The sequence below is a fragment of the Richelia sinica FACHB-800 genome, assembly GCF_014698825.1.
Classification (GTDB): Bacteria; Cyanobacteriota; Cyanobacteriia; order Cyanobacteriales; family Nostocaceae; genus FACHB-800.
This window is the reverse complement of record NZ_JACJTT010000002.1, coordinates 1-57,671: the sequence shown is the minus strand read 5'-3', so window position 1 is coordinate 57,671 and position 57,671 is coordinate 1. Positions and strand designations below refer to the sequence as shown.

Annotated in this window: 50 protein-coding genes; 26 read left to right on the top strand and 24 right to left on the bottom strand. The window is 40.7% G+C overall.

The features are described from left to right. Positions 1 to 60 precede the first annotated feature (60 nt). Positions 61 to 879: an SDR family oxidoreductase gene (locus tag H6G73_RS02165; RefSeq protein WP_190601309.1), complete on the top strand. Its 819-nt coding sequence runs from the start codon at positions 61 to 63 to the stop codon at positions 877 to 879. An 82-nt stretch (positions 880 to 961) separates the two neighbouring features. On the opposite strand, the gene H6G73_RS02160 is transcribed toward H6G73_RS02165, so the two are convergent. From H6G73_RS02160 to cobG, 7 genes are all read right to left on the bottom strand, one after another. Continuing rightward, positions 962 to 1,318, bottom strand: coding sequence for a Spx/MgsR family RNA polymerase-binding regulatory protein (locus H6G73_RS02160; protein ID WP_190601308.1), 357 nt, complete (start codon positions 1,316 to 1,318; stop codon positions 962 to 964). A 69-nt stretch (positions 1,319 to 1,387) separates the two neighbouring features. Continuing rightward, positions 1,388 to 1,843, bottom strand: coding sequence for a cupin domain-containing protein (locus H6G73_RS02155; RefSeq protein WP_190601307.1), 456 nt, complete (start codon positions 1,841 to 1,843; stop codon positions 1,388 to 1,390). A gap of 64 nt (positions 1,844 to 1,907) precedes the next feature. Further along, a complete protein-coding gene (locus H6G73_RS02150; RefSeq protein WP_190601555.1) occupies positions 1,908 to 2,690 on the bottom strand; it encodes a cysteine hydrolase family protein in 783 nt (260 codons plus the stop codon). Between the two features lie 394 nt (positions 2,691 to 3,084). Next, on the bottom strand, positions 3,085 to 4,824 hold the full coding sequence (gene cobJ / locus H6G73_RS02145) for a precorrin-3B C(17)-methyltransferase (RefSeq protein WP_190601306.1): 1,740 nt from the start codon (positions 4,822 to 4,824) through the stop codon (positions 3,085 to 3,087). A gap of 101 nt (positions 4,825 to 4,925) precedes the next feature. Continuing rightward, on the bottom strand, positions 4,926 to 5,630 hold the full coding sequence (locus tag H6G73_RS02140; RefSeq protein WP_190601305.1) for a precorrin-2 C(20)-methyltransferase: 705 nt from the start codon (positions 5,628 to 5,630) through the stop codon (positions 4,926 to 4,928). Beyond that, positions 5,627 to 6,256, bottom strand: a complete 630-nt coding sequence (locus H6G73_RS02135) for a precorrin-8X methylmutase (protein ID WP_190601304.1) — start codon at positions 6,254 to 6,256, stop codon at positions 5,627 to 5,629. The genes H6G73_RS02140 and H6G73_RS02135 overlap by 4 nt, the downstream gene beginning before the upstream one ends. 43 nt (positions 6,257 to 6,299) lie before the next feature. Further along, a complete protein-coding gene (gene cobG / locus H6G73_RS02130; protein WP_190601303.1) occupies positions 6,300 to 7,736 on the bottom strand; it encodes a precorrin-3B synthase in 1,437 nt (478 codons plus the stop codon). 688 nt (positions 7,737 to 8,424) lie between these two features. Here cobG and H6G73_RS02125 point away from each other — a divergent pair. The 3 genes from H6G73_RS02125 to H6G73_RS02115 all read left to right on the top strand — a co-directional run bounded on the left by H6G73_RS02125 (position 8,425) and on the right by H6G73_RS02115 (position 11,336). Further along, positions 8,425 to 10,227: an iron uptake porin gene (locus H6G73_RS02125; protein ID WP_190601302.1), complete on the top strand. Its 1,803-nt coding sequence runs from the start codon at positions 8,425 to 8,427 to the stop codon at positions 10,225 to 10,227. A 97-nt stretch (positions 10,228 to 10,324) separates the two neighbouring features. After that, positions 10,325 to 11,077 carry a peptidoglycan-binding domain-containing protein gene (locus H6G73_RS02120; protein WP_190601301.1) on the top strand — a complete coding sequence of 251 codons (753 nt, stop codon included), beginning with the start codon at positions 10,325 to 10,327 and terminating at the stop codon, positions 11,075 to 11,077. Positions 11,078 to 11,126: 49 nt separating this feature from the next. After that, positions 11,127 to 11,336, top strand: a complete 210-nt coding sequence (locus H6G73_RS02115; RefSeq protein ID WP_190601300.1) for a hypothetical protein — start codon at positions 11,127 to 11,129, stop codon at positions 11,334 to 11,336. Between the two features lie 296 nt (positions 11,337 to 11,632). On the opposite strand, the gene H6G73_RS02110 is transcribed toward H6G73_RS02115, so the two are convergent. The 5 genes from H6G73_RS02110 to H6G73_RS02090 all read right to left on the bottom strand — a co-directional run bounded on the left by H6G73_RS02110 (position 11,633) and on the right by H6G73_RS02090 (position 17,669). Continuing rightward, a complete protein-coding gene (locus H6G73_RS02110) occupies positions 11,633 to 11,998 on the bottom strand; it encodes a hypothetical protein (protein WP_190601299.1) in 366 nt (121 codons plus the stop codon). Positions 11,999 to 12,172: 174 nt separating this feature from the next. Beyond that, positions 12,173 to 13,495 (bottom strand): CO2 hydration protein, encoded by a 1,323-nt coding sequence (locus H6G73_RS02105; RefSeq protein WP_190601298.1) that lies wholly within the window; start codon positions 13,493 to 13,495, stop codon positions 12,173 to 12,175. A gap of 23 nt (positions 13,496 to 13,518) precedes the next feature. Then, a complete protein-coding gene (locus H6G73_RS02100; protein ID WP_190601297.1) occupies positions 13,519 to 14,109 on the bottom strand; it encodes a CDP-alcohol phosphatidyltransferase family protein in 591 nt (196 codons plus the stop codon). A 91-nt stretch (positions 14,110 to 14,200) separates the two neighbouring features. Next, the gene (locus tag H6G73_RS02095) at positions 14,201 to 15,703 is read right to left on the bottom strand and encodes an NADH-quinone oxidoreductase subunit M (RefSeq protein WP_190601296.1); all 1,503 of its coding nucleotides are present in this window, start codon (positions 15,701 to 15,703) and stop codon (positions 14,201 to 14,203) included. A gap of 106 nt (positions 15,704 to 15,809) precedes the next feature. Continuing rightward, positions 15,810 to 17,669, bottom strand: coding sequence for an NAD(P)H-quinone oxidoreductase subunit F (locus H6G73_RS02090; protein ID WP_190601295.1), 1,860 nt, complete (start codon positions 17,667 to 17,669; stop codon positions 15,810 to 15,812). A 546-nt stretch (positions 17,670 to 18,215) separates the two neighbouring features. Here H6G73_RS02090 and H6G73_RS02085 point away from each other — a divergent pair. The 4 genes from H6G73_RS02085 to hetR all read left to right on the top strand — a co-directional run bounded on the left by H6G73_RS02085 (position 18,216) and on the right by hetR (position 24,559). Beyond that, on the top strand, positions 18,216 to 19,262 hold the full coding sequence (locus tag H6G73_RS02085; RefSeq protein ID WP_190601294.1) for a zinc-dependent dehydrogenase: 1,047 nt from the start codon (positions 18,216 to 18,218) through the stop codon (positions 19,260 to 19,262). A 78-nt stretch (positions 19,263 to 19,340) separates the two neighbouring features. Continuing rightward, positions 19,341 to 20,600 (top strand): inorganic phosphate transporter, encoded by a 1,260-nt coding sequence (locus H6G73_RS02080; RefSeq protein WP_190601293.1) that lies wholly within the window; start codon positions 19,341 to 19,343, stop codon positions 20,598 to 20,600. Between the two features lie 325 nt (positions 20,601 to 20,925). Continuing rightward, positions 20,926 to 23,208 (top strand): EamA family transporter, encoded by a 2,283-nt coding sequence (locus tag H6G73_RS02075; RefSeq protein ID WP_190601292.1) that lies wholly within the window; start codon positions 20,926 to 20,928, stop codon positions 23,206 to 23,208. A 451-nt stretch (positions 23,209 to 23,659) separates the two neighbouring features. Continuing rightward, positions 23,660 to 24,559 carry a heterocyst differentiation master regulator HetR gene (gene hetR, locus H6G73_RS02070; protein ID WP_190601291.1) on the top strand — a complete coding sequence of 300 codons (900 nt, stop codon included), beginning with the start codon at positions 23,660 to 23,662 and terminating at the stop codon, positions 24,557 to 24,559. A gap of 235 nt (positions 24,560 to 24,794) precedes the next feature. Here hetR and H6G73_RS02065 read toward each other — a convergent pair whose 3' ends face one another. Then, positions 24,795 to 25,403 carry a hypothetical protein gene (locus H6G73_RS02065; RefSeq protein WP_190601290.1) on the bottom strand — a complete coding sequence of 203 codons (609 nt, stop codon included), beginning with the start codon at positions 25,401 to 25,403 and terminating at the stop codon, positions 24,795 to 24,797. 256 nt (positions 25,404 to 25,659) lie between these two features. Between H6G73_RS02065 and rpsD the strand changes: the two genes are divergently transcribed. Beyond that, positions 25,660 to 26,268 carry a 30S ribosomal protein S4 gene (rpsD, locus tag H6G73_RS02060; protein WP_190601289.1) on the top strand — a complete coding sequence of 203 codons (609 nt, stop codon included), beginning with the start codon at positions 25,660 to 25,662 and terminating at the stop codon, positions 26,266 to 26,268. 57 nt (positions 26,269 to 26,325) lie between these two features. Here rpsD and moaA read toward each other — a convergent pair whose 3' ends face one another. Then, entirely contained in the window at positions 26,326 to 27,312 is a 987-nt protein-coding gene (moaA, locus tag H6G73_RS02055) for a GTP 3',8-cyclase MoaA (protein ID WP_190601288.1), read from the bottom strand. 136 nt (positions 27,313 to 27,448) lie between these two features. On the opposite strand from moaA, the gene H6G73_RS02050 reads away from it, so the two are divergent. Beyond that, positions 27,449 to 28,480 (top strand): hypothetical protein, encoded by a 1,032-nt coding sequence (locus H6G73_RS02050; RefSeq protein ID WP_190601287.1) that lies wholly within the window; start codon positions 27,449 to 27,451, stop codon positions 28,478 to 28,480. A gap of 31 nt (positions 28,481 to 28,511) precedes the next feature. Here the strand turns inward: H6G73_RS02050 and H6G73_RS02045 are convergent, their stop codons facing one another. The 3 genes from H6G73_RS02045 to H6G73_RS02035 form a co-directional block, all read right to left on the bottom strand. Further along, positions 28,512 to 28,805 carry a 4a-hydroxytetrahydrobiopterin dehydratase gene (locus H6G73_RS02045; RefSeq protein ID WP_190601286.1) on the bottom strand — a complete coding sequence of 98 codons (294 nt, stop codon included), beginning with the start codon at positions 28,803 to 28,805 and terminating at the stop codon, positions 28,512 to 28,514. Between the two features lie 48 nt (positions 28,806 to 28,853). Beyond that, entirely contained in the window at positions 28,854 to 29,111 is a 258-nt protein-coding gene (locus tag H6G73_RS02040; protein ID WP_190601285.1) for a transporter suffix domain-containing protein, read from the bottom strand. A gap of 365 nt (positions 29,112 to 29,476) precedes the next feature. Then, entirely contained in the window at positions 29,477 to 30,304 is an 828-nt protein-coding gene (locus H6G73_RS02035) for a carbohydrate ABC transporter permease (protein WP_190601284.1), read from the bottom strand. Between the two features lie 274 nt (positions 30,305 to 30,578). On the opposite strand from H6G73_RS02035, the gene H6G73_RS02030 reads away from it, so the two are divergent. From H6G73_RS02030 to folE, 5 genes are all read left to right on the top strand, one after another. Beyond that, positions 30,579 to 31,277 carry an aldehyde oxygenase (deformylating) gene (locus H6G73_RS02030; RefSeq protein ID WP_190601283.1) on the top strand — a complete coding sequence of 233 codons (699 nt, stop codon included), beginning with the start codon at positions 30,579 to 30,581 and terminating at the stop codon, positions 31,275 to 31,277. Between the two features lie 119 nt (positions 31,278 to 31,396). Further along, on the top strand, positions 31,397 to 32,416 hold the full coding sequence (locus H6G73_RS02025; RefSeq protein ID WP_190601282.1) for a long-chain acyl-[acyl-carrier-protein] reductase: 1,020 nt from the start codon (positions 31,397 to 31,399) through the stop codon (positions 32,414 to 32,416). A gap of 90 nt (positions 32,417 to 32,506) precedes the next feature. After that, positions 32,507 to 33,487: an acetyl-CoA carboxylase carboxyltransferase subunit alpha gene (locus H6G73_RS02020; protein ID WP_190601281.1), complete on the top strand. Its 981-nt coding sequence runs from the start codon at positions 32,507 to 32,509 to the stop codon at positions 33,485 to 33,487. A 319-nt stretch (positions 33,488 to 33,806) separates the two neighbouring features. Further along, on the top strand, positions 33,807 to 34,532 hold the full coding sequence (locus tag H6G73_RS02015) for an SDR family oxidoreductase (protein WP_190601280.1): 726 nt from the start codon (positions 33,807 to 33,809) through the stop codon (positions 34,530 to 34,532). Between the two features lie 59 nt (positions 34,533 to 34,591). After that, complete coding sequence (gene folE, locus H6G73_RS02010) at positions 34,592 to 35,299, top strand: GTP cyclohydrolase I FolE (RefSeq protein ID WP_190601554.1); 708 nt, start codon at positions 34,592 to 34,594, stop codon at positions 35,297 to 35,299. A 281-nt stretch (positions 35,300 to 35,580) separates the two neighbouring features. Here folE and H6G73_RS02005 read toward each other — a convergent pair whose 3' ends face one another. Continuing rightward, positions 35,581 to 36,213, bottom strand: a complete 633-nt coding sequence (locus H6G73_RS02005; RefSeq protein ID WP_190601279.1) for a phosphoribosylanthranilate isomerase — start codon at positions 36,211 to 36,213, stop codon at positions 35,581 to 35,583. A gap of 130 nt (positions 36,214 to 36,343) precedes the next feature. Here H6G73_RS02005 and psaK (H6G73_RS02000) point away from each other — a divergent pair, with 130 nt between their 5' ends. From psaK (H6G73_RS02000) to H6G73_RS01990, 3 genes are all read left to right on the top strand, one after another. Further along, a complete protein-coding gene (gene psaK / locus H6G73_RS02000; RefSeq protein WP_190601278.1) occupies positions 36,344 to 36,595 on the top strand; it encodes a photosystem I reaction center subunit PsaK in 252 nt (83 codons plus the stop codon). Positions 36,596 to 36,888: 293 nt separating this feature from the next. Beyond that, complete coding sequence (psaK, locus tag H6G73_RS01995; RefSeq protein ID WP_190601277.1) at positions 36,889 to 37,173, top strand: photosystem I reaction center subunit PsaK; 285 nt, start codon at positions 36,889 to 36,891, stop codon at positions 37,171 to 37,173. Between the two features lie 676 nt (positions 37,174 to 37,849). Next, positions 37,850 to 39,064, top strand: coding sequence for a site-2 protease family protein (locus H6G73_RS01990; RefSeq protein WP_190601553.1), 1,215 nt, complete (start codon positions 37,850 to 37,852; stop codon positions 39,062 to 39,064). A 549-nt stretch (positions 39,065 to 39,613) separates the two neighbouring features. On the opposite strand, the gene H6G73_RS01985 is transcribed toward H6G73_RS01990, so the two are convergent. The 5 genes from H6G73_RS01985 to H6G73_RS01965 form a co-directional block, all read right to left on the bottom strand. Then, the gene (locus H6G73_RS01985) at positions 39,614 to 40,342 is read right to left on the bottom strand and encodes a DUF3891 family protein (RefSeq protein ID WP_190601276.1); all 729 of its coding nucleotides are present in this window, start codon (positions 40,340 to 40,342) and stop codon (positions 39,614 to 39,616) included. Between the two features lie 321 nt (positions 40,343 to 40,663). Beyond that, positions 40,664 to 41,365 carry a manganese catalase family protein gene (locus tag H6G73_RS01980; protein ID WP_190601275.1) on the bottom strand — a complete coding sequence of 234 codons (702 nt, stop codon included), beginning with the start codon at positions 41,363 to 41,365 and terminating at the stop codon, positions 40,664 to 40,666. A gap of 57 nt (positions 41,366 to 41,422) precedes the next feature. After that, on the bottom strand, positions 41,423 to 41,701 hold the full coding sequence (locus tag H6G73_RS01975) for a GlsB/YeaQ/YmgE family stress response membrane protein (RefSeq protein WP_190601274.1): 279 nt from the start codon (positions 41,699 to 41,701) through the stop codon (positions 41,423 to 41,425). A 432-nt stretch (positions 41,702 to 42,133) separates the two neighbouring features. Next, positions 42,134 to 43,516, bottom strand: coding sequence for an oxygen-independent coproporphyrinogen III oxidase (gene hemN / locus H6G73_RS01970; protein ID WP_190601273.1), 1,383 nt, complete (start codon positions 43,514 to 43,516; stop codon positions 42,134 to 42,136). Between the two features lie 335 nt (positions 43,517 to 43,851). Then, a complete protein-coding gene (locus H6G73_RS01965; RefSeq protein ID WP_190601272.1) occupies positions 43,852 to 44,568 on the bottom strand; it encodes a biliverdin-producing heme oxygenase in 717 nt (238 codons plus the stop codon). Positions 44,569 to 45,051: 483 nt separating this feature from the next. Between H6G73_RS01965 and acsF the strand changes: the two genes are divergently transcribed. Then, positions 45,052 to 46,128, top strand: coding sequence for a magnesium-protoporphyrin IX monomethyl ester (oxidative) cyclase (acsF, locus tag H6G73_RS01960; RefSeq protein ID WP_190601271.1), 1,077 nt, complete (start codon positions 45,052 to 45,054; stop codon positions 46,126 to 46,128). Positions 46,129 to 46,291: 163 nt separating this feature from the next. Here the strand turns inward: acsF and H6G73_RS01955 are convergent, their stop codons facing one another. After that, positions 46,292 to 48,910 (bottom strand): PAS domain S-box protein, encoded by a 2,619-nt coding sequence (locus H6G73_RS01955; protein ID WP_190601270.1) that lies wholly within the window; start codon positions 48,908 to 48,910, stop codon positions 46,292 to 46,294. Between the two features lie 455 nt (positions 48,911 to 49,365). On the opposite strand from H6G73_RS01955, the gene H6G73_RS01950 reads away from it, so the two are divergent. The 7 genes from H6G73_RS01950 to H6G73_RS01920 all read left to right on the top strand — a co-directional run bounded on the left by H6G73_RS01950 (position 49,366) and on the right by H6G73_RS01920 (position 57,488). Continuing rightward, the gene (locus H6G73_RS01950; protein WP_190601269.1) at positions 49,366 to 51,201 is read left to right on the top strand and encodes an alkaline phosphatase family protein; all 1,836 of its coding nucleotides are present in this window, start codon (positions 49,366 to 49,368) and stop codon (positions 51,199 to 51,201) included. Positions 51,202 to 51,206: 5 nt separating this feature from the next. Then, complete coding sequence (locus H6G73_RS01945; protein ID WP_190601268.1) at positions 51,207 to 52,253, top strand: nitrilase-related carbon-nitrogen hydrolase; 1,047 nt, start codon at positions 51,207 to 51,209, stop codon at positions 52,251 to 52,253. A gap of 39 nt (positions 52,254 to 52,292) precedes the next feature. Beyond that, the gene (locus H6G73_RS01940) at positions 52,293 to 53,729 is read left to right on the top strand and encodes an aldehyde dehydrogenase family protein (protein ID WP_190601267.1); all 1,437 of its coding nucleotides are present in this window, start codon (positions 52,293 to 52,295) and stop codon (positions 53,727 to 53,729) included. A gap of 18 nt (positions 53,730 to 53,747) precedes the next feature. Continuing rightward, positions 53,748 to 54,194, top strand: a complete 447-nt coding sequence (locus H6G73_RS01935) for a DUF3598 family protein (RefSeq protein WP_190601266.1) — start codon at positions 53,748 to 53,750, stop codon at positions 54,192 to 54,194. Between the two features lie 254 nt (positions 54,195 to 54,448). Next, on the top strand, positions 54,449 to 55,837 hold the full coding sequence (gene hisS / locus H6G73_RS01930; protein WP_190601265.1) for a histidine--tRNA ligase: 1,389 nt from the start codon (positions 54,449 to 54,451) through the stop codon (positions 55,835 to 55,837). A gap of 21 nt (positions 55,838 to 55,858) precedes the next feature. Continuing rightward, a complete protein-coding gene (locus H6G73_RS01925) occupies positions 55,859 to 56,692 on the top strand; it encodes an alpha/beta fold hydrolase (protein WP_190601264.1) in 834 nt (277 codons plus the stop codon). Positions 56,693 to 56,714: 22 nt separating this feature from the next. Further along, positions 56,715 to 57,488: a DUF4437 domain-containing protein gene (locus H6G73_RS01920; protein WP_190601263.1), complete on the top strand. Its 774-nt coding sequence runs from the start codon at positions 56,715 to 56,717 to the stop codon at positions 57,486 to 57,488. The last annotated feature ends 183 nt before the right edge of the window (positions 57,489 to 57,671 follow it).

Genomic DNA, 57,671 nt, shown 5'->3' with positions numbered 1-57,671 from the left:
TACAATATATCTTGCCCAGTTTATTGTTAAAAGTAACAACAGATACTGTAAAAAATAGTTATGACTTCTGTATTAATTTCTCGTGAAGACTTGGTGTTAGTTGTCGGTGCTACAGGTGGTGTAGGTCAATTGGTAGTTGGGAAACTGATTGAAAAAGGGTTGTCAGTTCGCGTACTGGTTCGGAATCAGGCTAAAGCAGAAAAAATGTTCGGTAACACAGTAAATTTTGCTGTGGGTGATATCCTTCAGCCAAATACTTTGTCTGAAGCGATGGAGAATGTCAGTGTGATTATTTGCTGTACAGGAACCACTGCTTTTCCTTCCCAAAGATGGGAGTTTAACCAACCTCTCAATTTAATTGAGTTGGTAATAGGGTTATTTCATCCTGAATATAGCACAGCTAAAGCTAGAAATACGCCAATGAAGGTTGATGCAGAAGGTGTCAAAAATTTAGTTGCATCTGCACCTAGAAATTTAAAAAGGTTTGTTTTTGTTTCTTCTTGTGGAATTAGTAGAAAAGAAGAATTTCCTTTTATTATTCTCAATCGTTTTGGTGTACTAGATGCTAAACAGCAAGGAGAAGAAGCAATTATTAACTCAGGACTTCCCTATACAATTATTCGTCCAGGGAGGTTAATTGATGGGCCTTATACTTCCTATGACCTCAACACTTTATTAAAAGCGGAAACTAAAGGTAAATTGGCTGTTGTCTTAGGTAGAGGTGATAAATTAATTGGTGATGCTAGTAGAATTGATGTAGCGGCAGCTTGTGTAGAAAATTTATTTTCTCCTAGTACAGTGGGGCAAGTTTTTGAGTTAGTGAATCGAGGACAAAGACCTGATATAATTGATTGGTCAAGGTTGTTTGAGCAAATGTGAATAATGATAGATTCTGTAGAGACTTTACAGTAAAATCTCTACAGTTAATCAAAAAACTTTGTGGTTCTTAAATTAGGTGAGTTTATAGACCCAACTTTTGCCTGATTACTTCGTCTTTGCTTCTGAAACCTACTAAGACAGCAGTTCCATTTAAGAGGAAAAGGGGACGCTTGATCAGCATAGCATCCTTGGCAAATGCCTCAATCCACTGCTCATCTGTCCAAGTCTTTTTTTCATCACCTAGAGCGCGGTAAGATAGACCAGAGGTATTTCGCATGGGAGCAGAACCCAAAGACTTGACCCAATTTTGCAGCATTTCAAAAGTTGGGGGAGTTTCTTTGGTGTTGATAAACTCATAGTCAATACCGTTGTCTTGGAGCCACTTAAAAGCTTTTTTGCAGGTTCCGCAGTTGGGTATTCCGTAGACTTGAATGGACATAACAAAGATTAATCAACATTTTCGTTATTTCATATTACTTGTATATGTGCCATTCTTTACTGTTTGCATTCAACGTTGGTTGAAAAAATCTAATCTTCCTAATACTGCCATATCTTCAGCATCTAATTCTTCAGGAATACCACTGCGAATTAATTCTGAAAAGTTTTCGTTAGGAACCATGAATGTTAGCGTATAAAGACGATTAATGCCTGTATTTTTAATTAAATGTATGCCTGTAGGTGGTACTAATAAGCTATCTCCTGTTTTGAGAGAGACTTTTTTGCCATCACAAATAGCAATTCCTTCTCCTTTGAGAATAAAAAATACTTCTACTGCCCAGTTATGACGGTTAGGTGGTGTTTGTCCACCAACATCAAATATTTCCAGGCAACAGGTTAAGGAAGTATTAGCAATGGCAGAATCAAAAATTATGGCTAGTCGATTGGTATCACGGGGATGGATACGATAGACTTGGTAGTCTTGGGGTGACTTGATGATGGGAATGACGCAACTAATAGTTGGCATATATCATTTTGGGTTGTTGATTAAATGAATGTTTGTTCTGTAAATCAAAGAATGAACTTATTTGTTATTGCCAATTGCTGTTATTGATAGCTGTGAAAATTTCTGATGTTTCAGTGACGAAGCCAAAGCATTGTTTGATGTTATATAATGTGGCTAACCAACAGTATTCTGGTGAAGTTGTGGCTGTACAATCTTGGATGAAAATACAGTCGTAGCCTAAAAAATTCGCATCGCATAAAGTTGTTAATACACATTGGTCAGCATTGACCCCTGCAAAGAAAATTGTGGTCTTTCCTAAGTTACGCAGAATACTATCTAAGGGTGTATCCCAAAAGCCACTCATGCGATATTTATCAATGCGAATGTCTTCTGGCTGTTGGGGGAGTTCATCTACAACTGCTGCGGCCCAACTACCTGCTGTCAGTACCTTAGCACCGTTTTTGGGCAAGCGATCGCCTAAACCCACACCATCACCAGTAGGATTATATACATGTAATAATCCGGGGCTAATATTCAGTAAATCAGGTCGATTGCCCCAATTTAGCCAAATTACGGGCACACCAACAGCCCTCAATACTGGTAAGAGTTTTTGCAACGGTTCAATAGGTTTCCGTGTGGGAGTGACATCTACACCAATATGGGCTAACCAACCATCAGGATGACAGAAGTCATTTTGCATATCAATAACCAAGATTGCGGCTTTGGCCAAGTCCAGGTGCAAAATTTTGGTTTCTGTGGTTAAAATAATAGTCTGTGGGATTTTTGGCGGGCGAGTAATATCTGCGATCGCTTGATTCACACTCCAAGCATTTGGTGCAAGTCCTAATTTCCGCAAGGGCAAATTCATATTCTGACACCCAACATTATTTTTACTTTGTAGCTTGAAATGATGTTGAGATTTCAATTGCTTAATCAAGGTTAAAATATACCTGCCTTGTCTATGAGGTGACAGAGAAAAGAAGACAGAAGTTGCAGGAGTTGCAGAAGTTGCAGAAGTTACAGAAGTTGCAGAAGTTACAGAAGTTACAGAATAATTAATGCCATTGCGGCGGAATTCTGGCATTTTTAAACTCCTGTTCGCGCAGCGTATCGCTTTTATACCAATTCTCCAAAAGCAACCAACACATTGAGTAAACCCCTCCCCAACCCTCAGAGCAAGCGGGGAGGGTGCGCGATAGCGCGGGTGGGGTAATTATCTGTTGGCAAAATTTTTCGATTTGGTATTAGAAGGTGTAGAGGCTTTATAATTTCATATCTGTAGTAGGGGTTGTGTCTTCCAAGGTGTAGCGACGAGAAGTATAGACCCGCACTTGATTATCTAAGATTTTTATCTGCTGAGTTTGGGAAGAACCAATAATAATCAAAGTTCGCATATCAGCACAAGCTGGTTCTAACTGTGCCAGGGTAATAACTTTGACATTTTCCCCTGGTCTACCCAGATTTTGACCTAAAATGACTGGTGTGTCTGGTTTCCGGTATTGCAAGATAATATCTCTAGCCGCAGCTAGTTGCCAAGTCCGCTCTTTGGAGACAGGATTATAGAAAGCGATGACAAAATCAGCTTGGGCTGCGGCAACAATGCGCTGGGCGATAATTTCCCAAGGTTTCAATATGTCTGATAAAGAAATAACACAGAAATCATGGCCCAAGGGTGCACCAATAGCTGCCGCTGTGGCTTGCATGGCGGAAATACCTGGTGCTACTTGAATATCTATGGTTTGCCATTCTGGTTTGTTATAGCGGTCGATAACTTCAAAAACAGCGGTGGCCATTGCGAAAATACCGGGGTCGCCTGAAGAAACAACAGCTACATATTTTCCAGCCGCAGCTAAGTCTAAGGCTAATTTTGCCCTTGCTTCTTCCACACGATTATCAGACTCGTGGCAGCGTTTACCATCAGCTAGAGAACCAATTAAATTAATGTAAGTTTTATAACCAACTAAATCTGTGGCAGAGGTGAGAATTTCTTTCACTTCTGGTGACATCCACCGGGAAGCACCGGGGCCAGTGCCAATAATGGCTAATTTTCCTCTTGCTTGTCCTATGGTTTCGGGGTCGATAATTTGGGGGGAGATGGCTAGGGCTAGGGACGGGGAAAAGGAGATAATTTGACTATCTGTTCCTGTAGCGGCTTGGGCAACTGTAGAACTCTGTGAGGTTAGCTGACTATCTGAAAAAAAGCGGGTGGGGACATTGAATGTTTGGGCGATCGCTTGCAGGGTAGAATGGGCAGCAAGGCTTAGAGGTGCGAATATCCCCGCTATTGATTCTCGTGCAATATTCGTTTCTTGAAGTAATTGATAAATTTGGTTGAGGGTTTCTGATGTCGCTGTGGTGATGGCAATGGCCACTGTTTGTGGATGATAAACTAAACAATCAGATGTGAGATTTACCTTCTTTTCCGTTATTTGAATAGTTAACTCCCCATCTGAGTCAATAGGTAATTGACTATTACTCAACCAAGGGGCTGTTCCTACTAACTTCACTTTTGCCCCAGCCAATAGGTCAGAAATGAATTTCTTTGCGTCCTCTGGGTTAGCTAAATAATATCCAGGAGGAGGAGAAAGTAAAGCAGTGCGAAAACGCAAATCTCCTGTAGTGGTAATTGCTGCTTGTACATGTAACCCCTCAGCAATGAGACGGGCTAAATCATTAACTCCACTCAGTCCACCTAACAATGGCACAACTGCACTACCATCTTCAGCTACAGCTAATACTGGTGGTTCTTGTCTTTTATCACTGATGAGGGGGGCAATAGTTCTAATTAAAATCCCTGCTGCACATATACCTATAATGGGTGTACCCGCTGCGAATAACTCCCGCACTGTTTCCCCAAAGTTGGTGAAGCTAATATCCACATCTTGAGTGCGGTTGGACAAACCGTAAATTTTCGCCTGGGGTAAGCTGGAGACAATTTTTCTAGCTGTAGAAAGGCTGTTTTGACCAAGTATGATGATGGCAGGTGCAACTTTTGTTGTCATTGTGGAAAGAATTGGTGATGCACAGAAGGAATTAGTTTCTAGAAATCTCTACAGAAATCTTATGTGGGCATCTTGCCCACCCTGATGTAACACTGTAATTCCTAGAGTCGGCTGGTTGTGGGAATAACTATCATGGCAAAGTAAGGCACTTGTTCCGGGTTGACTTCATCTAGGGGAATAATGCGCTGTTGTGTAGTTGTCGCCCGTTCTATATATTTTGCCCTTGGTGCTAGTCCCAATTCATGGAGAATATTTCTGATTTTTGGGAAATGGCGACCCAGTTTCATAATAGCCACCGCATCACTAGTTAATAATTCTCTCTTAAGGATATCTGGAGGAAGTGGTGCTGGCAGAATTTTGAGAATATCGTTGTAGTAAGTGAAGGGTACACCTAAAGCGACAGGACAAGCCATGAGGGAAGAAACACCAGGCACTACTTCTGTGTGATACTTTTCCGATAGTCGGGTAAACAGGTACATAAAGGAACCGTAGAAAAAGGGGTCGCCTTCACACAACACAACTACATCGCGACCAGCTGCCAAATGTTCAGCAACAGGTTCTATTTCTTGGTCATAGATAGAAGAGGCTTTTTCTGGTTCTAGGGCGCGTGGAAAGTGAAACCGCACTTCAATTTGATTTCCAGGCAGGTGTTGGTCAACTATTTTTCTGGCGATACTTTCCCGGTCTGCGGCGGAGTGATAGGCAAGGACAGGGGCAGAACGCAGTAAGCGCAATGCCTTGAGGGTCAAGAGTTCCGGGTCTCCTGGCCCAACTCCAATTCCATAGAGACGACCAGCTGTATTCATATTTCTTCCTCCCTAGCCAAGGCGTTAACTGCGGCGGAGGCGATCGCACTTCCTCCTCTGCGTCCGTGTAAAGTTAAGAATGGGACATTGCGACTATCTGCGGCTAAGGCGGCTTTGGACTCGGCTGCACCCACAAAGCCCACAGGAAAGCCTAAAATTACCGCCGGACGTGGTACTCCAGCATCCAGCATTTCTAGTAATCTAAACAAGGCGGTTGGGGCGTTACCAATGGCCACAATAGCCCCTGCTAGATATGGTCGCCATAATTCTAAAGCTGCGGCTGACCGAGTATTGCCTAATTTCTGTGCCAATTCCGGTACTTCTGGGTCATTCAGAGTACAAATAACTTGGTTATTGGCAGGTAATCTTTTTCTGGTTACTCCTTCGGCCACCATGCGACAATCACATAGAATGGGTACGCCTTGGGCTAAGGCTGTTCTGCCCGATTTTACTGCCGTTTCTGAATACCCCAAGTCGGTGACTATATCCGTCATTCCACAGGCGTGAATCAGTCGGACAGCTACTTTAGCTACATCAGGTGGCAAAATATCTAAGTTAGCTTCTGACCTGATAATGGCGAAGGAATTCAGATAAATTTCGTTGGCATCGCGGATATAACTGGTCATTGGTGGTTTATTTATGGGAGATGAGGAGGTTGATTAAAAATATTTAATTCAATAACTGTTTTAATTCGGGGATATCGTGACGGGTGATAAAGTTGCTAAAGGTTTCGTCTAGGTTTAAGCGTTGGTTTTTGTACACTCGTAATATTTTTTCAATCAGTTGGGGTAGTTCTGCAAAACTCACATAATCATAGATTTGCCGACCAAATTTCTGTAAACTACCATCACCTAAATAAACTTGATAGCCTGGTAAGGTTTGATTTTCTGTCTCTACAGCTACCCCCAACAAGGTAATATCTCCTTGATTTTGTTGGGCACAAGATTTACTACAACCGCTAAAATGTATATTAATGGGTTGTTCTAAGGCAATATGAGATTGAATATAATTTGCTAATGCCAAGGCGTGGTCTTTAGTTTCGGTCATAGCAGATGCACAACCCCTTTTCCCAGAACAAGCAACTAAGGCACTTTGAATATTAGTAGGTGAATAACTGAGTCCTAAAGTGACAATTTCTGTTTCTACTTCCACTAGTTTGGCTGCGGGAATATCTGTCACCAGCAGGTTTTGCCAAGGTGTTAACCTGATATTACCATTTCCCAATTTTTCCACTATGTTCACTAAACCTCGTATTTGCCAAGTTTCCAACCTTCCCAAAGGTAAAACAACACCAATATAAAACAGTTGTGGTTGTTTTTGACGATGAATGCCAACGTGAGAATAATTGTGATTGGGGGATGTGGAGATGCTATGTAAAGACTTTCTCGATGTGAATTTCTCTCCCAGCGCTAAATCAAGGTATTTATCTACACCTAAATTATTAATGACTTCCCGCAACCTGACTTTGCGGCGCATAGTTGTATCTGTATATTGCAAATACACTGCCGCTAATGCCGCTAAAACTGGTAAACATTCATCCGGTGTTAGTAATATTCCTGTATCTTCAGGTAGTTTTCCTTTTTCTCCAAAACTCAAACAAAGGCGGAAATAAACTGCGTTATTAATCAGGACGGCATTTAAGCTGATATCATTGACAATTCCTTGTACAGAGACCTGACCGCCACCATCAAAACTAACACTAAATTTTGCTGACAGTGCCCCTAACTGGGGGTAGTTACAAATGTATTCATCCCAAGCTTGAACAAAAGGACGAGTATCAATTACTTCCTTGGCATCAATACCTGCTGTGGGACTAGTCATAATATTGCGGATATGGTCTACATGGGGATTATTTGCACCTATACCCAAAGATTGCAGGTGTGAATAAACGTTGTTGCTAATTTCTGATTTAATTTCCCTAATTTGAATATTAGCGCGATTGGTCACATCAACATAGCCACCACCACAATTATCTGCTATATCTGCGATCGCACAAAATTGTTGATTGTTGATTATCCCTCCTGGAATTCTGATGCGTGTGAGAATCCCATCTTGGGCAGGTGTAGCATAAAATAAACCAGGGCAAGCTGTAAATGCGGGCAACAATATAAATTACTCCTTCTCTGTGCAACGCAGAGTGTATAAGGTGAAAGTGTGGTAATCACACCCTGAGAGTTGGCATTCTGACTCATTCAATCTTGGATTTGGAGTTGGGGATTTTCTGAATCACCTTGTTGCTATCTTTGGTTTTTCAGCACAAATACAATTCCCACTCGCAAATCAAAAATTCCTTTACAGCTGCGGCACAGTCCCGGAATTACACCGGAGTTTCCCAACTCTTAAGATTTAGCAGTTTAACACGAGCAGGGATACAACGATTGGAATATTTTATTAAGGACATTAGAAGACACAGAGCATTTCGACTTCGTAAATAAATTTATCTTATTTAAGTAAATATACTTTTTTTATCTATGAATAAAAGAGCAATTTAATTCTGAATACAATTTTTATTCTTTACCACAAAATTACTAACATTTATTTTTTATTTCCTAAATGTGTATCATTAAAATTATCAATCATAGGAATTGTTAAATATTTTCCAAAATAGTATTTACTATAATTTAATACAAGCAAAACATGTATTGATAAGGTCAAATCAGTAAATGGAATTACTAAATTTGAAATTTGAAGTCGAAATAAGATTCTTCCTATCAGAAAGACTTTAAATTTACTTATCAATAATATTTGCACAAAAAATCAATTTTTACCCTATTTCATATACTTGGGAGTCACCATGAAAAAATATCTACTAGCTACTGCTGGTGGAGCAGGTTTGCTATGGTTAATTTTTGGTTTGTTACCTGCACAAGCTTTAAATCAATCAGATTTAATAGACAAAAAAATAGCTAATGATTCAAATGATGAAAATAATCATCAAAATAGTGCAACACTAACAGTTAATAACTCTGATCAAAATTTAGAAATAAACAATTTAGATCAAGATGATGAACTAGCACAAATAACATCTGTTTCTCAATTATCAGATGTTCAACCCACTGATTGGGCATTCCAATCACTACAATCTTTGGTAGAGCGTTACGGTTGTATTGCTGGTTATCCTAATAGTACCTATCGTGGTAATCGTGCTATGACTAGGTATGAATTTGCGGCTGGGTTAAACGCATGTTTAGACCGAATCAATGAGCTAATTACTACTACGACTACTGATTTAGTCAAAAAAGAAGATTTGATCACCTTGCAAAAATTGCAAGAACAATTTGCTGGGGAATTAGCCACCTTACGGGGTCGAGTCGATGCCGTGGAAGCCCGCACAGCAGAATTAGAGGCTAATCAGTTCTCCACTACTACCAAACTCAATGGAGAGGCTATTATTGCTGGTATTGCGGCTACTGGTGGTGCGCCTGGTAAAAGCAATCCCAACCCCATCCTAGTGAATAGAGTCAGGTTAAATCTCACCACTAGTTTTACAGGGAAAGACTTATTAATTACTGGCTTGCAAGCTCATAATTTTCTAGGTGGGGCTGATGGTTCAGGTAGCATGCAAAGCAGTTTAGGATTAGCTTCTCCCCTCCTGAGTTCTAGTAGTGCTCGCACCAGTTTTGAACCCCAATTTCCTGGGCTGAATGTCAAGAATTTATCTAGTGTTGGGGCAAACAGTTTAGAGCTTTACAAATTGTTATATATTTTTCCCGTCGCTGAAAAATTGACTTTATTTGCAGGAACTGCGGCGGAAACATCAGATGCTTTCCCAGCCGTTACGCCTTTTTATGGTGAAGGACAAGAGTCTATCTCTCGGTTTGCTAGTTTAAATCCTGTGTTACGTGTGTCTGGCGGCACTTCAGGTTCTGGTTTAGCATCGGCGGCTGGATTTATTTATAGCGTTTCCCCCAGCTTGGATTTCAGAGCCTTATACGGCAGTGTCAATGCTAATTTACCACAACAATCAGCGAGTGAAGCAGTACCCGGGGTTTCTAGCACTCCGTTGGGTGCAGGTTTGTTTAGTGGTAGTAATGTGGTAGCTGCACAGTTAACTTTTAAACCCAGTCGTAACCTGGATATTGGTTTAAACTACTCTCACAGCTATCACGAATTGAATATTTTAGGTACTGGTTTAATCAGTGGAGATGTTGGTGCTTTATCTGGTGTAGCTGCGGGAACACCAGTAACACTCAATTCTGTTGGTGGTACGGTCACATGGCGCTTTTCTCCTAAACTGGCTCTATCTGGTTATGGCGCAGCATTGTTTGTTGATGATTCCTCCAATAGCGTGAATGCTTCCACCACCTTTACAAGTTGGATGCTGGGAGTTCATCTGCGAGATTTATTTAAACCCGGAAATACGGCAGGGATTATTTTTGGTCAACCGCTTTATCGGACGGATGCTAGCGGTACTGCTGTATTAACTCCAGCAGGTGAAAATCGAGCTACACCTTATCATTTAGAGGCATATTATCGCTTTAAGGTGAGTGATAATATCAGCATTACTCCTGGTGCCTTTGTTTTGTTTAACCCAGAGGGTAATAGCAAAAATGAAACTACTGCGGTAGGTGTACTGCGGACTACCTTTACTTTTTAATAGTTTAAGGAAGTGGAGATCATCGCGATCGCTTCCAGCATACCAGAGGCGATCGCACAGCTGTAAAATCAGCATCAGAATCTTCCCACTTCTTTCTATGAACAGTAGACAAATAGCACGTATATCTAAATACATTAATGCCAATTGTCTCTATTGCTTACTGTTGTTAATCACAACACCAGCATTAATTACAGCGTCGCCCTCAGTATCCACTGCCCAAGTCAACAATACTGCTAAAATTAACCGTCCCACATTGACCATTGGCACTCAAGGTGAAAGAGTATCGGAACTGCAAGCCGCCTTGAAATTGTTAGGATTTTATACAGGTGCAGTAGACGGTATTTATCAAGAAGGGACTGCGAGTGCTGTCTCCCGCTTTCAAGTAGCTGCTGGGTTAAAGCCCATCGGCATTGTTGATAATAATACTTGGCAGAAGCTTTTTCCCAGTGTTTCTACACAATCAACTACTGTCAATACATCCTCCCCAGCCACTAATAATAATCGAGTTAATTCGGTTCCCGAACCAAAACCAGCCACTCCCAAACGTCCTAACCGTCAAACTCAAACATCTTCAGGTCTTCAGCCCACTCCTGCCAACCAACGACTCCCAAATATTCAATATACGGCAGAGGGTTGGCCAATTTTACGTTTAGGAAACCGTGGCCCTGAGGTGATTAAATTACAACAACAGCTAAAGAAACTCGGCTTTTTCAAAGGTTCTGTAAATGGAGTTTTTGGTACTGCGACAGAAGCAGCAGTGAAGGCTGCCCAAACTAGCTATAAGTTGACAGCTGATGGTGTAGCTGGTGGGGCGACCTGGAATGCTATGGTACAGCAAAGTTCCCGTTAATAAGTTGTATTGGGGTTGACTGGAAAAGTTATGTGTGAAGAATAGAAGTATGGCTACGCCACGCTGCGCGAACAGAAGTTCAGAAGTTCAGAAGTATGCCTACGGCACGCTACGCGAACAGGAGTATGCCTCCGGCACGCTGCGCGAACAGGAGTCAGTAGGGGCGGGTTTACAGATATCATCAACTATGAACGAGAATTTTGGTAAACCCGCCCGTACAGGAGTATGCCTACGGCAAGCTGCGCGAACAGAAGTTTAAAAATGCCAGAATTCAGCAGCAATTGCATTAAATTATTCTGTAACTCCTGCAACTCCTGTAACTTCTGTCTTCTTATTTCTGCGTCACGCTGCGCGAACAGAAGTTTAGGTCAAACTAGCCTTTTTTCCAGATAATGAAGAGCATGATTAAATTTTAGGCTGTTCAGGGGAATAGGATGTGATAGTGCGGTAAAAACTAAAATTGATTGGGTATTTAGTTACAAAGAAAAAATGAGGAGATAAATTAAATTGTCCTTACAACCCAGACAATTATTGACTGTCTAGCCTGTTCCCTTTCTAAACTGGTAAAGGTGCTAAACCGTGCAATTGTCTCACAGCATTAATACAAACTGGACAATCACAGCCAAATAACTGGATTGCTTCATCACTTTCTTGCTCGGTAAATTCTAATTCAGCAACATCATTAGGTTGGGCTTGGGCTACCTGTATGGTTGGTTGAGATTTTGGTGTGGAATTATCACTTACCTGTATACACACCTGATTCATAGTAGCTGAATGGGGCGATCGCACGCAAGAAAGATGAGTGCCAGTTGGTGTTACTGTTTGACTAGCATGGGCAGGTCTAGTCATCATCACCATAGACAAGATAGAAGCAAATAAGGCAGGGCTAGAAAGCAAAGTCAAGACAAATCTTCTGTTCATGTCGGTTGAAAAAGTGGTGAATGAAACCACAAACCAAGAATTACCTTTTCCAAGACCTTGGCTGTGAATCAGTCCATCTTATACAACTTTTTCCAGCTATAGCCCAATTGATAAAAAATCCCCCTGCATAGGGGGAAGTGATGGGGGAATATTTAAGGAACAAACAGCAAACTTTTAGCGATAATCTTGTCTTTGCACATTCCGTAACCTGGCTGCATCACGTATGCCATAATCAGCACGAGTGAAGCGATTTAGTTGCATTTCAAAGAAATCTCGATTCGCTTGTAGATGTTTGGGGTTGGGGTCATCTAAGGGATAAAGTAGGGCAGTTCTCAAGGCTTGGATAACAGCAGAGGTAACGTTATACATTGATCTTTGGAAAGTAATTCCCAACTGAATCAACATATCTTCTTCACCCCGACAATGTTTTTTGTAGTATTCCAATAAATAGGGGGGTAGGAAGTGCAACATGTCTTGCATCAACAATGTAGGTGGAATACCAGCTGTACCTACAGGAAACACGTCAGCGTAGAGAATGCCATAGTGAAAGTCTTTTTGGTCGCTGGGAACCTGTCCAGCTTGGGCATTATAGGATTTTGTCCCTCGGAAAGGCGCTGTACGATAAAATACTGCTTCTACATAGGGTAGGGCTGCTTCATATAGCCAGGTAAAGCCCTTTGATTTGGGAATAATTTCGTAGCATTCCCCATCAATATACACATGATGGTAAATCGGACGACCAGCGATCGCAAATATTCCATTCACTAGGAAATTCATGGCATCGGGTACACCCTTAAACCCACCTTCGTCATAGATGTCGGACATTTCAAAGAATACTGGGGCCATAACTTCCCAGAATAACCCCAAGTTGGCATAGTAGGACATCTGACGGCACTGTTCCAAGAACATATCTGGGAACAGCTTATACAGCCCCAACATTACAGGGTTACGTTTGAAGTAAGCTTTAATTGCCCTATCAGCGTTAGCTTTATATTCGTCAGAATCTAGATAAGCATCAAATTGATTAACTGGTGCATACATATGGCGATGCCACAGCATTGCCTGCATACAAGCTTCCGCAAACTCCATGTTAATCCGGTCATGCAACAGGTGATGCAATAGCTTTGGCATTTTAAAGGTTTCGCCTTTTTCCATAAATGCCAACAGTTCTGGATGTGCTGTTGCGGGCCCCCGCCAAATTCTTAAATCAGCATCATCACCTGCATAATGATTATGCAAATCTAAATACTCTTGAGGTAAAAAGTATTTAAAAGCAGGAAAGGGATCTAAAAATACTCGTTCACCAATATAAAGTAAGTCCCGCCAGTAAAAATCCATCGGTACAGCATAAGCTTTATAAATACCGATAATTTGCATTAAGTTTTCTGGCGTATCTGGCAACATCGAACCGCCAGCTTCTAAGCGATGAATTACTTCTGCAAATTCATGGGTTGAAGGTGGCAATTTAGTGGTGGGTTTGTCTGGAGTCAGTACCATTTTTATTTCCTGTGAATCATGTTTTATGAAGTAGCAATATTTTGGAATTTATGACGAATTTTTAAAGCATGAAAAATACTTAAAACATCATGAGTCCACACTGGCAAAATTAGCGTCATTGCAATTTCTTCAATTGTGTGAATAACACCAGCAATACAGGTTAGCCATAAGGCAAGTCCCGCATAATTAAAGCCAAACAAGGAAACTATGGCTATAAATAAAGTTAGTCCCCAAAACTTAGCTGAGTAGGTGTGATAGCTAGCAGGTTTACCATATTTGACTAAGTTGATTATCCACCAAAGTAGTTGAACTACCACAACAGAGAGTAAAGGTAAGCGATAGGAAATTAACACCTCTGAATATACCAACCAAGCACTGATAAATACACAGCCAAATAAACAAACATCAGCCCAACTATCCGCTTGTCGTAAATTGGCTGTACTCACACCTAAACGCCTAGCAATAATGCCATCAAAAATATCGGAAATAAACGCAGCCACAAAACCGATGATAAACCAAATGCTGGTTTTTCCATCCCAGGCATCCCAGAGGAGGAAGGGTGAAATCAAAAAGCGAAATACTACAAGGCTGGTAGGAACTAAATTGAAATTCATGGCTTCCTCTTCTTTGGCTGAGTAAATCAACAACTGAATGAGTATTCGACCTGGCTAAGAATAAACTTACATCCAGGTGAACACTATTTGATTACTTCAAAGCTACTTGAGAAACTGTGGTTTTTTCCAGAGGAGGAACGGCTGCTACCATGGCTGTAGTTGTGGTTTCACTCCAGCGCACCAACCAAGTAGGTTGCACACCTAAAAATAGAATTAAAGAAGCCAAAATTAAGGCGGGAACTTTTTCTGCCCACACCACTCTGGGATAGTAAGCTAAATCATTGTTGAGTTTTCCAAAGCAAGTGCGGTTGAGGAGAATTACGAAATATACTGCGGTCAAACCAGAGGTAACTACACACAAAAGTGTGGAAACTGGAAAGACAGAGAAGCTACCTTGGAAGACGATAAATTCAGCCACAAATCCTGTTAAACCAGGAATACCCGCACTAGCCATACCACTGAGAACTAACAAGGCGCTAATGAGGGGTAAACCACGAATGGGACTCATTAAACCATTGAGTTTATCTAATTCTCTGGTACCAACTTTGGCTTCAACTACTCCCACTAAATGGAAGAGAATAGCGAGGATGAGACCATGACTAAACATTTGGGCCACAGCACCGACTAGAGACAATTTGGTACTAGCTGCACCAGCCAGTAAGATATAGCCCATGTGACCGATAGAACTAAATGCTACCATGCGCTTGATATCTTTTTGGGCGATCGCTATAACTGACCCATAAATCGCGCTGACTGCACCCCAAATAGCTAAACTGGGAGCAACTACAGACCAAGCTTGAGGAAATAGACCAAAACCAAACCGCAATAAACCATAGGTTCCCAGTTTTGCTAGTACACCACCCAACAAAATCGCAATTGGTGCAGAAGCTTCTACATAAGCATCAGGTAGCCAAGTGTGGAAAGGAACCAAGGGAATTTTGATGCCAAAACCTAAAATGATCCCTGACAATAATACTAATTGCAGTCCTGTAGAAATTGTTTGGGTGGAAATCGCATCTAATGCAAAGCTGTGAGAATGTGTTAACCACACTGTACCCAAGAAAGTAGCCAGAATTAATGCCCCAGAAATAGCTGTGTAAATCAGGAACTTCATGCCAGCATAAGCTCGCTTTTCCCCACCCCAAATGGAAATGAGTAAATAAAAGGGAATTAATTCCAATTCGTAGAATAGGAAAAATAGCAATAAGTTTTCAGCTACAAAAGCCCCAGCTACACCTCCACTTACTAATAAAATCATGGAGTAAAATAGACGAGGACGTTCTGTATCTTTACTGCTGCTGTAAATAGCAATCCAGGTGAGTAAGCTATTTAATACCAACATTAAAATGGATAGCCCATCTACACCTAATTGATAGCTCAATCCCAAAGTTTCATTCCAAGGGATATATTCCCGAAATTGCATCCCTGGAAGATTAATATCAAACTTAAACAGAATGAAAAGATTCAACAGTAGGGTAAAGCCAGCTACTGCTAAAGCACCTAAGCGAATACGACTAGCAGGAATATCTTTACCAGGCCAAAAGCCGATAATGATAGCGCCTATAATGGGAAACCAAATTAACAGACTGAGCATAGATAATTCAAAATGTGAATTGCAAATTCAGAATAAGAAAACTTAGTTGCTGATTAGAAACTTTTAAATTATTTGATGATGAAGGTGGGCATTACCCACCTGTGAATTAAAAGACTAAATTGAGGAACTGTCCACCCCAGAAAGGCCAAGTTACCCAAGCACCTAATACACCAACTCCTAAGAGTACAGTGAAGGCATAAAATTGGGTTTGTCCAGAGGTACTGTATTTGAGTCCTTCACCACCTAACAGGGAGAATAAACCCACAAAATTGACAATGCCATCAACTACAAAGCGGTCAACCATATCCGCAAACTTAGAAAGTTGGGCAACGCCAAAAATAATGGTGATTTTGTAAAGTTTGGGAGTGTAAAAATCGTAAGCTAACAGGTTTTGTAAACCCTGCCAAGGTAAGCGGACAGGTTTAGGAATATTACCTAAATAAATGACACCACTAATGCTACAACCAAAGATGCTTGACCAAATTAACAACAGTGCTACATCTTTATTCAGGTCTGCCCAACTGGGAAGTAGGGATAAACTTTGTAAAACCAAGGGCAGATGCAACACAAACCCCATGAGAATCACCATGGGTAGTACCATCAACCAGAGAACTTCCGGGGAACGTTCACTCATTTGCTTAGGTTTACCACCAAAGATGAGTCCGAATTCTCTGGTTAAACTAAATGCTGTTAACAGGTTTACGGTTATGATAATTCCCACCAACCAAGGATGAGTACCCCACAAACCGTCAGCTAATTTCACTAATGCCCAAAAGCTACCTAAGGGTGGGAAGCCAATTAAACCTAATGTCCCAACAATAAAAGCCAGTCCAGAAATGGGACGACGTGACCACAAACCGCCAAGTTGGGTAACATCTTGAGTCACACTGTTCCAAACAATTCCCCCTGTACTCATGACCAAGAGGGCAGAAGCGAGAGCATGGGTGAGAACTAATAACAGTGCAGCTTCGTCCTGCTGGGTGCCTACGGCAATAAATACCAAGCCCATGTAAGCACTAACAGAATAGGATAAGCAGCGTTTTACGTCAATTTGAGCGATCGCAATTAAAGAACCACAAATAGCTGTCACTGCACCAATAGCCACCATTGCTGATGAAACTAAAGGTGATAAGCTAAACACTGGTTGCAGCTTAATTAAAATCCATGCACCAGTGGCAACTACAACTGAGTTCCGTAAAATGGTGCTAGGAACCGGGCCTTCCATCGCTTCATCCAACCACAAATGGAGAGGAAATTGAGCGCATTTACCCATTGGCCCAGCAATTAACGCTAGACAGACTAACGTAATAATTGTTGGGTCTACATTCGCAGTCGCAGCCCATTCCGCTAGGTCTGTGAAACTCCAAGTTCCAGCTAGAGGCCAAAGTCCTAAAACACCCATCAGCAAAAATAAATCGCCGACACGTTTGGTTAAAAAAGCATCTCTAGCCCCTGTAACTACCAAAGGTTGGCTAAACCACAAACCAACTAACAGGTAGGTTCCCAGAGTCAGAATTTCTAGAATTACATAACTAAAGAATAAGTTATTACACAAAGCTAGGGCACAAAGACCAGCCTCAAACAATCCTAATAAAGAGAAGAAACGTCCCCATCCCCAGTCCATTTCCATGTATCCCACGGCAAATACCTGGGCTAGGAAGTTAAGTCCGGTGATGACAATGATGGCACCCACACTGATGGAAGAGACTTCTAAATTGATAGTTAGGTCTAAACCTGCTGTGGATAGCCAAGGAATAAACACTTCTTTAGCTGGTTGATGCCAAGTTGCTGGAAATGACAATACAACATGTAGAAAGGAAAAAAAGGTCATGATCAAATTGACATAACCTGCTGGTCTTGGCCCTGTGCGGCGAATAATACCTGGAGACCAAGGAACAGCCAAAAGACCGCCAATTAACGCATAGCAAGGGACCAGCCAAACGGTCTCTAGCAAGTATTGAGACATGAATTTACCTCTATATTTGCAGCAAAAATGATTGCGTCAGCATCAACAGACGTTGATCCCCAATGATTTTAGGTATGAAAATAATGCAAATTTACTTTTGCTTAATATTGTTAGGTATAGCTTACCTTTATATCGTCCAAAAGTGAATTACTTCATTAGATAAATCAACGATAACTACTCTAATTAATTCTTATAGTTCTATGGATTGGTTTATCAAATCATTACCATTATGTTTAATCTATTAACAGGTATTGATTCAATATAATGATTAATATTCTTTTTTCCAATGGCATAAAAAATGGCGAGTATCAAAAAATCATCAATTATATAAGTTACAGCAAATCTAAGCGAAGGTTAACCATCTGGTGGGAATTAAATGTGCATAATTTTCAACCCTTGTAGAGAGGTTCTGGTGGAACGCCTCTATAATCATGTTCACCAGATTTCTCTGTCAAAGAAAGGTGTATTTGATCACGATGGTAAGCAAATAAAAAAGTGAAATGACCATATGTTACATCTATTAACGTTGAGTGATGAAGAATCAACGTGAAAGCACAGGTATTTAGAGGCGTAAATCAGTTATCCTACGAAGAAATTCCCGTCCCCACCCTAGAAGCAGATGAAGTCCTGGTACAGGTGCGGGTAGTAGGTCTATGTCAATCAGATATAAAAAAAATTCGTTATCCTCTCTATGAACCACCGCGCATTTTTGGTCATGAAACCGCTGGAACAATTGCTGCGGTTGGTGCAGAGGTGAAAAACTGGCAAGTCGGACAAAGGGTGGCAGTGATGCACCATATCCCATGTATGCGTTGCGACTATTGCCTCAATGATAATTTCTCCATGTGCGATGTTTATAAAAATATTTCTACTACCGCAGGGTTTAACGCCAGTGGAGGGGGTTTTGCTGAATATGTGAAAGTACCAGGTCATATTGTCCGTAATGGCGGTTTAATCCCCATTCCTGACCAGATCAGCTTTGAAGAAGCAAGTTTTGTAGAACCAACGAATTGCTGTTTAAAAGCAGTGAAAAAAGCCCAAATTGCCCCAGGACAAACTGTGTTAGTTACAGGAGCCGGGCCAATTGGGTTAATGTTTATAATGTTGGTCAAGTATTTTGGTGGCAAAGCGATCGCTACTGATTTACTGCCCTCTAGAATTGAAAAAGCTTTAAATGTAGGTGCAGAAGCCGCATTTGATGCCCGTGATCCTCACTTACCGGCCAAAATCCAAGCTTTAACCAATGGTTTAGGTGTGGATGTCACCTTACTGGCAGTCCCCAGCGAAAAAGCTTTCTTCCAAGCCTTAGACTGTACCCGCAAAGGGGGAAAAATACTGTTTTTTGCTGAATTTCCTGATGAAGTAGAAATTCCCCTCAACCCCAATATTCTGTATCGTCGAGAAATCGATTTACTGGGTAGTTATAGCTCATCCTATCGCTTACAAAACTTGTCGGCGGATATAGTTTTCAATCGTCGCATTGATGTGCAAGCATTAATTAGCGATCGCTATCCCTTACAAGATTTATCCGCAGCGGTAGAACAAGCGATCGCACCCACAGCCGAAACGTATAAAATTTTGATTTATCCCTAAACCAGTCTAACGGGAGCAGGGGATATAGGGCGACCAGAGTATGATATTAATCGTTGCCCATCTCCCCTTCATCGCCTGATGTCTATTACTTTAGTTATAGTCGTCCTCTTAGCATTCTACGTGGCCTTCAATCTCGGTGCTAATGACGTTGCTAATGCTATGGGAACTTCCGTCGGTTCCAAAGCTGTCACCCTCAAACAAGCCATCATCATTGCAGGGATTTTAGAGTTTACAGGTGCGGTGTTATTTGGCCATGAGGTGACGGAAACATTAGGGACAAAAATTGCTAATCCTGCCTTATTTACTAACACACCTCAAACTTTAGTTATAGGTATGGTTACAGTATTGTTAGCATCAGGGGTATGGCTCCAAATCGCCACATCAAAGGGTTTACCTGTGTCCTCATCCCATGCGGTAGTGGGAGCGATCGCTGGCTTTAGTTGGGTAGCATTGGGAATAGAAGCCATAGATTGGCCATCCATTGGCTTAATTACCATTGGTTGGATTTTAACACCTGTGATCAGTGGAGCGATCGCTGCTAGTTTTTACAGTGTCATTCAGCGTTGGATTTTCTCCCAACCTCATCCCTTGACACAAATTCAAGAATGGATTCCGTGGTTAAGTACCTTATTAATCAGCGTCTTTGGCATCATCGTTTTACCGACCCTAACTCATCCCCTCACCCAATTCTTAACCAACCAATATGGCTTCCATCTTCCCCCCCAAGACATCGCCATTGGTATAGGTGCAGTTGCTGCTATGGGACTAACTATCATTAGTTGGCGGCAATTAAATCAATATCAAATGGCCAATTCCCCTCTTTTTAATCCCATCGAAGCTTTATTTGCTCGCTTTCAATTACTCAGCGCTTGCTTCGTCGCCTTTGCTCACGGTTCTAACGACGTAGGTAATGCGATCGCACCTCTGGCAGTCATTGCCCATATCAATCATACCCACTCAGTCCCCAGCCACGACATTTCCATCCCTATTTGGATTTTGATACTTGGTGGTGCAGGTATAGTTGCAGGTTTAGCCATTTGGGGCAAGAAAGTCATCACTACTATTGGTGAAAACATCATCTCTCTACAACCTAGTAGTGGTTTTTGTGCCGAACTTGCCACCGCCACCACCATCTTAGTAGCATCCCGCTTAGGTTTACCAGTTTCTACCTCCCACGCCTTAGTGGGTGGAGTTGTCGGCATTGGACTAGTGCAGAACCTCAAATCAATTAAATTCCAAACTCTCCAAGGAATAGCCACCGCTTGGTTGATTACAGTCCCCGTCAGCGCAGCCGTAAGTGCCATCATCTTTACAACTATCAAAAACCTGAATTTTTAGGTACACAGGAGTGCTTCATCAAGGGAGGTACTTGATCAGCAAGTATCTTTTCTTTCCATTTTTCCCTGCTGCTCTAGTCCTCTTTTTCCCCTCCCGCCTTAACTCTGACTGGAAAGTGTTCAAAGGTGACTTTTCATTCCTCATAAATACCTGTTAAATTGGCACTTTGCCATCTTCCAGTTCAGCATGACAGAATTACGGTGAAATGCGTAAGTCCTGTTAAGAATTTTGAGTTTACCTGTCAAAATACAGGAAACTTAATATTAGCGTCAAACCAGGGGACGGGAAGCAGCTTTGTCGTCAAGGTGTTAGAGGTTAGAAACTGATGGGGCGATTCGAGAAGCGTTCAGAAAACCCACGAACCAGAGGAGACCTACCCAGAGCCGCAGAAAATGCGCTGTGGGATGTGGTTGAGGACTTAGAAAATTTGCAACAGAATTTACTCAAGTCGTTGCAAGAAGATGTAAAGCGGTTGGAAGCGGAAAAAAACCGTTTAGCCAATGATATTCAAAAATTAATAGATGAAAAAGAGCAATTACAGCAAGCGAGACAAATCACTGAACAACAAGTGTTAATCCGCCAGCTAGCGGAAGTTTTAGCCAAGCACATATCTTCCCAATTACAATCTTCTCTCAAGACTTTAGCCTCCCAATCTGTAGAGAAATCATCGACAACCACTGTCCAACCATCATCTGAAGTCAATACAGGTAACGTTCAACAAATCAATCAGAATGTCAGCCAGATGCTAGACAATCTTGATGATACTGTGACTATTGCCTTTAATTCTCTGTTGCAAGAATTAAAGAATTATCAAAGCAATATTTCTCAGCAGTTGTCTCGGATGTATGACCAACAGCAGCAAGGGGAAGCTATCTTTGCAGAGTTCGTCAATCGGTTGCGTGAAGGATTAGAACAAAATCAAACCAAGATTCCTGCCAAAGTGCCCACGGGAGGTATACCTACTGTTTTACAACCCGCAGAACCATATAAAAATGGTTTTGCAGAGAAATCTGCTCAAAAAATAGTCAGTGAACCTGTGGCACTGATTACCCCGGAACCAAAAACAGAAACTCTTCCCACTTCTACTACATTTACATTACTCCAACCCGCCCAAAAGATTAATCCTGGCAACAGCGATGATCAGCCAGAGGAGTCTTCACAAAAATTTACACCACAACCCCCACCACCGGAAAAAGCTCCTGAATCTGCTGAGGTGAATAATTCTCAACCTCCCGCACCTCCACCCCCAGAAACGACTCCCACAACTAATATAGTTAGTGAACCAGATTATTGGTCTGGGCAACCATCTCGTTTAGAAACATCTGCCGCAGAAAATTCGACTGATGAATCAGAACCATCAGAGGTAGAAAATAATTCTTTGACAAATACAGTTAGTGAACCAGACTATTGGTCTGGGCAACCATCTCGGTTAATCACATCCTCCCAAGACCAACCATCCGAGCCAATTTCTGTATTCAGTCCCCAAAGTAATGACAGTGATGTGGGAACCCCAACTACTGTTAAATCACAGTTTCCGCCACAAAAAACTCATCGTCGCAGCCGTGGGACTTCTAGCTTGTCTCCTGTGCAGGTAGGTTTATTTTTGGTGATATTGTCTACCGTTGTATCTGCATTGTACAACGTAGCCATTAAAGCTATTTTCCAAACAGGCTCTCAGTTGGCTAATCAATCAGAAATTAGTCAATTAATTCTACCGACATTGGGCAATATTTTCTTAATTTTAATGCTGCGGTTACTGGTGGTTGTGCCGTTAATGTTGCTGCTAGCACCAATTTTGCATCCCCAGGTTTGGCAGGATTTACAAAATCTTTTTAACGCTGTCAGGGAACAGAAAAATCCTAGCAGTGAAAAAACCAAACGAGTGCTGTTGTTATCTGTGGTGAGTGGTGGGGTTTTATTTCTCTCCCAAGTGCTGATTTATCTTTCCTTGGGGGAAGTGAGTATGACCACAGGGATGGCGATCGCTCTTTTCTTTATTTATCCCATCTTCAGCGTCTTTCTTTCCTGGGTGCTATTTCGCGAACGGCTCAAGGTTTTGGGTATGGGTGCGATCGCTGCCATTATCTGCGGTGAACTCCTCGTCCTGAGCGGCACCCCTGCTGGATTAGGTAATAACTCTTTTGGCACCACCACAGCAATTATATCGGGAATCACCTTTGCTGTGTATGTCATCCTCACAAAGATATGTTCTAGTCAACTTCACCCAGTTTCTTTTACCTTAATCAACTTCGCCACCATGTTGTTGTTAAGTTTCGCTTGCTTAATCATTCCTTTACCAAGCGATTGGAGTTTGATTATTAACTCTTCCAACGTCCTGGAATTAGTCCTCAGTGCCTTTATGCTAGGGGTACTGACTCTTTGTGGCTATTTATTAAATAACTTTGGCATCAGCAAACTAGGTGCACCTCGTTCAGCAATTATCGGTGCTGCCGTGCCCATTTTCACCGTTATTTTTGCTGGATTAATTATTCAAGAATCTCTCAACTTTATTCAAGTTTTGGGTATTTTATTTGTCACTTTTGGGGCGGCTGCTATTAGTTTAGAAAACATTAAAAACCAGTTTAAAAATCCATTTTCTCAAAATTAATTGCCCCAGCAAATCAAAATTAAAAATGTTAATGATTTTCATCTTCTACCTCCGTGTTTATTTACTCACCGACACCTAGTCAGGAGAGAACTCAGCCCTTGATGGCTTCACGCCTTATCGTATCCACCCCCTACACCCCAGACCCCACACCCTAACCTTTCTCAGATGTAGTTTAATTAACCGGAACAGCAGTAAAAATGATTGCCACTCAATCTAAATAACTCATGCTAAGAAACACATTTTTTCCAGCTAATTTCTCTTCTCTTAAAAATCTATGTCAACCATTAAATGAGGGGTATAACCCTACAGGAAGAATCATCCCCAGCAAATAACTTAAATACCAAATTTAACTGTCTAAACTAAAGACAATTGAGAAAATTTGGTGTATAATTCTTTATCTGAGACTCCACTTTCACACTTGTAAACCCTTCATTCATCTAAAAGTTTAAATATGAGCACCGACTTAGATCTGATCAAACGTCTTGGACCCAGCGCAATGGATCAGATCATGCTATATCTGGCTTTCAGCGCTATGCGGAAAAGTGGTCACAGACATGGAGCATTTCTTGATGCCGCCGCTACCGCAGCTAAATGTGCCATTTATATGACTTATTTAGAACAAGGTCAAAACCTGCGGATGACAGGACATCTGCACCACCTTGAACCGAAACGAGTCAAAATTATCGTTGAAGAAGTTAGACAAGCCTTAACAGAAGGTAAATTGTTGAAAATGCTTGGTTCTCAAGAACCACGCTACCTAATTCAACTGCCTTATGTGTGGATGGAAAAACATCCTTGGCAACCAGGCAGATCCCGTGTACCTGGCACTAGCCTCACCAGCGAAGAGAAAAGACAAATTGAGCAAAAACTACCCAAGAACCTACCCGATGCTCAGTTAGTAACTTCCTTTGAATTTTTAGAGTTAATTGAGTTCCTACACAAACGTTCTCAAGAAGACCTGCCTCCTAACCACCAGATGCCTCTGAGTGAAGCCCTGGCAGAACACATTAAACGCCGCTTACTCTACTCAGGTACGGTAACACGCATTGATTCTCCTTGGGGAATGCCTTTCTATGCCCTAACTCGTCCTTCCTATTCTCCTGCGGACGAACAAGAGCGGACTTATACCATGGTAGAAGACACTGCTCGTTTCTTCCGGATGATGCAAGACTGGACAGAGAAGAAGCCACATTCCATGCGGGCGGTAGAAGAATTAGATATTCCCGCTGAAAAAATGGATCAGGCATTGGAAGAACTAGACGAAATTATCCGCGCTTGGGCAGATAAATATCACCAAGATGGTGGTGTACCAATGGTTGTGCAAATGGCATTTGGTCGCCAGGATACGTAAACAAGCATGGGGTTAGAAGTCATCTTCTGGCCGTGGAGTGAACAACAACTTTGATTCAGATGGGTTCCCCAAACAGAGAATTGAAGCCGGGGATACAAATTAACCTAATAGTTCATGGTTGTCATACCATGAGTGTGGCCCATATGCGTAGAAAGCAGGATTCCGAATTTCAGTAGGGTGGCCTATCTGCCAACCCTACCAAGAGGATTAGAGCCAATTGGCAATAGTTGAAGGCTTATCGACTATTGGGAGTAGAAGGAATTGGTGTAGATCCAGGAATCGGATTTGATCCTGGGGGCGTTGTTGAGACAGAACCCACACCGCTGGAGCGGTCACTGGCATCTATACAAGTGTCCAACGCCTGATTAGGGTTTAATGCAATTTCTTGACGCAAGCCAACTACACATTGAGCAAAATTTATCGGCAACAAACTGCGACCACAATATGTTAAGGCAGCTGGATTTACTGTCTGTTGAGTAACCTTGCTAATGGCAACTACACATTGAGATAATTCCTCTGGACGACGAGCTTGATTACAGGCAGAGAGGGCATCTATAGATGTGATTTGCGTTTCTTTTCTGATCGTCACAACGCAGGCAGATAATTCTCGTGGACGCAGTGCAGTTGCACAATTTTTCGCTGCTGCCTCTGGTGTCACTCCAACTTTTAATAACTGGGCAGCACAAGCTCGGTAATCATTTCCATAGGTATAGGTGATGGCTTGACTGGGCTGAACACCTGCCCACAATCCAGTTACTGCTAAGACTGGTGCTGTGAATATTGTAAGGGTATAACCCCCTAAATTGCTACCCCATTGGCTGAATTTTTTTTTGTTTGCTAGCATAGCCTTTCTCCAAACACCAAAGGTTATGCTAACTCACAATTTGAATATGGTATCGCAATATAACAAAAAATTTTCGAGCCATTAGCTGTGCTGCTGGTATAGATTCTTGATCACAGCAGCCATTGTCATTTGTGAGCAGACTAAATCCTGTGCAAATTATTAGCTCAACTGAAAGAATACCCTAACTACTTGGTTGAGCATATGTCATAATGGTATGTCTGGTTGATGTTTAAACAGGATTAGATAAAGGAAACTCATGTCCCGATATAGAGGGCCACGCCTCAGAATTGTACGTCGCTTGGGCGAATTGCCAGGATTAACTCGCAAAAGCGCAAGACGGGCTTATCCACCCGGTCAGCATGGTCAGAACCGCAAGAAACGCTCTGAATATGCTATCCGCCTAGAGGAAAAGCAAAAGTTGCGCTTGAACTATGGTCTGACTGAAAAACAACTGCTCCGCTATGTACGGAAAGCTAGACGTGTAACTGGTTCTACCGGACAAGTGCTGCTGCAATTGTTGGAAATGCGCCTGGATAACACTGTTTTCCGTATGGGTATGGCTCCCACAATTCCTGCGGCCCGTCAGTTGGTAAATCATGGTCATGTGACTATCAATGGTCGCGTGGTCAACATTGCTAGCTACCAGTGTCGTCCTGGGGAAGAAATTGCCGTCAGAAATAAAGAAGCATCCAAGAAGTTGGTAGAAGCAAACTTACAATATCCTGGTTTAGCTAACCTTCCTAGCCACCTGGAATTTGATAAAAATAAATTGACAGGCAAAGTTAACAGCGTGATTGAGCGGGAATGGGTAGCACTCCAAGTGAACGAGTTACTTGTGGTGGAATACTACTCACGTCAGGCTTAATTTTCAAGTCTTTGGTCATTTGTCATTGGTAGTTTACACAGAACTAATGACTAATGACTAACCTCCAATTTGCGACATGGTACGACTGTAAGTACCAAGAGTGCCAGAGTCGCGTTGCTGAAAGTTGATTTCTGGTTTGATGGCTAAAAGTTTTCTGACTTGGTGTTGCAGTTCCTGGGTACTAACACCTTGACGTAAGCTAGTTTTCAAGTCAATTTGACCAGTTTCGTTTAATAGGCAGGGACGCAACCAACCATCGGCAGAAAGACGCATCCGATTGCAGCGATCGCAAAAACATTCGGACATTTGACTAATAAATCCCAAGGTGCCTTTAGCACCGGGAATTTTAAAGATATCCGCTGGCCCATTGCCGCGAATTTGAGATTCATTTAACCCCCATTGAGCCGCTATACTTTGGCGTAACTGTGCGGACGTTATCCAACCACGCTCCCCAAATAATTCTCCGTTGCCAATAGGCATAAACTCAATAAACCGTACGTGCCAATTCTTATTGATAGTTAAAGCTGCTAAATCTAGAACTTCATGGTCATTGACACCAGGAATTACCACTACATTTAACTTCAGGGGGTCAAATCCCACCGCATATGCAGCTTGAATCCCTTGCCAAACTTGTTGCCATCGTCCTCGTCCCTGATTACCAATAATTTGTTCAAAGGTATCTGGTTGGAGAGAATCTAGACTAATGTTGATGCGGTGTAATCCGGCATCATAAAGACCTTGAGCTAAGGGTGCGAGTAAAAACCCGTTGGTAGTCATGGACAGGTCTTGCGTTTGTGGTAAAGCAGCAATTTGCCTGACCAATTCCACCACCCCAGGACGTAGGAGAGGTTCACCACCAGTCAAACGAAACCGAGTAAAACCCACGGGGATAAATACTTCTTGAATGAGGGTGAGAAGTTCTTGATCAGTTAACAGTTGCTGCTTGAGGATATAGTCTAATTCTGCTCCTTCTGGCATACAGTAAAGGCAGCGAAAGTTGCAGCGATCAATTAAGCTGATGCGGAGGTAGTCTACCTGGTTCATGTTGTGGTGATTGACGGTATCAACCGCATTCTAGACTATCTGCTAGCAGTGATGGGGGGAGAAGATAGGAGCTATATTTAACTGACGCAATTGTGTAATAATAAACCGATCGCACACCATCATTCATCTATCCATCGTGCAAGATACCGAAGCTTTCAATGACCTTGCTGCGGCATTGCAACAGCCAGCAGATTTGACCTTTGAAATTCCCGACCCCGAAGATGAACAGATTCCCGATGCTGATTTTCTTCAGCAGTTGGATGTAGCTTGGCAGATATGCGATCGCTTTGACTTGCAAACAGAAATTTGGCGGGGGAGAATTTTACGTGCTATCCGCGACAGAGAGAAAAAAGGCGGTGATGGTCGGGGTACTGGTTTTCTGAAATGGCTCAAGGAACGGGAAATTAGTAAAAGTCAAGCCTATTCCTGGATTCAACTAGCCAATAGTGCCGATACACTTCTAGAAGAAGGGAAACTTGACCCGAAAGCTGTGAATAACTTTAGTAAAAGGGCCTTTGTGGAAACAGCCAAAGCTGCACCAGAAGTCCAACATATGGTCAGTGAAGCTGCACAAAAAGGCGATCGCATCACTCGTAGAGAAGTGCGTCAACTCACCGATGAATGGACAGCCATGTCCTCGGAATTATTACCAGAGCCTGTGAAGGAAAAAGCCGCCGATAACAGCCTCCCTGCTCGTTACATAGCCCCTCTGGTCAAGGAAATGGAAAAACTGCCAGAATCCCACCAAAAGGTCTTACAGAAGGAAATAGCGGCGAATCCTGATGTAGATACATTAAAACAAGCCACCTCAGAAGCGAGACAACTGGCAAAATATCTCAAGTCAGCGGCTCAAGTCCAGGCTTTGACTCAAGAAGATGTAGACATTGAATACGCCTTAGAAGAAGCGCAAAGAGTTGGTTGTTTGAGTATTGCGGCTGATTTAGTCAATCAAGCATCGCAAATGGAACAAACCATTGCCAAGTTGTACATGACATGGAAAAAAATTACTAACTTGGCCGATAGATTATATGTAGATACTGGAGCCAGTACACCGAATTTGCGATCGCTCCTCAGTTCCATTGAACCACTGGGAGGTGAAATTATGGAACTGCAACTCAGTGGAGCTACAGAACACACCATTCGCTTGCAAATTCAAGAAATGAATTAAGGTATGTGCGATGGGAAATGGAGGAAAATGGCTAGGAACTATAAACTTCCTCCATTTTCTTTGCCAATTCCACATCTAAATTACTAATGACATTACCAATATCATGGGTAGCTAAATTCACTTGCACAGTGCTATAAACATTAAACCATTCTGGGTGATGACCCATAGTTTCCGCGTGCACACCCACAGTTACCATCCAGCCCAAAGCTGCGGGGAAAGAATTAAATTTGAATTCTTTATATAGCTTCCCATCATTAACTGTCCATCCTGGAAGGGTAGCAAGAGCTTGTATGACTTCCGCTTCACTTAGTTTTTGTGCTGCCATAATTGACTCAACTTGTGATTGACACAGAGATTTCCCATATTTATCATCCTACTCGCTACTTTTACACAGGATGCGTTTCAATTGGTTTTTGAGATATTGGAAATTCAAATAATTTTGATAGCGTTGCACCACTTCTTTACCAACTAGCAGCACACCAACCCAAAATGTTACTTCAGCCACCACTAACCATACAGGTGCTAATACAGCTTTTTGGGAGATAGACAGGGGGAGAAAAGGCAAAATGAAAGGTATGCCTAACCAAGGTGAAAAGGAAAGGACAATTAATGCTAAACCCAATTTTTGCATAGTTACTGATATGCAGAGAATCTGAGTTTAGTATTTTTAGTGAGGTGCTTGAGGTTGCTTATCTTACAAATTACTTTTTTGATAGTTGATAACATCTAATATCAAACTAATTTAGCTGATATTATTTCTTGGACATCTTGCATAAATATTTTTTTCACGCAGAGACACAAAGAAAAGAGCACAAAGCAGAGTTTTTGGCAGAGGTCTATTTCTAAGATAAGTTATTTTATATATAGCAATGGACAGAGCGATTAGGACATTAAGTAACACTAAAACTTAGACAGCCAAAGGCTTTTAGCACTATCATTCTTTATCTGCGTGCATCTGCTTTAAATTATTTTTGGTGGATATTTTAATCCATAAATTTAATTCTTCATACCTGTTGTGGCAATACCACGAATAAACTGCTTTTGACCAATTAGAAATAGCACTACCACAGGCACAGTTGTGATGGTTACTGCTGCCATCATCAATGGCCAATTATTAGTAAATTGTTCTTGAAACTCAGCCAAAGCTAGTTGCACTGTTCTTAATTCTGGTCTAGTGGTAAATACCAATGGTTTAAATAAATCATTCCATTCACCGATGAAGGTAAACAAAAATAGGGTGACTAAAGCAGGACGAGCTAAAGGTAACATGACTCGCCACAAAATTTGCAGTCGGTTTGCACCGTCAATAGCTGCTGCTTCTTCTAACTCCACGGGAATTGTCTGGAAATATTGACGCAAAAGAAAAATGCCAAAGCCGTTGACAGCCGTGGGTAAAATCAAGGCCCAATAGGTATTGATCATGTGTCCCCATTTCAAAACCAGGAAGATGGGTAACACCAATAATTGGAAGGGAATAATCAAAGTTGCTAATATCACCAGCAGTATTGCCTGTCTTCCCCAAAATTTCAACCTTGCGAGGGCGTAACCGGCTAGGGCAGAAGTGATAATCTGAAAAGCCGTAACTGCGATCGCTACTAAGGTAGAATTAGCAAACGCCAGTAAAAACTTACCTCGCTCCCAAGCCTCGTGGTAATTAGCTAAAGACCAGCCTTTTTGTGGCCAAATCCCTGGCGTTGCTCCTGAGGGTGCAAAGGAGGTGAGAAAAACCACAATTAAAGGCGCTAACACAACTAAGGCTCCTAGCACTAGCACTACTAGGCTCCACAAATTTCCGTTTTTCAGATTTGGGTTTGATTGCAACATGACTATATACAATTAAAAATTAAACATTAGAAATGACTATACCTAGTAAAGGTAGGCTTTTTTGCTGTCTACCAGAGACAATGTGACCCTTTAGTTGAAAACTCTATGGTTATTGTTTGTTCTAGTTCTAGACCATCGCTGGAGTCTTACCTCGTAGATCACGATAGTTTGTTTATTGTTAAGTTAAATTAAACCATAATGATGATTACCCTGAATTTATCGGGTAAATTAAGTTTTGGTATCAAATGATTCATTTATTGGAGTAAACATAACCATGCAGCAGTTGATAGACCAAGAAGAAAAATTGGATTTCCAAAGTGAAACATACAAAGACGCATATAGCCGGATTAATGCCATTGTGATTGAAGGGGAGCAAGAAGCCTACGAGAATTACATCCGATTGGCGCAAATGCTACCAGCACACGAAGATGAATTAATTCGTCTCTCTAAAATGGAAAGTCGCCATAAAAAAGGTTTTGAAGCCTGTGGACGCAACCTGCAAGTCACACCAGATTTGCAATTTGCTAAGGAATTTTTTGCAGGACTCCATGGTAATTTCCAAGCAGCAGCGGCAGAAGGAAAGGTGGTTACATGCCTACTGATTCAATCTTTAATTATCGAATGTTTTGCGATCGCTGCCTATAACATCTACATCCCTGTAGCTGATGATTTCGCTCGGAAAATCACAGAAGGTGTGGTTAAAGATGAATACAGCCATTTGAACTTTGGTGAGGTTTGGTTAAAAGAACACTTTGCTGAATCCAAAACAGAATTAGAAGAAGCTAACCGCCAAAACCTTCCCATTGTCTGGCAAATGCTCAACCAAGTAGCAGCCGATGCTCAAGTATTAGCCATGGAAAAAGAAGCTCTGGTAGAGGACTTTATGATTCAATACGGTGAAGCCTTAAGTAACATTGGCTTCTCCACCCGTGATATCATGCGTCTTTCCGCTTACGGACTCGCAACCGTTTAATTATCACCCCAGGGGGTGACTCTTCTGTTACCCCTAACGCATCTTACGCTGGCTTTGTGTAGTTTTTTTATAGCTACTGAATAAACGCTTTCGACAGAATACGCCTGATATATCACTACATGTTTGGTCTAATTGGACATCTGACAAGTTTAGAACACGCTCAAGCGGTAGCACAAGAATTGGGATACCCAGAATACGCCGATCAGGGATTAGATTTTTGGTGTAGCGCCCCACCGCAAATAGTTGATCATATTACTGTCACCAGTATTACTGGTCAAAAAATAGAAGGCAAGTATGTAGAATCTTGCTTTTTACCAGAAATGTTAGCCCATCGTCGGATTAAAGCCGCGACGCGGAAAATCCTCAACGCTATGGCCCATGCCCAAAAAAATGGCATTAACATTACGGCTTTAGGTGGATTTTCCTCAATTATTTTTGAAAATTTTAATTTGGAACAGTTTAGCCAAGTTCGCAATATTAAACTGGAGTTTGAACGCTTTACCACAGGCAATACCCACACAGCCTATATTATCTGTCGCCAAGTGGAACAAGCTTCACAACAGTTAGGCATTGAACTGTCGAAGGCAACAGTGGCTGTATGCGGTGCAACTGGGGATATTGGTAGTGCAGTAACACGCTGGCTAGATAAGAAAACAGATGTACAAGAACTACTGTTAATCGCCCGTAACCAAGAACGTCTGCAAGCCCTCCAAGCTGAACTGGGACGGGGCAAAATCATGGATCTGTATGAAGCCTTACCCCAAGCAGATATAGTAGTTTGGGTTGCGAGTATGCCCAAGGGTGTAGAAATCGATCCCACCACTTTGAAGCAACCTTGTTTGCTGATTGATGGTGGCTATCCTAAAAACTTAGGGATGAAAATACAGTATCCAGGGGTGCATGTGTTAAATGGTGGGATTGTAGAACATTCCCTAGATATTGACTGGAAAATTATGAAAATCGTCAATATGGAAGTTCCAACCCGGCAGTTATTCGCCTGTTTTGCTGAATCGATGCTACTGGAGTTTGAGAAGTTATACACAAACTTTTCTTGGGGACGGAATCAGATTACCGTAGACAAAATGGAGCAAATCGGGCAAGTGTCCGTTAAACACGGATTCAGACCGCTGCTGGTTTAGTCCTTGGTCATTGGTCATCGGCAATAGTTGAAGATTGACCACTGATCATTGATGAACTAACAACAAACTCAATAATCATAACTTCTAACAATGGCAACTACTGAGCGAAAACCGCTACTGTTGGATTTTGAAAAGCCTTTAGCAGAATTAGCAACCCGAATTGACCAAATTCGGCAGTTGGCAGAAGAAAATGGTGTTGATGTTTCTGGTCAAATTCGCCAACTAGAAACACGGGCTATGCAACTGCGTGAGGAAATTTTTAGCAGTTTAACCCCTTCCCAAAGACTACAAGTAGCCCGTCATCCCCGTCGTCCTAGCACTCTGGATTACATTCAGTCCATTAGTGATGAATGGATGGAATTACATGGCGATCGCTGTGGAGGAGATGATCCGGCTTTAGTGGGTGGTGTGGGTCGGTTGGGTGGACAACCTGTGGTGATGTTGGGTCATCAAAAGGGACGAGATACTAAAGATAATGTAGCTCGGAACTTTGGTATGGCTGCACCTGGTGGCTACCGGAAAGCCCTACGGCTGATGGAACATGCCAATAAGTTTAATATGCCCATTTTGACTTTTATTGATACACCAGGGGCTTGGGCAGGTATTGAAGCGGAACACCAAGGACAAGGGGAAGCGATCGCTTACAATTTACGGCAAATGTTCTGTTTTGATGTGCCCATTATCTGCACTGTCATTGGTGAAGGCGGTTCCGGTGGGGCATTAGGCATTGGTGTAGGCGATCGCCTGTTAATGTTTGAACATTCTGTTTATACTGTTGCTACCCCGGAAGCCTGTGCCGCTATTTTGTGGAAAGATGCGGCCAAAGCACCCCAAGCCGCAGTAGCTTTGAAAATCATTTCCCACGACCTTAAAAACTTAGGCATCATTGACCAAATTTTGCCTGAACCCATTGGTGGTGCTCATTCTGACCCCTTAACGGCAGCAACAAATCTTAAACAAGCACTTCTAGATAATTTAGAAGAACTAAATCGTCTAACTGCTCCAGAACGTCGGCAACTACGTTATGAAAAATTCCGCCGTCTTGGGGTGTTCACCGAATTTACTTCTTAAAAAAACCCGAAACAATTCAATGCTAACTAGCACAGTAGCGGTGCTATAATTGCCTATGGCTCGTAAAGATTTTTAACAATCTTCTCAGCTATAGGCATTTACGCTTTCTTGTGTAGCTTTAGTCACCGGCTTTGCAGTTACTGCTGATCAGCTGGCGAAAATCTTGTCGTACTTGGTAGTCACGGCAAAACATGGACAGTATAACCCTAATGGCAAGGAATAATAACACTTGTCACAGGGAAAGCAATTGATTTTTAAAGTTATTTAATTTTATGGGTGGTAAGAGCCTTACAGGACTGCCAAAAAATTGGGAGAAACCATGAGTGTTGAGCAAAAACGACGCGCTCTAATTACTGGGGCTAGTACCGGCATTGGCAAAGCCACAGCCTTGGCCTTTGCAAAGGCAGGAATAGATGTGGCCTTAGTCAGCCGTTCACAAGAGAAATTGGAGCAGGTAGCAGCAGCCGCCACAGCAGCCGGAGTAACAGCAAAAGCTTTCTCTGTCGATTTAGCTGATGTGTCCCAAGTACAAACCAAAATCCAAGCAATCGCTCAAGAATTTGGTGACATAGATATTCTCATCAACAATGCTGGCATAGGCTACACAGGTAATTTGAGCGAAACACCCCTGCAAGACTGGCAACAAGTAATTAACTTGAATCTTACCAGTGTATTCCAATGCACAATGGCCATTTTGCCAACAATGCGGCAACGGGGCCAAGGAACCATTATCAATATTGCTTCCATCGCTGCCAAACAAGCCTTTCCCGGTTGGGGAGCCTACTGTGTCAGCAAATTTGGCTTACTGGCATTTTCCCAAACACTGGCACAGGAAGAGCGGGGGAATGGCATTCGCGTCACAGCCCTTTGTCCTGGTTCTGTCAACACTGAAATATGGGATACAGAAACAGTTCATGTCAATTTTGACCGTTCCAAAATGTTAACGCCGGAAATTGTGGCCCAAACTATTCTTCACACTGTTTTGTTACCACAACAAGCAGTGATCGAAGAATTAACCATCATTTCTAATGCGGGAATACTTTAACAATAGGTTTCCCCTCCAGGGGGTTGACCAATTACCAAACCTTAACCACAACCGATATCATGACTATTGCTAGTTCCAACGGTTCCAATCGTTTTCAATCACCTCTGATTCCTGATTTAGCAGACGCTATTAGCACCAGACCAGACCGTAACACCCACGATGGTAAGCAAGCAGAGTTGCACACTCCATCAGAGGAAAACATGGAAAAAATGATGGAAGCCGTGCGGACAATGTTAATTGGCGTTGGCGAAGATCCAGAACGAGAAGGACTCCTGAAAACACCCAAGCGCGTCGCTGAAGCCATGAAGTTTCTCACCAGTGGCTACAATCAATCCCTAGAAACACTGGTGAATGGCGCTATCTTTGATGAAGGACATGATGAGATGGTTCTCGTCAGAGATATTAATTTCTTTAGCCTGTGCGAACATCATATGCTGCCATTTATGGGTAGAGCGCATGTGGCTTATATTCCTAACCAAAAAGTTGTGGGACTCAGCAAACTAGCCCGCATTGTAGAAATGTATTCTCGACGCTTGCAGGTACAGGAAAGACTCACTCGCCAAATTGCTGAAGCTATTGATAGCATTCTCGAACCCAAGGGTGTAGCTGTAGTCATGGAAGCTACCCATATGTGTATGGTGATGCGTGGTGTGCAAAAACCTGGTTCTTGGACTGTTACTAGTTCCATGGTGGGAGTCTTCCAAGAGGAACAAAAAACCCGTGAGGAGTTTTTAAGCTTGATTCGTCACCAAGCGGTATTCTTTTAGGAATTGGTAAATAGATGATTGGTAATTGGTTAAGGGAAAATTCTTTTACCCATTACCTCTTCATACCAAATCGAAAAATGTTGGCAACAGATTGATTACCCCAACCGCCCTATCGCGCACTCTCCCCGCAAGCGGGGAGGGTTGGGGAGGGCTTTAGTCAATGTGTTGGTTGCTTTTGGAGAATTGGTATAACCTATTTTTGATTGACACAAATCATCAGGTTCACTAGATTTCTCTTATGAGAGGCTGGAGAATTGTCAAATCTCAAATGCTTTCACCCTTTAACAAATACTCTCTAATTTTGTAAAAAGTAAGGCCACTTTTTCTAAGTCCTTATCTCCTGGGGCATGTTCTACACCACTCGACAAGTCAATCCCACTAGGTTTGAGTTGGGTAAGTGCGTCAATTATATTATCTGGGGTCAATCCTCCCGCTAAAAACCAGGGACAACCAGGGCGAAATTCCTCTAACATCTGCCAATCTAAGGTTTGACCTGTACCGCCTAACTGTTGAGGATGATAGGCATCAAGTAATAAAGTATCAACATATTGGGTATAAATAGTTGCGGTTTTCAAATGGTCTAGATTGCGAATTCTTAAGGCTTTAATGATTTCTACATTGGGTAGCTGGTGACGCAATTGTTCACAAAATGCAGGTGACTCATCACCATGTAGTTGTACCCCAGTTAACTGACAAGCGCTGACGATATCACTAATTGCTGCCTGGGAGAGATTGGCAAAAACGCCAATTTTATCAATTTCTTTCGGGATTTCCCTAATAACTGCTTGAATTTTCTCTGTAGTCACGTAACGAGGTGATGTAGGAACACATATAAATCCCAGTGCAGTTGCACCCAGAGAAGCGATCGCTTGACCTTGCTGTGGTTTAGTGATACCGCAAATTTTGACCCGCATTCACATTTCTAAAATTAACAATAATCACAAAAATATCGTACTTGAGGGAGGTAAAAAAGTTTTGGATTGTCCTTAGTAATTTTATAATTTCTTTGGGATACATTAATTTTTCCATTTAGGAGTACAACGCTTGATTTCATCTATCTTATTAGCAGCCGCATCTGTTCCTGTAACACCTGAGTGGAGTCCTAAAGTGGCTGCCATTATCAGTGCTAGCAGCCTAGTGGTACTTTTGCTAAGTTTTGCGAATAAAAATGCTAAAGTCGGCCCCCGTGTGCCTTTACTACCTATTAGCATCCCTGCTTTTATTGGTGCAATGGCATTTGGTCACGTGATTGGTATCGGCATTGTTTTAGGACTGACTAATATCGGTCGTTTATAAGCTGAAATTCATTTTCTCTTCCCACTGGGGTAAAAATGAGTCGGTAGTTAAGTATTAAACTTACCTACCGTTTTTTATACTTATTGATCAGCGGTATCTGAACTCCAAAACTTGATTTCACGAATTTTCTATGATTAAGCAACAGAACCATACTGATAAATCTTCATATAGTCTTATTTTTTTAATTTTTAACTTTTAATTTATATAACCCTCCCTTTGAGAGAGGAAGCCATAAGTTCAATCAATAGATGATAAATATAGCTATTTCCATAATTTTGATTGATGGAGGGGAAATGAACTTAGTATCAACAATCCTATTATTAGTCCAATCTACTGTTCCTAATACAGGTACTACATGGAATTGGGCAGGGACTCCAGTAATTATTGGTAGCTGTTTGCTGACACTGGTGCTAGCTGGTTGGTCAATTCGTTATCCACATGTGGGACCGAAAATGCCTTTACCTTTTCCACAATTATTTAATCATCCCAGTGTTGCCACTTTTTTAGCATCCATGAGTTTTGGTCATATTATCGGTGTTGGGGCTGTTTTGGGTTTAACGAATATTGGGGTTTTGTAAATTACTAAGCAGTAGACAATTTTATTTAATGAGTAGTTATGAGGTGTGTTATGGATGCTATGCCTAACGCACCAGGAGAAGATCAAAAATGGCATTCACTGTTACCTGCGGCATCTGACTTAAAATATATAAATAAACAATGATGGTGATGTATTAATTACCTATTATTGCCGTCAGAATTGATTTTACAATCTCTGTTTTTATATAGATAATTAAAAATTTGGTTAATGAGGTAAAAAGATACTTCTCCACCAGATACATAATAAATAAATTATGTAATAACTCACCCAACGTACTGGTTTAATAATAAAATTGAAAAATAGTAAATGCGCTTTGTATCCACTAGGTTGATGGCAGTAATAGATAATCATTAACAAAGGCAGTAAAATAGCATAAATCACAAAAGTGGGAACCATCGATACACTTTGTGCCATCTTCCTTGCTTGCACATTCCTTTTGGGAAGATGGTCAGTGTTGATATCATCTAGGCTTTTCATGTAAAAAGCACGAGTTATCATACAGTCTACTTGAGATACTAGGTATGAATATTTACATGGTTAGCTTAACATTAACATAATCAGAGCAATAAAAAAATTGATATTTCCACGTAAAATTGCTAGCTATCGTTCTTTAGCTGCCATTTTTCAGATACTGCACTTGATTTTAGGAAGAGATGATGCAAAAAAACTGGCAAATAGGTTCTTTATTTGGTATTCCGCTATTTTTAGACCCTTGGTGGTTTGGGATTTTGGGGTTAGCAACACTGAATTTTGGGTTGGCTTACCAAGAATGGGGAGATGTGATTGGGTGGAGTGCTGGATTAGTGATGGCGCTGCTATTATTTGGTTCAGTGTTGTTACATGAATTAGGTCATAGTTTGGTCGCACAAGCACAAGGGATTAAAGTTAATTCCATCACATTGTTTTTATTTGGTGGGATTGCAGCGATTGAGGAGGAATCAAAGACAGCGGGAAAGGCTTTTCAAGTAGCGATCGCTGGGCCTGTGGTGAGTATAATCTTATTTATCATCCTGCGCTTAATTGCTGAGGTAGTTCCAGAAACTACACCATTGAAAGTAATGGTGAGTGATTTATCCAGAATTAACTTAGTTGTGGCTTTATTTAATTTAATTCCGGGTCTACCTTTGGATGGGGGACAGGTGTTAAAAGCTGCACTTTGGCAAATTACAGGCGATCGCTTTCAAGCTGTACACTGGGCCGCTAAGGCTGGGCAAATTTTGGGTTATAGTGCGATCACGATGGGATTTGTGATTGATTTTGTCACCAGAGAATTTGTCTTAGGTTTGTGGATTGTCCTCTTAGGATGGTTTGGAGTCCGCAATGCTAAAAGTTATGACAATCTCACCACACTACAAGAAAGCTTACTACAACTGGTAGCAGCAGATGCTATGACCCGTGACTTTCGGGTGGTTGATGCTGACCAAAGCTTACGAGAGTTTGCTGATTTGTACATTTTAGATATTAATTCTCCCCATGTTTACTTTGCCGCTGCTGATGGTCGTTATCGGGGTTTAGTCTCTGTCAACGACTTGCAAATGACACAAAGAAGTGAATGGGAAACAAAAACTGTTAGTAGTATTGTTCATCCCCTAGACAAAATACCTACGGTCAGCGAATCCACTTCCTTAGCAGCAGTGGTGAATCAGCTAGAACAAGAACATATTTCTCGCGTCACCGTCCTTTCTCCTGCTGGTGCTGTAGCTGGTGTGATTGACAGAGGAGATGTAGTGCGATCGCTAGTCGAAAAATTAAACTTTCGCTTCTCTGACAGCGATATTCAAAGAATCAAGGATGAAGGTACTTTTCCCCCAGGATTACAGTTAGGAGTCATAGCCAAATCTGTAGAAAAAGATGACAAATATAGCAGGTGACAGGTGACAGGTGACAGTGCTAAAAGCCTTTGTGTGTCTATGTTTTAGTTGCAGTTAATGTCCTAACTGTCTTGTCTACAGCTATAAAAAATGCCCTAAAAATAAAATAAAAAAAGGCAGGAATTCCTACCTCTTAACCCAAAAAAGCATTTTGTAACCAAATACCAGATTCAATATCACACATGGTTTTGACAATCGTGTGACAAAAGGATGAATACTGTATGTCAAAAATGGCAAAAGGCAATAAAAAACCTCAGTCGTTAACTGAGGCGGTTGGGAGAAGATCAAATGTCGATGAGAGATAGCGATACCGATGTCAGTTTTTCTTACCTAAAACCCAAGACCACCGTAACTCACACTAATGAATAATCAAGGCCACTGCACCTATTTCCTTGGTTTTGCAGTCAAGCCATCCTGGGTTTCAATGGTGTAGTCTTCGAGGATGCCGTTCTCTTGTTATTTAGTGGTGGGAATTAGTTAACTTATGTAAACAAGTCTAACAACTCCTTTACAATTTGTCAACAGCCTGTAACTTTCGACAAAAACAGATTAATTCTCTGCAAAAGTCCATTCCAGCACCTTGATATCAGCTTGCTGGAGTGCTTGAGAGAGTTCTTGACAGTCGTGAAATTGAACTTGGGTTAAGTTACAGGCTTCGACATTAACTGTAAATTGATGATTTTCAAAAGGCCAGGGTTGGACATTGATTAGACGATCCTGACGCTGCATGATGCTATATTGTCTACCATCGGGGCCTTGGCTAATTTCTAACCATCTCTCATCAGCGGGTAGTTGTTGTTGACACAGAATCAGAGACAAGCGATCGCACCATTGCATAAAAGCATAAGCTGCATCAACATCCTCTCGTTCTATTCCTAATTCTTTTTGCCAACGTTGCTGATTTTCTATTTGTACATCTAAAAATTCATCTAATTCAGCTAATTTGCCCCTTTGTGGTTCATTGAGACGACTAATATGTTTAGAGATTAATAGTGCCACCCATCTGCCCCGATAACGAGCATTATTCGCTAATTGGGCCATCATTGGGACATCAATATCTGTAATTAAAGTAAAGTCCCTTGGTGTACCTGCTGGAGTGAGATGATCTTGCTCCCACTCTTTTTCTAAATCATCGTGATGAGAAATAGCGGCTAAAGTTTCATATAATCTCACAGGTGCATTTTTACGCTGCCATTGTCCTGCTAATTGAGCAGCTAATAAAGCATGAGCGCGGTGATAAATGATTTCCCAACCATCTGTTGTTGCGTTAACAATCATAAAGTATTTAAAAGTATTTATATGTGGATAATGGCTTGATATAGCAGGTGACAGTTCTAAAAGCCTTTAGCTATCTAAGTTTTAGTGTTAGTTAATGTCCTAAACACTCTGTCTATTGCTATAACTCTAAAAGAAAAACAAAAAAGTCTATTTATTAGTTATCTTTCCAACCACTAAATAGACTTTATTAGTAGGGTGCAATATAGCAACGCTTAACACACCGATAAATATAAGCTGTTACAGCTAATTTGCAGTTCTGCTCAGTTGCAAATACTTGCATAGTCATAACTTACCTGACTGAACATATACTCTTAACCAGAATTATGAATTACCACTCATTACTTGTTCTAAAGGATTAGCAACATATTGAAAAGTTGGTTCAGAATTCCACGGGCCGCGCTCCTCTTTATCACCATTAGTTGATAAATTGTAGTAGAGAGCTACAGTTTCATCAGGTTGAATATTGCCAAAAATTGGGTCGGTCAACTTACCCAGTGAATCAAGGGCTTTCATAAACATCTGGGTATGAGAAACTTCCCTTGTTAAAAGATGAACTAATGTTTGTTTAGTTCCCTCATCTGTAGCTAGTTTAATCAATTGTTCATAGGTTTGACGCGCACCACCTTCTGCGGCTATATTTGCGCGTAAATCACGAACAACATCGCCACCTTCGTTTAAATAATTTGCAGTCCAAGCACTACCTTGACTATCCACAAAATGGGGGCCAATTCCACGAATAGCAAAGAGAGTGCTTTGATAAGCTGCCGTTTGGTCGGTATTTTTTGTATGGGCTTCGATGAGTTGACCCACCATCTCTAAATGCCCAAATTCTTCAATCGCAATATCTTGAAGCATATCGCGAATACCAGGATTTTCTACATGAAAAGATTGCACCCAATATTGTAATGCTGCTGTTAATTCTCCTGTAGCACCGCCAAATTGCTCTAGTAGGAGTTGAGCAAAACGGGGGTTAGTTTCTTGTACTTTAACAGCGTGAATTGGTTCTTTTTTGTGAAAAAACATAGTTTATAGAATTAATTTTTGACAATTTTTCAGCAAGTTTGTTACTATTTTCTAGAGTTAAGCCCGACTCCTTCTCTGCAATAATCCCCATAGGTAAATAGCAATAACTGAGCCGATAATTGCCACAATTAAACCGGGAATACTTAAACCAGCACCCGCAGAAGTAATTTGTAATGTTCCTGTTCGCAGCAGGGTAAATAAAGTACCGCCAATAAAAGCACCAACAATACCTAAAATCATGGTAGCGACAATACCACCACCTTGATAACCTGGATAAATAGCTTTAGCGATCGCACCAGCTATTAGCCCTAAGATAATCCATGCAATAATATTCATAACCGCCTCAATAATTTGATTCGGAATACGTATCAAATTTATCAAGGCATGAGCAGATATTTTTCTATCAAATGAAGTAAATATGTCAACCAAAAGATGGATAAATTAATTAAAATCTAAAAATTAAACTTTTGCTTTAGTACCAGTTGTAGACTTTTTCAATTAACTTTTTGAACAAGCTAGATTTCTGTATAAGCATAGCTGTAGACAAGGCAGTTAAGATACTCACTACAACTAATACGAAGACACCCAAAGACTTTTAGCACTATCACCTATCATCTGTCACCTGTCACCTGTCACCTGTCACCTGTCACCTGTCACCTGTCACCTGTCACCTATCACCTATCACCTGCTAAATACAGGTAATTGGTGGTTGGTAATTGGTAATTGTCGGAAAACTATTACCTCTTACCTATTACCCATTACCAATAATTAAATAGCACGAGAAAACTTTGCGGCCCTGTTTCTCGTATGGGTATCGAAGACAACAGCAATATTTCTCACCAACAATCTACCCGTATCTGTAATTTGAATTTCCTGCGGTGAAATATTGACTAGTCCATCATCTTCTAGGGGTTTTAACTCCTGTAATTCCTGGGCAAAATATTGGTCAAAATCAATGTGATATTTTCGTTCTATGTCTGACTTATGTAGCTGGAAGTGAGACATAATGGACATAATCACATCTCTTCTGATGATATCGTTCTGGGTAAGTTTGATGCCTTTGCTTGTGGGGATGACACCTGCGGCGATGGCTTTATAATAGTCCTTTAAGCCCTTGTGATTTTGGGCATAGGCATCTTCTAGCATACTAATGGCTGTTGAACCAAAGCCAAAAAGTTCTGTTTCGGCATGGGTGGTATAGCCTTGGAAGTTACGTTTTAGTGTACCATTACGTTGAGCGATCGCTAGTTCGTCATTGTTTTTGGCAAAATGATCCATACCAATAAACAAATATTCGTTACCAGTCAACTCCTCAATGGTCATTTTCAAAATATCTAACTTTTCCTGTGCTGGTGGTAGGGCTTCTTGAGGAATTTTTTTCTGGATAGGTTTCATCCAAGGAACATAAGCAAAATTAAACACTACTATCCGGTCTGGGTCTAGTGCCATAGTTTTGCGTAAAGTTTCCCGGAAGGTATGACGATTTTGATAAGGTAAACCATAAATTAAATCTACGTTCACACTATCAAAATTCGCTTCTTTAATCCAACCCATCGCATCAAATAACATCGCTTCTGGTTGAATTCGGTTCACCGCTTGTTGTACTTGGGGGTGAAAGTCTTGAATACCAAAACTAATGCGGTTAAATCCAATTTCTCTGAGGAACCGGATATAATTTCTATCTACATAGCGGGGGTTAATTTCAATGGATACTTCTGCGTGAGCATCAATCTTAAACTGTTGATTGATTTTGTTCCACAAAAATTCCACTTGATGTTGGTCGAGGTAATTGGGTGTTCCCCCACCCCAATGTATTTGCAGTACCTTTCTACTGGTATCAATTAAATGGGAAGTATTTGTGATTTCTTTGGCTATATTTTCTAAATACGGTTTAGCCAGATTTTTATTACTGGTAATGACCGTATTACAGCCACAAAAATAGCAGGAACTTTGACAGAAGGGAATGTGGAAATATAAAGATAAAGGCGTTTGACGTTGATTAGAGGTGCTGATGGCTATTTCAAAGTCTTGTGCTGTGAATACTTCACTTAATTCCGTAGCAGGTGGATAGCTGGTGTATCTCGGTGCGCGAGTATCATACTTTTGAATTAGATCCAAATCAAACTTTACACCAGGTAAAAGAAAAACCATCAAAACCTCCGAATAACTGTGAGTTTACGGCCTAGATTTTGTGCCAATTCTGAGGGTTAAATTGTCAATTAGGATAATTTTTGGTTTAAACCTATTGCTAATTTCAATTTTCCCTTGGCTCAATATTTGTATGCCTGAGTCTAAACAAATGCGTATGTTTTTGTTGTTTAATGCCACCCAATATCTAGGACTTACGCAAAGAAACCCAGTTGGGATTAAAAATACTATAAGTAACTATCGTGAATAGAATTCACGGCTACATAAATTCATTGGGCTGTAGGAAAGATAGCTTGGAGCTAATATGAAAATCCCGGAGGATTAACGGTGATCATGGGTTAATGTGCTGCACTAAATTCCGTACTTCCAGGATTATGGTGATTGGTAATTTCCCGATATCTAGCTTCTCCAATAGCAGCAATTACGAAGCTTTCTAAATCTTTGACCATCTGCATATTTAAAGAAAAAGCATAGTTAGCTTCAGCAACAATTCTATCAACACCTTTATCATCGATAGGAACTGCATCTAAGGCTAAACGATACTTATCTTTAAATGCCTTCTTGTCAGGAATCAGCTCAAAATTGTAAAATGAAGTACCTTCATAGCCAGATAGTTGCAAAGTTGACTGAGCAATTTTTTGCAACATTTGTCCACCAGAAAGGTCTCCCATATAACGAGTGTAAGCATGACCTAATAAGAAAGATGGCTCATGGGTAGAAAGTTGACGCAACCGAGTAACATAAGTTTGAGCCGCAGGAGATGGACTGATTTTATTGCGCCATTCATTTCCATAATAAAACACCATATCTTTTTCTAGGGCAGCTTGGCGTTTTAGTTCCGGGAAATAAATGACACTCAAGACGGGATGTTGTTTGTGTTGCTCAATTCCTGCTTCTAATTCGCTATAGACGAAATATAAATTACTGAGGAATTTGGCAAAGCATTCTCTAGTGACAACACCCTTGAGAAAACATTTCATAAAGCCAACATTTTCTGCATTGGTATGGGCTTGTTGAGTACCAGAACGCAGTTTTATGGCTAAATTGTTACCCATGTAATTTCCTTCCTATTCACACGCAAGGACTTGAGACTGTGACTTCACCACATTTTTGCTCACAGTCAATGTCTGATGATTTTTCTGAGTAATTATTGCTGCTGAGAATGAGAGGGAGAGTATTTTGGTCTGAGAATTATCAACTCGCAAAGTAGCAATTTTTCCATGAAAATATGAATATTGTAGGGCTATGGAGTCTTTGCACTTATGGAGTTAGTAAATTCTACTGTAAACGCAGATCCTGGCTATTTTGATTGCTCCCAAAAATATTTAACTATTAATATTCGTATATCTATAAAGGTATTAATATTTCTTTATGCTTTGCCAAAATAATTGATAACCGCTATAGGCATTTTAACTGTGAGGTAGAGACAAAACATCAGGTAATTTCGCACAATTTATTTTCAATAATTTAACTGATGCTTAGTAATAACTATTCATGCTTATATAACTTTTAAGGCATAAAACAGCAAAAGGAGCATCATGGTTCGGTCTCTGGATAACCCCCAAGTTGAATTACTCAAGCCTGGTGTCAAAGCCCCTGTTCAAGAAACATTACTAACGCCACGATTTTATACTACTGACTTTGATGCTTTGGCGAAAATGGATATTTCCGCCTATGAGACTGAATTAAGGGCTGTGATAGATGAACTCAAGGCTGACTACAACCGCCACCATTTTGTCCGTGATGAGGAATTTAAGCAAAATTGGGATCATATTCAGGGTGAGAAGCGTTTAGCCTTTATAGACTTTTTAGAACGTTCTTGTACTTCGGAGTTTTCTGGGTTTTTACTGTTTAAAGAATTATCTCGTCGGCTGAAGGAAAAACAACCCCTATTGTCAGAAGCATTTGATTATTTAGCGCGGGATGAAGCGCGTCATGCGGGGTTTTTGAATAAGTCAATGGCTGACTTTAACCTTTCTCTGGACTTAAGTTACTTAACTAAACATCGTACCTATACATTTTTTCCACCATCTTGGATTATTTACACCGTGTATCTGTCAGAAAAAATCGGTTACTGGCGTTACATTTTGGTGTACAAGCATATTGCCAAAAATCCAGAGTTCCAGTTTTATCCTTTGTTTCGGAAATTTGAAAACTGGTGTCAGGATGAAAATAGACATGGAGACTTTTTTAAGGCACTATTGCGATCGCAACCCCAGCTATGGAACAATTGGCGAGCAAGGCTGTGGATTCGCTTTTTCCTGCTAACGGTCTTCGTTACCCACACCATCACAGTTTTTGAGCGGGCTAATTTCTATGAAATGATTGGCATTCATCCCCGCAAATACAATAACCAAGTCATTGAGGAAACCAACAAAACCTCCGCTAGAGCATTCCCTGTCATCTTAAATACCAGTCATCCCTACTTTTTTTGGTATTTAGAACAATGTGCTATCACTAATCAGCAATTAACTGCACTCAAGGATAGTAACAAGTCGGGAATTACCAAGTTTTTCCAGAGAATTCCTTTACTGATGAAGGTTATCTGGTATATGTTGAAAATTTACCTAATTAGACCCATTAATGCAGAAGCAATACGGGAAACCGTACGTTAATTAGGGTATATGCTTGAGGGTGTGGTTGTTTCAGAAAAGAAAAGTTCTGAACTCCTGTAATTCCTGTTCGCGCAGCGTGCCTAGGCATACTCCTGAACTTCTGCAACTCCTGAACTTCTGAACTTCTGAACTTCTGAACTTCTGAACTCCTGAACTCCTTCTTTCACCTCTCTTGACTAATAGGAATTTTAATAATAAACTCAGTTCCTCTTTGGGGGTTAGCCACGCATTGCAAAGACCCACCATGCTTTTCTGTAATGATTTGATGGCTAATGGCTAAACCCATACCTGTGCCTTTACCCACACTTTTGGTAGTGAAGAAGGGGTCAAAAATGCGCTTCTTGATTTTTTCTGAGATACCTATACCATTATCGGCGATACTAATTGTGACCTGATTATGGTCAGCCAGTTGAGTGCGAATGTTAATTGTGGGAGTTTTTTCTGTTGTTCTGATTTCATCAAGTGCGTCAATAGCGTTGGCTAACAGGTTCATAAACACTTGATTGAGTTGTCCAGGATAACATTCCACAGGGGGAAGTTGACCATAGTCTTTGATGACTTCTATTTTGGCATAGCGATCGCTACCTTTAAGGCGATTTTGCAGAATCATCAAGGTACTATCAAGCCCTTGATGGATATCAACATCTTTCATTTCTGCTTCGTCTAAGCGGGAAAAACTCCGCAAAGACAAGACTATTTCCCTAATTCTATCTGCTCCTACCTTCATAGAGCTTAGGAGTCTTGGCAAGTCTATTTTGAGAAAATCTAAATCGATATCTTCTGCCAGTTCCTGAATGCGTGCTACTGGTTGAGGATATTCTTGCTCATACAGTTCTAATAAAGACAGTAAATCTTGGGTATATTCACTTGCTGGTTCTATATTGCCGTTGATAAAGTTGATGGGGTTATTGATTTCATGGGCTACCCCAGCTACAAGTTGACCCAAGCTAGACATTTTTTCATTATGAATTAATTGTGTTTGCGATCGCTGCAATTGACACAATGCTTCTTCTAATTCTTGTGCTTGATTTTTTAGCTGTTGTTTGGACTCCAATAAAGCTACTTCTGCTTGTTTACGTCCTGTAATATCTCGAAAATACCAAATTCTGCCGTAATAATCTCCCTCAGACCCAATCACAGGTGCAGAATAGCGGTCAAGAATTCTTCCATCCTTCAACAATATTTCATCAAAACTATTTTCCTCTGGATGTTGATATAAATATTCCACCTGGGATATAAATTCTTGGGGTTGAGCCAATTGATTTAAAACATATTCTAATAGTTGATGATCATCTCCATTGTTAATTAATTCTTCTGGCAATTTCCACAACTGAGAAAAATTATTATTATATGATGCTACACGGCGATTTTCATCAATAATTAAAATTGCATCTAAGGACGCTTCTTGTTGGGCTGTGAGAATCGCATTATTCCGAGATACAGTAGCTTCTGCTTGCTTTAATTCAGTGATATTAGTAGCAGTACCAGTTACACCAACTATATTGCCAGCGTCATCTTTAACTACACTAGCATTACAAAGTAAATTAACTCTTCTACCATCTTTAGAAATAATTACTGTTTCGTAATGAAAAACGGATTCTTGAGATAAGATACGGGAGAAAATTTTTAAATTCTTCAGAGTTTGTTCTGGTGGTTCAAATTCACTGTAGTGATGACCTATTATTTCTTCTGGTTTATAGCCATAAATATCTTTAACTGCGGGATTAACAAAAGTCCAACAGCCTTGGGTATCTAATGTCCAGATCATATCTTGAGAGGTTTCTACTAATTGACGATACTGTCTTTCACTCTCTTTTAAAGCTTGTTCTGTTTTGACTCGTTTAATCCCCAGAGCAATTTCATTAGCAGCTAATTTCAATGCTTCTAAAGTTGATTCACTCAATGGCTGTTTAGAAAACATGGCAATGACACCAATGAGATTGTCTTCCAAAATCAATGGATATCCAGCAAAAGCTACCATACCTTCTCTTTTTGCCCATTCTTTGTCACCTACTCTTGGGTCTTCCAGCACTTGGTTAGTGAGGTGAGGTTGACGTTCTTGGGCAATTAGACCGATTTTGAACATACCAACAGGAACTCGACCATGGGGCCCATCAATATGGGTATAAATTCCTGAACTAGCTTGTAATTCCAAGACATTTTCTTCGGAGTTCAGCGTCCAGATTCTGGCAAAGGCAGCGTCTAGACAATTCACCATTGCTTGTGTACACAGCTTCAGAGTTACCTGTAATGTATGACCCTCAGTAATAGCATGATTGATTTCCACATGAAATGCCGCTAAAGCAGCTTTTTCAGCTAGTTCTGCTTGTCTTTGTTGTAATAAGTTAGTGTGAGTTTGGGGTTGAACTAATGGAGACTCAATTATCTTTTGAATAGTAATAACTAAAAATTCTTTGTCTACACCATCTTGAAATAAAGATGTTTTGCGGGAAATTAAGTGTTTAACACCCTTTGCATCGGTAATATATACAGAGTTTTCTTGGCTAATACCTCTAGTAAACACAGCTTCATCTTCTCTTCTCAAAGTATCTGCATCACCTTGAGAAAAGAAATCATAGTCTGATTTACCAATTAATATTTCTGAACTATAACCAATTAACTTACAACTAGCCTTGTTTACTAATATCCATCGATGTTGACGATCTTTGACAATAATGGGGTCAGAGATACTGTCAATCATCTGAAACAGAAAATCATGGGAATAGTTAGGTTTTATATCTGGTTTTTCTTGATGAGTATGAGAGTAGGAGGTAGTACGCATAAGCCAAGATTTAGTTACATATCAGAAAATTAGTAATGCGCTATTCATAGTATTTGCTATTTACATAGTAACTTGATTAGTTAAAGCAAATAGTATGTTTATTTTGTAATTAATGATGTATTGTAATGCGTTTATTTGTGTACCTTCTAGATATAGTACCAAGGAATTATGCAAAACTTGTGGAATACCTGCATCATCATTTTTGAAAAACAATTGTGGAAATCTGCTATTTTTCAAGTTCAAATATTGTCGGTAGATAATCTTCATCAATCATGTTTTAAAGTTGGCAAATACTTCTCACACTGACGGTGTTATATGTAGAAAAATTAATCATTATTCACATAATGATGATTAATCAAATACCAGTGATATCCATTAACTTCATCACTTTATGTGTAATTCCACAGGACAGATAGTAAAATTTTGATGCCCCGAAAATCTGTAAGGTTAAGAGGATGTTACACAAAAACCATCGCTGGTTATGGTTATTATTAGTTGTAATTACTGGAATAGGATGTATTTTATTTTTTACTGAATTACCTGGTTTAGCGAAAACTCCCCATAACGTCATTATTTTTGTAGCGGACGGACTCCGACCCACTCAGGTAAATGCTACTGATACGCCAACATTAGAGGATATCAAGGAAAAAGGTGTAAGTTTTGTCAATTCCCATTCTCTATTTCCTACGCTGACAACGGCTAATGCTTCAGTCATTGCGACTGGACATTATCTTGGTGATACAGGTGACTTTAGTAACAATATCAAAGTGCAAGCCCCAGTCAAAAGTGCTAAAAACAGCGTTGTTCCTTTTTTGGAAAATAACGCTGTTCTTCAAGAAGTTAATCAACAATTTGGTCAAAACTTTCTTAAGGAAACAAGTTTATTAGCAGTTGCGAAAACAGCAGGTTTTAGTACAGCCTCCATTGGCAAACTTGGTCCGGTGCTTATTCAAGATGTCACGCAAACAAGTGGTGAACCAACCATAATTTTTGATGATGCAACCGGTTCAGCTACAGGAATACCTTTAAATTCTGAAGTTCAAAAATTATTAACTATAAATTCCTTACCTTTAATCACTCCATCACGGGGTGAAAATGGCAAATCTGGTAACAGCACAACTCCCGGTACAACTGTGGCTAATGTTGAACAGCAGCAATATTTTGTGGATGTCACTACTAAAGTGATTTTGCCTCTCTTTAAACAATGTCAAAAACCATTTATTTTAGTGTACTGGTCTCGTGACCCGGATGGGACACAACACAATCAAGGTGATAGCCTCAATCAAATGATTCCAGGTATCAACGGTTCCACGGTCAAAGCCGCTATCAGCAATGTTGACCGTAACTTAGCGCAAATTCGGATGGCATTGAAAGAATTAAATTTAGAAGCTAATACCAATATTTTCGTCACGGCTGATCATGGATTTTCGACAATTAGTAAAGAAAGTCAAACCAGTTATGCCACTACTCTGACTTATAAAAATGTGCCTACTGGTTTTTTACCTCCTGGCTTTTTGGCGATAGATTTAGCCCATGATTTAAATTTGCCTTTATTCAATCCTGATCAAGAAAATAAATCAGTTGACCCGACAAAAGGACAATTTACTAATAATGGTGTTTTGGGTAAAAATCCCCAACATCCCGATGTGATTATTGCTAGTAATGGTGGTTCAGATTTAATTTATTTACCTAATTGGTCTAACAGAAAAATCTATGCTCAAAAAATCGTTAATTCTCTGTTCAAACAAGATTATGTCAGTGGTTTATTTGTGAATGATAGTTTAGGTGTAATTCCTGGCACTTTACCTTTAAGTGCAATTAAACTGTGGGGAACAGCCCGCACTCCCATACCTTCCCTAGTCGTTAATTTTCGCTCCTTTGACACAGGTTGTGGTAATACGGCTTGTGGTGCAGAAATAGCAGATGCTTCCTTACAGCAAGGTCAAGGTAGTCATGGCAGTTTTAGCCGTGCGGATACTTTTAACAATATGGCTGCTATTGGCCCAGACTTTAAACAGAGGTATGTAGATCAAGTTCCCGTTAGTAATGCTGATGTGGTGGTAACTTTAGCGAAAGTCTTGAAGTTAAAAGTACCGACTCAAGGTAAGCTAGTGGGAAGGGTGTTAACAGAAGCTTTGCGCGATCGCCCAAACAAGGTAAAGTATAAATCCCATGTTTTAGAATCTGCACCAGGGGTAAATGGGCTGAAGACGATTTTAAAATATCAAACGGTGGGTGATACTCCTTACTTTGATGTAGCAGGTTTTCCTGGGCGCACTCTCGGACTGTAAACCATATGACAGCTAATCAATCTCATCTTCCCTCATTTCGCGCCTTAGCCTTGCAAGTGACCTGTCATGCAGTAAATCAAGCAAGCCATCGCACCACAGCCCAGTTAATCATGCACAATACTATTAGGCGATTAGAACAGCAAATTGCCGCTAGTATCGCTTTTATTGGCTTTGACTGTCGCTTGGTCGTCCTGCCAGAATATTTCCTCACCGGCTTTCCCATGGGGGAATCTATCACCGCTTGGGCGGAAAAAGCTAGTATAGAAATGGACGGGGCTGAATATACAGCACTGGGTGAAATTGCCCAAAAACATAAAATCTTTTTAGCTGGTAACGCCTACGAACTCGACCCCCATTTTCCTGGGTTGTACTTTCAAACCTGCTTTATTCTTGACCCCTCCGGCAAAATTATTTTACGTTATCGTCGCCTCAATTCTCTGTTTGCACCCACACCCCATGATGTTTGGGACAAATATTTGGACTGTTATGGACTAGAAGGGGTTTTTCCCGTAGCCAAAACCGAAATTGGCAATTTAGCGGCTGTTGCTTCCGAAGAAATTCTGTATCCAGAAGTTGCCCGATGTTTAACGATGCGCGGTGCGGAAATTCTCATTCACCCCACCTCAGAAGTGTACAGTAAAAATCCCACACCCAAAGATGCAGCGAAAATCTGCCGGGCCGTGGAAAATATGATGTATGTAGTCTCAGCCAATACGGCAGGAATTGTTAACAGTGCTATTCCTAGCGGTTCTGTGGATGGTGGTTCCAAAATTATCGACCATCGGGGGATAGTGCTGGCAGAAACCGGCGCAGGAGAAAGTATGGCGGCCTTTGCAGAAATTAATTTAGCAGGATTAAGGAGCGATCGCATCAGGCCAGGGTTAAATAATTTACTGTCCCGTCAGCGCTTTGAACTTTATGCTGATAGTTACAGTCAGTCCCATTTTTATCCTCCTAACACCATGCTGACCCCAAACATCGATAGAAAACACTTCATTCAAACCCAACAAACAACTATTGAACGCCTAGTGAAATTAGGAATTATTTCCTAAATAAATATCAGGATTTGACAATCTACTGACCATTGACTAATGACAAAACCCATCGAAGTCCGTAACCCCAGGACAGGCAAATTTGACTATGTAATTATTCCCCAATCCCCAAAACTTCTATCCCAGCAATGTCACCGTCTCCGTCGTGGACAAATCCAGTGGCAAGAGTTAGGTATTGATGGCAGAATAGAAGCCTTACAACAATGGAAACAAGCTCTATTATCAGAACGTGACCAACTTACAGAAGCATTAATCAATGATACAGGAAGACTATCCACATCATTATTAGAAATAGACTCCTTTTTCTCCACTCTAGATAGATGGTGTCATCTTGCACCCCAATTATTACAAGACACAGCTAAAAACACATCTGTTCCCTTTATTGCCTTACAACAAACAGCCGTTCCTTATCCCCTAGTTGGTGTCATTAGTCCTTGGAACTTCCCTCTTTTACTATCAACTATCGATGCGATTCCTGCCCTACTAGCAGGGTGTGCAGTCATCGTCAAACCCAGTGAACTCACACCCCGTTTTGTCGCCCCTTTAATGACAGCACTTAATACTATTCCCCATTTACGGGAAGTATTATCTTTTGTGGAAGGGGCAGGACAAACAGGAGCAAATTTAATTGAATGTGTTGATTTAATTTGCTTTACTGGTAGCGTCGAAACTGGGCGACAAGTAGCAGTAACCGCAGCTAATAATTTTATTCCCGCATTTTTAGAATTAGGTGGAAAAGACCCAGCCATTGTTTTAGAATCAGCAGATATAGATTTAGCCACTTCTGCCATATTATGGGGGTCAGTGGTTAACACTGGACAGTCATGTTTATCCATTGAAAGAATTTATGTAGCTGAATCTATTTTTGCCGATTTCTATCATCAATTAGTAGCCAAAGCCCATAAACTACAATTAGCTTACCCTGCCCTAGAAAATGGAGAAATTGGCCCCATTATTTCCGAAAAACAAGCAGCAATTATTCGTGATCATTTACAGGATGCCATTGCTAAAGGTGCAGTTATTCACTGTGGTGGCAAAGTAGAAGAATTAAGTGGTGGTTGGTGGTGTCGTCCTACAGTCATCACTGAAGTTGACCATTCTATGAAAGTTATGACAGAAGAAACATTTGGCCCCATCATGCCTGTCATGCCCTTTTCTACTGTTGAAGAAGCGGTAGATTTAGCTAATGATTCCATCTATGGACTGAGTGCTGCTGTCTTTGCAGAATCAGCCGAATTAGCATTAGAAGTAGCTAGTCAACTTGACGCTGGTGCTATTAGTATTAACGATGCTGGCTTAACAGCCATTATGCACGAAGGAGAGAAAAACGCCTTTAAATTCTCCGGTTTGGGAGGTTCGCGCATGGGTGCAGATGGCATCAAACGCTTTTTGAGGAAAAAAGCATATTTAATTAAGACTAATGCTAGTAAAGATCCTTGGTGGTTTAATGAAGGAGAATCATCAAAAGATATTTAATACCAGGGGTGTCTTTGTATGTCTAATATCCGCTTAGAAATGCCTGTTTTAGCCCGTCATGCTGGGGAATGGGTGGGAACATATACACTAGTAGATATTACAGGTAAAATTATCGACCAACATCAATCTCATTTGAGTTGTCAATTTCCTGAGAATAGCCCTTATCATTATTACCAAATCAACCGTTATACTTGGGAAAATGGCAAAACTGAAGAACATCAATTTCCTGCTACCTATCAAGATCAAAAAATTTGGTTTGATACAGAAAGAATTCAAGGTAAAGCTTGGGAAATAGATGAGGCTACAGTTATTTTATGGTTTGCTTATAAACAGGTTCCTGATATGTACTTATATGAAATGATTCAAATTAGCCCAGATAATAATCATCGCGCCCGCACTTGGCATTGGTTTAAAAATCATCAAATTTATCAACGTACTCTGATTCAGGAAAAAAGGGTTGGTTAGATGAATATTTGGGTTTTCTGTGCATAGTAATTAGCCTCACGCAAAGACGCGAAGACGCAAAGAGAAATATTTGTATATATTGGATTTGGCAATTTCATAATCAGTGGTGGGTATCTTGCCCGCCATTTTTACTGGCATTCAATGCAAGGTATTATATGCAATCACAGGCTTGATTTTTTGACCAAGGAATTAGCCTGATTTGTTCATTGATACCCAGAGAGTTTATAATAATCAAACATTAAATTGAAATAATTATGGCAAAAAGCGAAAAAATCAACTTTTCCACACCTAGCGGTTTTCCTGAATTTCTGCCTAGCGAAAAGCGTCTAGAAGTATATTTATTAGATATAATTCGGCGGGTATTTGAAAGTTATGGCTTTACACCAATTGAAACCCCAGCGGTAGAAAGGTTAGACGTATTGCAAGCTAAAGGTAATCAAGGTGACAACATTATTTATGGTATAGAACCGATTTTACCACCCAATCGTCAGGCAGAAAGAGATAAAGCCGGGGAAAATGGTGCTGAAGCCAGGGGCTTAAAATTTGACCAAACCGTTCCTTTTGCAGCCTATATTGCCCGTCACTTAAATGAATTAACCTTTCCTTTTGCCCGTTATCAAATGGATATGGTTTTTCGGGGAGAAAGGGCAAAAGATGGTAGATTTAGGCAGTTTCGTCAGTGTGATATTGACGTAGTAGGACGGGAAAAACTCAGCTTACTTTATGATGCTCAAATGCCAGCCATTATCACCGAAATTTTTGAAGCAATTAACATTGGTGATTTTGTCATTCGCATCAATAACCGCAAAATTCTGACAGGATTTTTCCAGTCAGTTGGGGTGGCTGAAGACCAAATCAAAACTTGTATTGCCATCATTGATAATTTAGAAAAAATCGGTGCAGCAAAAGTTAAGCAAGAATTAGAGAAAGAAGGCATTTCTTCAGAACAAACTGATAAAATTATCGAATTTATTAACATTGATGGCTCAGTAGATGATATTTTAGATAAACTCCAGCACCTTGCCCAAAATTTGCCTTCAGCAGAACAATTCAATTTAGGTGTGACGGAATTAGCAACAGTCATCAATGGAGTAAGGAATTTAGGTGTTGCTGAAAATAGATTCCGTGTAGATTTATCTATTGCCCGTGGTTTGAATTACTATACTGGTACAGTTTACGAAACCACTCTCATCGGTCATGAAGCCTTGGGAAGTATCTGTTCTGGTGGGAGATATGAAGAATTAGTAGGCATGTTTTTAGGCGAAAAAATGCCTGGTGTGGGTATTTCCATTGGTTTAACCCGCTTAATTAGTCGATTGTTAAAAGCAGGGATTTTGCAAACCTTACCACCTACACCCACCCAAGTAATGGTAGTAAATATGCAGGAAGATTTAATGCCTGTTTATTTACAAGTTTCACAACAATTACGGCAAGCAGGGTTAAATGTTGTCACTAATTTTGATAAAAAGCAATTAGGTAAACAATTTCAATCAGCAGATAAACAAGGAATTAGATTTTGTGTCATTATTGGGGCTGATGAAGCCGCAGCACAAAAGTCATCATTGAAAGATTTGAAAACAGGTGAACAGGTAGAGGTGAATTTGGCAGATTTAGCGGAACAAGTTAAACGTCGATTGGCATAATTCTTAGATTTTTAGGGTGCTATGAATAAACCACTCAAAAGAGCTTTTTTGAATACAGAAGATGGACAAATTCTGTATCGAATTGCCGGTGAGGGAGACCCACTAGTTTTATTGCATCAAAACCAGACAAGTAGCAATGAATATCTAGAGTTAATGTCTATATTGTCCAAAAATCGGTGCGTAATCGCTATGGATTTTCTAGGATTTGGTGATTCCGATAAACCACCAAGAATGTATTCCATAGAAGATTATGCTCAAACAGTTCTTCTGCTACTAGACAAATTAGGCATTAACAAAACCGACATTTTAGGCAACCATACAGGTGCTTTTGTTGCTGGAGAATTAGCTGTTGCTTATCCAGAAAAAATTAATAAACTGATATTGTCTAACCCAGTGGTGTTTGGTGAAGAAGGAAAATCAGCTTTATTAAAACGGTTTGAGCAAGGTTTTGAAATCAAAGCAGATGGCTCACACCTGATGGAAAGATGGGCTGCACGTACACAATATGTAAATTCAGCAAAATTAAACCATCGACTGGTTTTAGATGATCTAAAATGCTTTGGCTATCCTTTATATGCTGTTTGGGCTGTAGCTAATTACTGTCTCAATATGGAACAGCGATTTTCTCAAATTAAATGTCCTACCTTAATTATTTGGGGAACAGTAGATATTAAACAGTTTGAAAAACTGGGATTATTTAAGGCTGAAAAGCGAGTTTCATGTTTAAAGGTAATTCCTCATGCCAAAATGTTTGACATTGAAGGCGGTACAATTTGTATGATGAACCAAATGCCTGAAGAAATATCGCAGATAGTGACAGAATTTTTAGATTCTTCAGAAATAACAAACCTTTAGTTAAGTTTTTGGTAACAAAAATATGACAAGAAATCATGTTGAGTTTATTCAATCAGCAGATGTTATCCAAAAACCTTGGCTTGTAGATGGTTTGTCGGCAGGTGCTTTAACGCGGATTTTAAGTTTTGATACTGAAACTCGTGGGTCTACAGAATTAGTCGAGTGGACAAAAGACTGGGGGAGCAGTTCAGGTTATTTCAACTGCGATGTGGAAATGTTTGTCCTCAGTGGAGAAATGCGAATTGGGCAACTTCGGCTCGGACGCTACACTTATGCTTTTATTCCAGAAGGTGTCTGCATTGAAGCATGGAGTGTGAGAGAAAATACTACCGCTTTGTGGATGCCTGAGTGTTACCCCTGCTTTACAACATCAATTAATGATGCACCAGGAGCAAAAAGAGAATTATATATACCCTCGTCAAGTTCAGAACTGATTCCTTGGTCAGCTACTATCACTCCTGGCTTTCCTCCAGGAGCAATGAGAAAGACCTTACGCAAGGGACAGGAAGGTGGAAGAAGCACTTGGTTGCTGGGATGTTTGCCGCAGTTTGTCGAACCTTTTGCAGAATATCATCCAATTCCTGAAGAGGAGTTTGTTCTTCAAGGTAGTCTGACAACACAAGCAGGTCATCTGACTCCAGGTTGTTACTTTTGGCGACCACCATTAATTTCGCACGCCCCAGCATATACAGAAACGGGGTATTTTGCTTTTGTACGAGGAGGTAATCCTCATCTTTCTTATCATGCTTGGGAACCACCATTACATACATACTATCCTTGGGATTGGAATCAATAACAAGCAAAAAAGTTATTCAATCTTGGAGCGTTTCAAATAACGACCAGTAGGTGAACCCAAAACCTGCCCATGATGATATAGCTGTAGCCAGATTAATTAGGACGCTGCTTGCTTGAGAACGATTTCCATTGCTTCACGTAAATTATCCGATGTGGCTAAAAGCTTGCGAACCCTACTTTTCAA

Bases quoted from the DNA above. Each gene is read 5' to 3' on its own strand.
- H6G73_RS02165 (WP_190601309.1), top strand. From the start codon at position 61: ATGACTTCTGTATTAATTTCTCGTGAAGACTTGGTGTTAGTTGTCGGT.
- H6G73_RS02160 (WP_190601308.1), bottom strand. From the start codon at position 1,318: ATGTCCATTCAAGTCTACGGAATACCCAACTGCGGAACCTGCAAAAAA.
- H6G73_RS02155 (WP_190601307.1), bottom strand. From the start codon at position 1,843: ATGCCAACTATTAGTTGCGTCATTCCCATCATCAAGTCACCCCAAGAC.
- H6G73_RS02150 (WP_190601555.1), bottom strand. From the start codon at position 2,690: ATGAATTTGCCCTTGCGGAAATTAGGACTTGCACCAAATGCTTGGAGT.
- cobJ (WP_190601306.1), bottom strand. From the start codon at position 4,824: ATGACAACAAAAGTTGCACCTGCCATCATCATACTTGGTCAAAACAGC.
- H6G73_RS02140 (WP_190601305.1), bottom strand. From the start codon at position 5,630: ATGAATACAGCTGGTCGTCTCTATGGAATTGGAGTTGGGCCAGGAGAC.
- H6G73_RS02135 (WP_190601304.1), bottom strand. From the start codon at position 6,256: ATGACCAGTTATATCCGCGATGCCAACGAAATTTATCTGAATTCCTTC.
- H6G73_RS02125 (WP_190601302.1), top strand. From the start codon at position 8,425: ATGAAAAAATATCTACTAGCTACTGCTGGTGGAGCAGGTTTGCTATGG.
- H6G73_RS02120 (WP_190601301.1), top strand. From the start codon at position 10,325: ATGAACAGTAGACAAATAGCACGTATATCTAAATACATTAATGCCAAT.
- H6G73_RS02115 (WP_190601300.1), top strand. From the start codon at position 11,127: ATGGCTACGCCACGCTGCGCGAACAGAAGTTCAGAAGTTCAGAAGTAT.
- H6G73_RS02110 (WP_190601299.1), bottom strand. From the start codon at position 11,998: ATGAACAGAAGATTTGTCTTGACTTTGCTTTCTAGCCCTGCCTTATTT.
- H6G73_RS02105 (WP_190601298.1), bottom strand. From the start codon at position 13,495: ATGGTACTGACTCCAGACAAACCCACCACTAAATTGCCACCTTCAACC.
- H6G73_RS02100 (WP_190601297.1), bottom strand. From the start codon at position 14,109: ATGAATTTCAATTTAGTTCCTACCAGCCTTGTAGTATTTCGCTTTTTG.
- H6G73_RS02095 (WP_190601296.1), bottom strand. From the start codon at position 15,703: ATGCTCAGTCTGTTAATTTGGTTTCCCATTATAGGCGCTATCATTATC.
- H6G73_RS02090 (WP_190601295.1), bottom strand. From the start codon at position 17,669: ATGTCTCAATACTTGCTAGAGACCGTTTGGCTGGTCCCTTGCTATGCG.
- H6G73_RS02080 (WP_190601293.1), top strand. From the start codon at position 19,341: ATGTCTATTACTTTAGTTATAGTCGTCCTCTTAGCATTCTACGTGGCC.
- H6G73_RS02075 (WP_190601292.1), top strand. From the start codon at position 20,926: ATGGGGCGATTCGAGAAGCGTTCAGAAAACCCACGAACCAGAGGAGAC.
- hetR (WP_190601291.1), top strand. From the start codon at position 23,660: ATGAGCACCGACTTAGATCTGATCAAACGTCTTGGACCCAGCGCAATG.
- H6G73_RS02065 (WP_190601290.1), bottom strand. From the start codon at position 25,403: ATGCTAGCAAACAAAAAAAAATTCAGCCAATGGGGTAGCAATTTAGGG.
- rpsD (WP_190601289.1), top strand. From the start codon at position 25,660: ATGTCCCGATATAGAGGGCCACGCCTCAGAATTGTACGTCGCTTGGGC.
- moaA (WP_190601288.1), bottom strand. From the start codon at position 27,312: ATGAACCAGGTAGACTACCTCCGCATCAGCTTAATTGATCGCTGCAAC.
- H6G73_RS02045 (WP_190601286.1), bottom strand. From the start codon at position 28,805: ATGGCAGCACAAAAACTAAGTGAAGCGGAAGTCATACAAGCTCTTGCT.
- H6G73_RS02040 (WP_190601285.1), bottom strand. From the start codon at position 29,111: ATGCAAAAATTGGGTTTAGCATTAATTGTCCTTTCCTTTTCACCTTGG.
- H6G73_RS02035 (WP_190601284.1), bottom strand. From the start codon at position 30,304: ATGTTGCAATCAAACCCAAATCTGAAAAACGGAAATTTGTGGAGCCTA.
- H6G73_RS02030 (WP_190601283.1), top strand. From the start codon at position 30,579: ATGCAGCAGTTGATAGACCAAGAAGAAAAATTGGATTTCCAAAGTGAA.
- H6G73_RS02025 (WP_190601282.1), top strand. From the start codon at position 31,397: ATGTTTGGTCTAATTGGACATCTGACAAGTTTAGAACACGCTCAAGCG.
- H6G73_RS02020 (WP_190601281.1), top strand. From the start codon at position 32,507: ATGGCAACTACTGAGCGAAAACCGCTACTGTTGGATTTTGAAAAGCCT.
- H6G73_RS02015 (WP_190601280.1), top strand. From the start codon at position 33,807: ATGAGTGTTGAGCAAAAACGACGCGCTCTAATTACTGGGGCTAGTACC.
- folE (WP_190601554.1), top strand. From the start codon at position 34,592: ATGACTATTGCTAGTTCCAACGGTTCCAATCGTTTTCAATCACCTCTG.
- H6G73_RS02005 (WP_190601279.1), bottom strand. From the start codon at position 36,213: ATGCGGGTCAAAATTTGCGGTATCACTAAACCACAGCAAGGTCAAGCG.
- psaK (WP_190601277.1), top strand. From the start codon at position 36,889: ATGAACTTAGTATCAACAATCCTATTATTAGTCCAATCTACTGTTCCT.
- H6G73_RS01990 (WP_190601553.1), top strand. From the start codon at position 37,850: ATGCAAAAAAACTGGCAAATAGGTTCTTTATTTGGTATTCCGCTATTT.
- H6G73_RS01985 (WP_190601276.1), bottom strand. From the start codon at position 40,342: ATGATTGTTAACGCAACAACAGATGGTTGGGAAATCATTTATCACCGC.
- H6G73_RS01980 (WP_190601275.1), bottom strand. From the start codon at position 41,365: ATGTTTTTTCACAAAAAAGAACCAATTCACGCTGTTAAAGTACAAGAA.
- H6G73_RS01975 (WP_190601274.1), bottom strand. From the start codon at position 41,701: ATGAATATTATTGCATGGATTATCTTAGGGCTAATAGCTGGTGCGATC.
- hemN (WP_190601273.1), bottom strand. From the start codon at position 43,516: ATGGTTTTTCTTTTACCTGGTGTAAAGTTTGATTTGGATCTAATTCAA.
- H6G73_RS01965 (WP_190601272.1), bottom strand. From the start codon at position 44,568: ATGGGTAACAATTTAGCCATAAAACTGCGTTCTGGTACTCAACAAGCC.
- acsF (WP_190601271.1), top strand. From the start codon at position 45,052: ATGGTTCGGTCTCTGGATAACCCCCAAGTTGAATTACTCAAGCCTGGT.
- H6G73_RS01955 (WP_190601270.1), bottom strand. From the start codon at position 48,910: ATGCGTACTACCTCCTACTCTCATACTCATCAAGAAAAACCAGATATA.
- H6G73_RS01950 (WP_190601269.1), top strand. From the start codon at position 49,366: ATGTTACACAAAAACCATCGCTGGTTATGGTTATTATTAGTTGTAATT.
- H6G73_RS01945 (WP_190601268.1), top strand. From the start codon at position 51,207: ATGACAGCTAATCAATCTCATCTTCCCTCATTTCGCGCCTTAGCCTTG.
- H6G73_RS01940 (WP_190601267.1), top strand. From the start codon at position 52,293: ATGACAAAACCCATCGAAGTCCGTAACCCCAGGACAGGCAAATTTGAC.
- H6G73_RS01935 (WP_190601266.1), top strand. From the start codon at position 53,748: ATGTCTAATATCCGCTTAGAAATGCCTGTTTTAGCCCGTCATGCTGGG.
- hisS (WP_190601265.1), top strand. From the start codon at position 54,449: ATGGCAAAAAGCGAAAAAATCAACTTTTCCACACCTAGCGGTTTTCCT.
- H6G73_RS01925 (WP_190601264.1), top strand. From the start codon at position 55,859: ATGAATAAACCACTCAAAAGAGCTTTTTTGAATACAGAAGATGGACAA.
- H6G73_RS01920 (WP_190601263.1), top strand. From the start codon at position 56,715: ATGACAAGAAATCATGTTGAGTTTATTCAATCAGCAGATGTTATCCAA.